Origin of the sequence: Ferrimonas sp., assembly GCF_048263965.1 — a bacterium.
In the GTDB taxonomy this organism is placed as follows: Bacteria; Pseudomonadota; Gammaproteobacteria; order Enterobacterales; family Shewanellaceae; genus Ferrimonas.
Window position 1 is genome coordinate 1 of record NZ_JBLXDO010000002.1, and the last position, 57,671, is coordinate 57,671.

Below are 57,671 nucleotides of genomic sequence, written 5' to 3' on the forward strand. Positions count from 1 at the left end.
ATGACCTCTCGAGCCAGGCGCCGCCTATCCAGTCGTTTGAGGGTGTGCCAGTGCAAACCGGTCATCTCATTAACGTGCTTGATAGGCATCAATTTAAGCAGTCGCTCGACGTACTGGATAAGTCTGTTGGTCTGGCGAGCATGGGGCTCCAGCCAGGAGAGGCGCTCAGTAACCACGCCACAATCAGGGCAGCGTAGTCGGCGCAGTGGTACAGACAGCAAAGTCTGGTAACCGAAAGCCTCGCGCTCCTGAATCGTGCGGGGAGTGATATCGTGAATCTGCCGGACAACTTGGCCACAGCGACATCGACCAGGGCCCGTGGGGGTTAAATGGATAGTAAGAGTATCGTGGTGGAGCTCGGTGTGAGTGGGGGAAAACCCTTCCCACGGTGAGATAGGCAAGGTAAGCTTCGGCATTGAGAACGGCTGGTGGTGATTGGGTTTGTTTGGCGACTACACAATAACCTTTCCAGCCGTTTTCGTATCTAGTTCCCGCTAATGTGCGAAGAACCTTTTTTTATGGATGGGCGGTTAGCCGCCCATCTTGGCCCAGGTGTCCCGCAGGCCGACGGTGCGGTTAAACACCAGCGCATCCGTCTTACTGTCGACGCTGTCGGCACAGAAGTAACCGGTACGCTCGAACTGGAACGCCTTCTCCGCCTCAGCAGAGGTCAGGCTTGGCTCAACGAAGCCGTGACGCACCACCAGAGATTCAGGGTTGATCACCGCTTCGAAGTCCTCGGCCGCGCCGGGGTTCTCGACGGTAAACAGGCGGTCATAGAGGCGGAATTCGGCAGCCACACCCGCTTCGGCAGAGACCCAGTGAATCACCCCTTTTGGCTTAACGCCGTCGGCAGGATCCACACCCAGGGTGTCCAGGTCAACCGAACAGTAGATGGTGGTCACCTTACCCTCTTCGTCCTTCTCGACCCGCTCGGCGGTCACCACATAGGCACCACGCAGGCGAACCTTCTTGCCCAGGACCAGACGCTTAAACTTCTTATTGGCCTCTTCACGGAAATCTTCCGCTTCGATCCAGATCTCCCGGGAAAAAGGCACTTCACGGCTGCCCATGGACTCATCGGAGGGATGGTTGGCCACGTTCAGGGTTTCCACCTGACCTTCAGGGTAGTTTTCCAGCACCACCTTCACCGGATCCAGCACCGCCATGGCGCGGGGCGCATTCACGTTCAGGTCATCACGGATGCAGGACTCCAGGGAACCCATCTCGATGGTGTTCTCCTGCTTGGTGACGCCGATGCGCTTACAGAACTCACGGATGGACGCCGGGGTATAACCACGACGACGCAAACCTGAGATGGTCGGCATACGGGGGTCGTTCCAGCCATCCACCAGTTTGTCCGTCACCAGGGCGTTCAGCTTGCGCTTGGACATCACGGTGTATTCCAGATTCAGGCGGCTGAATTCATACTGACGAGGCTGACACTCGATGCTGATGTTCTCCAGAACCCAATCGTACAGACGACGGTTGTCCTGGAACTCCAGGGTGCACAGGGAGTGGGTAATGCTCTCCAGGGCATCGGAGATGCAGTGGGTAAAGTCGTACATGGGGTAGATGCACCACTTGTCACCGGTCTGGTGGTGGTGGGCAAACTTCACCCGGTAGAGTACGGGGTCCCGCATCACCATGAAGGAGGACGCCATGTCAATCTTGGCACGCAGACACACCTTGCCCTCTGGGAACTCGCCGTTGCGCATCTTCTCAAACAGCGCCAGGTTCTCCTCGACACTGCGGTCGCGGAAGGGGCTCGGCTTGCCCGGCTCGGTCAGGGTACCGCGGTATTCACGGATCTGCTCTGGGGTCAGCTCATCCACATAAGCCAGTCCCTTCTCGATCAGCTCGATGGCATAGCCATACAGCAGATCGAAGTAGTCAGACGAGTAGTGGATATCACCATCCCACTGGAACCCAAGCCAGCGAACGTCTTCCTTGATGGACTCTACGTATTCGACATCCTCCTTCTCGGGGTTGGTGTCGTCGAAACGCAGGTTGCACTTGCCCTGATAATCCTGGGCAATGCCGAAATTCAGGCAGATGGACTTGGCATGACCGATATGGAGATAACCGTTGGGCTCAGGCGGGAATCGGGTTTGCACTGCATTGTGCTTACCTGAGGCCAGATCGGCATCGATAATATTGCGAATAAAGTTGCTTGGACGAACCTCGTTGTCCGGCTGGGTCATGATTGCCCTCGACTCACTTCAACTAAAACCAGTAAACGGCTAATGATCCACTATCACCGGGATGGGAGCAAGACCCAATCACCGATACCAACAGGAGTTTTCCGGATTTTTTAACGGAATCCGCCCTTCCCGTCTTCACACAGGTTTAGCCCAACGGTTTCACCGGGTCAAAAACAGAAAAAGGCAGCCCGAAGGCTGCCTTGAATCGCTTAGGGAGAATTAAAGCGAATCTTACTCTTTGATGGCCACCGGAATGTCACCCACACCCATCTGGCTGCGCTTGCCGACCCGTCTCAGGTAGGCGATACCCGCCACCAGAATCACCACAATGATGCCAATGTGCATCAGGGCGTGAGCCGGCTCCACCGTCAGGCGGGAAGCCTGGTAGAACAGGGTGGCGGTGGCGTAGGCCACGACGAAGGTGTAGACGGCGCTGAAAGTGGTCCAGCGGCCGCCAAACTCACCGGCCATGGCACCCAGTACCGCGGCACAGGGGGTGTACATCAGGATAAACAGCAGATAGGCAAAGGCGGCCGCACCAGTTTCAAACTGAGACTTGAGGTTTTTCAGGGTTGCCGCTTCGAAGCCGAACTCGTCACCCATACTGTCCACGTCCTGAGCATCACCGATGTTCAGACCCAGGGGATCGTCCCAGGCGATACCAAACATGTTCTCAGGAATGGTGGCCAGTCCCTCGTTAACCGCGCCCAGCAGGCTGAACTCCGCCGCTTCCTCTTCACCAGACTGGCTGTAAAGGCTGTTTAGGGTGCCGACCACGGCCTCCTTGGCGAAGATGCCGGTGATCACACCAACGGTAGCGGGCCAGTTTTCCTCTTTAACCCCCATGGGATCAAACACCGGCGTCACAATCTGAGCGGCGGCGGAGAGCACGGAATTTTCGGAATCCTGGTTGCCAAAGCTGCCGTCGGTACCCATGGAGTTGAAGAAACTCAGGATGGTCACCACGATAACGATGGTCTTACCGGCGCCCATGACAAACTGCTTGGTACGCTGCCAGGTGCGACGACCGATGGCACTCAGGGTGGGCATCTCGTAGTCAGGCAGCTCCATGAAGCCCTGGCTGGCATCACCGGGAAGCAGGGTGTGACGCAACAGCAGACCGGTGAGGATCGCTGCCGCAATACCAATGATGTACAGGGCAAACACCAGGTTCTGGCCATTGTCCGGGAAGAACGCCGCCACAAACAGGGCGTACACCGGCAGACGGGCTCCGCAGGACATGAAGGGGGCCATCATGGCTGTCACGATACGCTCGCGCTTGGTGTCCAGGGTCCGGGTGGCGGTCACCGCAGGTACGTTACAGCCAAAACCGACAATCAGGGGAACGAAGGCTTTACCGGGCAGACCGATCTTCTGCATCACCCCTTCGATCACGAAACCTGCGCGGGCCAGGTAACCGGACACCTCGAGAATACTCAGGGCGATATAGAGGAAAGCCACCACCGGGATGAAGGTTGCCACGGTCTGGATACCGGCACCCACGCCGTCGGAGAGGATGGCGCCAACCCAGTCTGGCATGCCCGCGGCGTTCAGCAACAGGGCTGAGCCGTCAACAAACAGGGCGCCCGCCACGATATCGAAGAAATCGATGAAGGCAGCGCCGACGTTGATGGCAAACATAAAGGTCAGGTACATCATGCCCAGGAAGATGGGCACCCCGGTCATGGGGCTCAATGCATAATGATCCAGCTTCTCGGTCATGGAGTCGATAACAGAGGGCTTGGAGACTATGGCTTTGACCAGATCGCCGATAAACTGGTAGCGGCGGTCGGCGATGTGCTCGGCGGGAGAGATCGCCTGAGCCAGCAGCTTGTTGGAAGCCTGAATCGCGGCATCATCACTTTGAGACAGCAGGCGGGTAATGGCACTGGCACGGCTGCCCCCGATCTCCTGCAGCGACTGCTCCACCTCTGCGCCCAGATGAATATCCAGGGTCTGGCTCTGATTGCCTGCCTTGGCCATCTCGGCAATGGCATCCTTGACCGCTTGAGGGCCATTTTCCGTTTTGGCACTGATCTGAATGACGCGACAACCCAGGCGTTGACTCAGGGCTTCGGTGTTGACCTGAACACCGCGGCGCGCCGTCACATCTCCCTTGTTCAGCACCAGCAGCATGGGGACGTTCAGTTCACGCAACTGAGTGGTCAGATAGAGGTTACGCTCCAGCTGAGAGACATCCACGACGTTGATCAGCAGGTCAATATCCTGACCAAGCAAGTATTCGCGGCTGATCTTTTCATCGATGAAGCCTTCACCATCGGCGGCTTCGAGGTCGTACAGGCCAGGCAGATCGGTGATCTCCACGGCACGGCCATCGAGCTCGATCTTGCCAACTTTCTTATCGACGGTGACGCCGGCCCAGTTGCCGACAGAGACGTTGTTACCGGTGAGAGCATTAAACAGGGTGGACTTGCCGGAGTTAGGATTACCTACGGCAACACAGCGCACTACTTGTTGGGACATCAATTAAACCTCTACGTGGATCTGTGCAGCCAGGCGATTATTCAAACAGAGGCTTGCGCCTCGCACCTTCAGCTGGACAGCACCACCCAGAGGAGCAGAGCGAACCATTCTGACTTCACTGCCTCGAGTGAAGCCAAGCGCCATCAGACGACGCTTAAGAGAGAGTGACATGGATTGATCGCCTAGACGAACAACACTGCAACTTTGTCCCAGACCCAACTCTGATAAAACCATTGTGCTACCTGTTTCTAAATGGGAATTGCTATCATTTGCACTTAAGTATACACAACCTTATGGAAAAATCCTTGACCTAGTTCGCCGTTTTTCACCTCAAATGGAAATAATTCCTGTTTTCTAGCGGACCTTGAACCCAGGTCACCCATAGCACGGGCCAGAAGCCTGTTGTGGCGGGATTTGCAGCGTTTTTTTGTGGAGCTGGGTCACACCTAAGTAAATAACACTCAAATGGGGTTCAAAGTTTTTCTAATCCCCCGTATTTCCTGGCCTGAATGTGATTCCGTTCACATTAGCGCCACTGCAACCCGATCAATAATCCTCGCGTTTTCAACCGTTTACTCTACATCTTATTAACAAAAATTAGGTAAAATTATGAACCGCGCTCACGCAAATCCCGCGCCACTGGGTCTGATGGGATTCGGCATGACCACCATACTGCTGAACATCCACAACGCCGGGTTTTTCCCCATCGATGGCATGATTCTGGGTATGGGTATCTTCTTTGGTGGCATCGCCCAGATCATCGCAGGCATCATGGAGTACCGGAACGGCAACACCTTCGGAACCACCGCCTTCACCGCTTATGGCTCCTTCTGGCTGACTCTGGTCGCCCTGATCATGTTGCCTAATATGGATGTGGGTGTGGCGGCCAGCCCTCACCACTTCATGGGTTGGTACCTGAGCCTGTGGGGCCTGTTCACCGGCTTCATGTTCATCGGCACCCTGGCCAACTACCCCAGGGTGAAACAGTTTATCTTCGGCTCCCTGACCGTACTGTTCTTCCTGCTGGCCGCCCGTGATTTCACTGGCAGCGCCCTGATTGGCACCATTGCCGGCTACGAGGGCATCGTCTGTGGTGGCGCCGCCTTCTACCTGGCCATGGCCACCATCATCAACGCCGAGTTTGGCCGCACCGTGCTGCCCATCGGCGACTGGAAGAGCCGTGCGACCGTCGGTCGTGCCGCCCTGGCCTAACCCAGGTTCCAGTCATGAAAAAGCCGCCCAAGGGGCGGCTTTTTCTGTTTAGGGCTGCTGACTGAGCAGGGCCTCCATGGCGCTTGGGTCGGGAATGACAAACTCCCGGCGGCTGCGGCGCTCCAGCATCCCCTCCTTGATCAGGTTGTTGAGCAGTGAAGAGGCGGTCTGGCGGGTGGTGCCAATCAGCAAAGAGATCTCCTCCATATTGAGGTCGCACTCAAAGGCGAGCCCCTCGTTGGTGTCTCTGCCCCGCTCCTTGGCCAGGGCCAGCAGAAACTCCACCAGCCGGTACTGCACATCATGGAATATGATCCCCTCAATCACGTCCAGGGTACCGGCCAGAACCTGCCCGAGGATGCCGGTCATCACCAGGGAGACTTCGGGAAAACGCACCACCTCCTGGCGAAAGCGAGAGACACTGATGGCCAGTATGGTGCTCTCCCGAGCCGCCTGAATCAACATCCGGCTGTGGGTGCTGAAGATGTCGCCTGGCTCGAGGAAGGAGAGGGTAAACTCCCTGCCCTCGTAGGAGAGATACAGCCTCAGCCGTCCGGACACCAGCACAAACACCTCGCTCTCCTCGTGACAAGCCTGGTCAAGCAGTCGCCCCCGAGCCAGCTGGCGACAGTGGAAACCGGAAAGAAACCCCTCATATTTGGGCTTCTTCAGCAGCTCAATCATATTGAACCGGGACAGTTTCATCTTGGAGTACATCCGGTCCTTCCTCTGTAAGGGTTTCGGGTCCCCGGCTATCTCTCCGTACAGGAGATGCAGGGGTCGATGCTGTTGACCATCAGAGGGACATCCCCCACCTTCTCGCCGGTCATCATGGTCTTGAGGGCATCCCAGTTCGGGTAGCTGGGCACCCGCCATTTGAGCCGCTCGGGCCGATCTGAGCCATCGGTCTTGAGATAGTAGATCAGCTCCCCCCTGGGGGCTTCGCTCTTGGCGATCGCCTCCCCCGCAGGGATCACCGGCAACCCGCTGATGGCCGTGGGTCCATGGGGCATCCGCTCCAGGCACTGACGAATCAGGTCCAGGGCCACCAGCACCTCATCCAGGCGCACCATGGCCCGGGACCAGACGTCACCACCGCTGCGGGTCTGAATCTCGATATCCAGCTGATCATAAACCGCATAGGGCGCCTGGACACGGACATCGTACGCCAGTCCTGAGCCCCTGGCCACCGGCCCCACCAGACCATGGCGCTGCACATCCTCCAGGGTGAGCACCCCGACCCCCTGAGTGCGGGACAGCACGAAATGATCCGAGCCATAGAGGTCGCGAATCTCCTCCACCGCCGGCACCAGCCTGGCAACCTGCTCCAGCAGCCATCGGGTCTGCTCGCCATCTACGTCGTATTTGACCCCGCCGATGCAATTGGCGCCCAGATCCATGCGGTTGCCATAGATGGTCTCCTTGACGTCCTGCATCACCTCCCGGGTTTCGAGCACGTGCATGAACAGGGAATCAAACCCTATGATGTGGGCCATGATCCCCACGTTGAACAGGTTGGACGCCACCCGTTTCACCTCGTCGGCGATCACCCTCAGATATTGGCCCCGCAGCGGCACCTCGATGCCCGCCAGAGATTCCAGTGCCATGCAGTAGGTGGTGGGGTGGCTGTTGGAACAGAGGGAGCAGAGCCGCTCGGTCAGGGTAATGTTCTGGTAGAAGTTGCGCTTGACCGCCAGGTACTCCAGGCCTCGGTGAACGTGGCCGGCGGTGATCTCCAGATCACGGATGGTCTCGCCCTCCACCTCCACCTTGAAGTACATGGGCTCCTCCAGGGCCACGTGCAGCGGCCCCACCGGGACTTTGTATCCACTCATCAGATCTCTCCTCGGCTGGTCATGATCTTCTCCCACAGCGACTTGGTGCTGGCGGCATTCACCAGATCCGAGTAGGGAATGAAACGCTGCAATACGGCGGGGTCGATGCTCTCATCGATAAACAGTCGCCGTGGATTGGGGTGCCCGGTCACCTCAATATCGTACAGCTCCATAAACTCCCGCTCATTCCAGTCGGCATTGAGAAACACCGGTGTCAGCGAGGGGATCACCGCCCCCTGCTCCGGCAACACCACGGTAGCGGTCACCGTGGAGCCATCCAGGTCAAAGTGGTAGGCGATCTCCAGGTTGGGCGATACCTGGTAGGCGGTGATGGTGCTCAGGCGCCCGCCCAGTACCCTGATCAACCTGGCCAGGGGCAGCAGTTGATCGGCCAGGGCCAGCCTGGCCCAGGCGATGCTCACCCCCTTGGCGTCCGTGGTCTGAGACCAGGACGCAGGTTGAGCCAGGGTATTGCCCAGGCTGGCGGCGAAGCGTTGGAACATCGGGTTCATAGCATCTCTCCTTTGGTGAGCTGTTGGGCGGAGCGGGCGCGGCGGCAGTCGGGGCAGAGCGTGGCCAGGGTGCGGATGTCGCCATTGCTGCCGGCATAGGCCCGTCCCAGCAAGCTGGTGGTGGTCTGGGTGATCTTGCGGCCGCATTCACCACAGGGCAGACGCGGGATCAGATCGTGCTCCACCATGGTGTATTTCTGTGACTGGTGGTGCGCCAGGTGCCAGTCTTCGGTCAGCCGAATCGCCCCGGGAATGCAGTAGTGCTGGCACAGGCCGCAAAAGGTGCAGCTGTTGTGCCACACCGTGAAGGTGGTGCCTTCCTCGGTCTCCTCGAATCGGATGGCTCCGCCGGCACAGACGTGCTCGCACATGCGACAGGCACTGCAGCTGTTGGCATCGAAACGGATGCGTCCACGCAGCCCCTTGGGGGTAAAGGTCTCGCCGAAGGGAAAGGGGTCGGTGGAGGGCCCCTTCTTGAGGTTCTGCCAAAGCAGTTTCAATATCTTCATCAGGCCTCCTGCAGTCGTTGCTTCCAGATCTCGATGGCCTGGGCCACCCCTTCGAGGATCGCCTGGGGCCGGGGGGGACAGCCGGGGATGTTCACATCCACATCGAAATAGCGGTCGATGGGACCTTCAATGGCGTAGCTGTCACGAAACACTCCGCCGCTGATGGGGCAAATCCCCACCGCCACCGTCACCTTGGGCTCGGGGATCTCCTGGTACACCCGCAGCACCTTCTCCTTCACCCGGGTGGTGAGCGGACCGGTGATCAACACGATGTCCGCGTGCTTGGGACTGCCGCAGTACTGGCAGCCGAGGCGCTCCACATCGAACCTGGGGATGCAAGCAGTGGTGGCCAGTTCCACATCACAGCCGTTGCAGGAACCGGCATTGATCCGATAGAGCCAGGGCGACCGGGCCGCCACGTTGGAAAACAGAGCCATGTTTACCCCCTTAAAGAACCGAGCAGCACCAGAGCCAGGCTCAGCACACCGAGCAGCTCGGGCCACTTGAAATAGAACAGAAACGCCTGGTCGATGCGCATCCGCCCCACCGAAGCCCGAAGCAGGGTCTTGGCCAGCAGAAACAGCACCAGGCACTTGAACAAATGGACCGCCAGAGCGGCGAGACCGGTCAGGGCCCCGGGCCAGAACAGCACCACAGCCAGGCTGAACACCACCACGGTCTTGAGGGTGGACATCAGCTTGAACATCGCCAGTGCCGGTCCGGAATACTCCAGCAGCGGCCCCTCCAGCAGTTCAGACTCCGCCTCGGGCACGTCGAAGGGTGGCACCCCGAGGTTGGCCGGGATGACACTGAGAAACGCCAGCACCGCCGGCCACAGCCAGGGGGTGGCCACCAGGTTGCCATTGGCCTGCTGCCAGGCGACGATCTCAGTAAGACTGAGGCAGATGAATCCGCCCTGGGCGACCCCGACGTGGATGGCTACACTGAGCAGCACCAGCAGCAGCGGCCCCTCGTACGCCAGCATCATGCTCATCTCCCGGGAGAAGCCGATGGCACCGAAGGTGGAACCGGACACCGAACCACTGAGCATGATCACCACCGCCGGTACCGCCAGCAGGTAGAGCAGCACCAGCATGTCCCCCAACTGTGCCGGAGGCTGATACCAGCCGGGCACAGGCACCAGGGCCAGGGCCACCGCCATGGCACAGACCCCGGCGGCAGGCAGATAGAGGAACAGCGCCGCAAAGCTGCCCTGGGGCACCATGGAGTGCTTGCGCATCAGCTTGGCCACGTCATAAAAGGGCTGCAGCAGCGGCGGCCCTACCCGCCGCTGCAGACGGGCGAGAAGGATGCGGTCCGCGCCCTTGGCCAGCAGTCCGATAACCAGGCCGGCGGTCGCCACCACCATCACCCAGATGGGGATCAGCAGGAACTCAAATTGATTCATGATTCTCTCCGTTTAAAGGGGCCGGCCAGAACGCGCAGCAGCGCCTTCGGGGACTCGTAGAGGGCAGCGGCGCCCATGTGGCTGTCCGCATCGCTCAGGTCATCGACGCCACAGGCGTGAAGGTGAATCGCCACTCTCTGGGGGGCGCTGAGGCGATAGAACCCCCAGCAGGCCAGGGCCGGCAACAGCAGAGTCAGGGTCAGCAACCAGGAGGACCACCCTCCGGGCAAAGGCCCCAACAGGCTCACCTCGGGGGCGGTCATTCCCAGGGAGGTGACGATGGCGGCGATGGGCACCAGAGCCAGACCGGGGAAGAGTCCCAGCCCCAGACAGGCAACGGCGGTCAGCACCATGGGCCAGGCCATGGAGGTCGGGGCCTCTTTCAGATGCGCCAGATCGGGTGAAGGCCGGCCCAGGAAGGCTACGTGAGCAAACTTGAGCACCGCCGCCAGGGTAAACAGGCTGGACATCAGGGTGGCCAGGGCGAACAGGTAGTGACCGGATTGCAGGCTGGCCTGATAGATAAGCCACTTGGAAGCAAACCCATTGAGCGGCGGTATCCCCGCCAGGGAGAGGCCGGCAAACAGAAACAGACCGAAGGTCAGCGGCATCTGTCGTCCCAGCCCGCCCAGATCATCCAGGCTGTGCAGGTGCGCCTGGGCCAGAATCACCCCGGCGCCCATGAACAGCAGGTTCTTCAGCAGCATGTGATTCACAAAGTGCAGCAAGCCGGCGCTGACGCCCAGGGGGGTCAACAGGGCCAGGCCCAGCAGCACATAGGCCAGCTGGCTGACGGTGCTGTAGATCAGCAGCCGCTTGATGCCGGTCTGGATCATCGCCATCGCCCCGGCCCCCAGCAGGGTCACCGCCGCCACCAGGGCCACCAGGAAGGCGGGCCAGGGCAAACCCTGAACCTCGCCGAAGCGGGCCGCCAGAGTGGTGATGCCGATGGCAGCGAAGAATTTCAGCACCCCAAAGGGACCGCTCTTCAGCAGCACCGCCGAGATGTAACCACTGACCGGCGTCGGCGCCGTGGGTGGGTGCATCTGCACATCGATGCGCAGCGGCAGCTGGGCGGCCTTCATCAGCAGCCCCGCCAGCACCAGCACCAGGGCGGATGCGCTCCAGACAACCGGCATCGCCTCCAGCCTCTGGCCCAGGCCCTCGAGCGCCAACTCACCGGAGGGCGCGGCCAGCATCACTGTCCCCAGGAACAGGCAGCTGGCCCCGGCCAGGTTGAACATCAGGTACTTGAACCCCTCGTCCAGGGCATCGTTACTCTCCTCATGAACGATGGCGAAGTACAGGGCCCAGCTGCTCATCACCTCCCAGAACAGGAAGAAGTTGAACAGGTCGCGACTGGCGCAGATCCCCAGCAGGCCGCCGATCATCAGCAGGAAGAACATCAGGAACCTGGGCAGGCTGTGGCCATGGCCCATGTAGCCCTTTGAGTAGGCCAGGCTCAGCAGTCCCACGGCGGCGATCAGCAGGGCAAACCACCAGGAGAGCAGATCAAACTGCTGGGACTGCTGCAACACCAGCACCAGAGACAGCGTCATCACCATCAGGGCAGAGGGCACCGCCAGGGCGGGCACCCGCTTGCCCAGCAGATACACAACCGGGGCGCCGATGCAGGCCACCAAGGCCGCCCAGGGCCAGTCCAGTGCCAGGGAGGGAAGCACGCCACCCTGGGGCGAGAGCTGCGCCACCACCGGCTGAATCAGGCCAAGCACCGCGTCAGGGAACAGCCCCGTCGCCAGTACCAGAGCCGCCAGCAGCAGTTGCGGCAACAGCATCCCCAGAGGGGCTTCCGTCGCCTGCCCCTGACCTGGGGTGAAGAACAGCACCCGGAAGATGCGCAAGTAGTAGACGGCGCCTATCAGGCTGCCCAGCAGAATCACCACCGGCAGCACCAGATTGCCCTGGTCGACGGCGGCAAAGATCATCAGGTACTTAGAGAAGAAGCCGCTGAATGGCGGAAGCCCCATGATCGCCAGCAAACCGGTGGCCAGACAGACGCCGGTGATGGGCATCCGTCGTCCGGCCCCGGCCAGCTCGGTCAGGGTCTTACTGCCGTAGCGGTAGATGATGGAGCCGGCACAGAGGAACAGCAGGCTCTTGAAGATGGCGTGATTCACCAGATGGGCCAGGCCTCCGGCCAGGGCCAGGTAACTGGCCAGCCCCAGTACCGCGGTGATCTCCCCCACCTGGGCCAGGGTGGAGAACGCCAGCATCCGCTTCAGATCCGGTTCGCGCAGGGCCGCCAGCTCGCCATAGATCAGGGTCACCGACCCCAGCAGGGTGATCACCAGCGGAATGGAGAGGGCCCCCTCCCCCGCCAGCCGCGATAGGGCGGCGGACCCGAACACCAGAAACAGCAGCTTCAGGATGCCGTACAGGCCCACCTTGGTGAGGATGGCTGACATGGGTGCGGAGATGGAGGAGGGCGCCACAGGGTGGGCATCCGGCAGCCAGCCATGGGCGGGCCACAGCCCCGCCTTGACCCCAAGTCCTACCAGGAAGCAGGCGAGGATCACCAGGGCGTCTCCGGTGGGCAGCTGGCCGGCCGCCGCAGCCAGCTGGGCAAATTCGAAACTGCCCAGGTTGGCGTGCAACAGCAGGATGCCGAAATGCATGATGTAGGCGCCGCCGGCGCACATCAGAAAGTACTTACGTCCCGCCTGCAGGGCCTTGGGAGTGCGCGGGTGGATCACCAGCAGATAGGAGGTCCAGGTCATCAGCTCCCAAAACAGGTAGAAGTTACCCAGATCCGTTGCGGTGACCACCCCCAGCAGGGAACCGAGCATCAGCAGCAGGAAGAAGTAGTAGAGGTTGGCCCTGGGGTCTTTGCGCATATAGGGGCCGGAGTAGACGCAGACCACCAGCATCACCAGGGCGATGATCACGGCGAACAGCCAGGAGAGGCCATCGGCCATGGGCAGCTGCCAGGCCATCACCAGGGTGAAGGCGGCCACCGCCTGCACCATCAGATCCCGCAATCTGGGGCTGAAGTGCCCCAGCAGGAACACCCCGAAGCCACTCAGGTAGGGCAGCAACACCAGGGCCTGCCAGGGGGACTCGAACCTGGGCATGCCGTGCCCCTCAGTCAGGCCATTGAGGGCACCGACCCAGTGCAGCAGCGGCTCTGGGTCCAGACTGAGCAGCACAGTACTCAGGGCCGCGAGCAGCATCAGCAGCAGGCTGGCCGCCCCCTGCCCCACCTCGCTCAGCACCGGGCGACTGGCCGGGGCACCGAAGCAGACTTTGTGGATCACCGTCACCGTGTAGATGGCCGCCAGAATCCCCGCCAGGGTGGCGGTCACCGCCATGGCCCAGTGGCCCTGATCTACGGCGACGTACAGGATGATGAACTTGCTGAAAGCCCCCTTGAAGGGGGAGAGCCCCATCACCGAGAACAGGCCAAAGCCGAACATCAGCCGGCTCAGTGGCATCTGGGGCGCCACCTCGGCCACCCGATCCAGGCGGTCGCTGCCGGCGGCCCGAATCAGCCGCCAGGCAGCCAGGATCACCAGCAGTCGCATCACCGCCTGCAGGGCCAGGTGGAACCAGGCGCCAGTCTGAGCCAGGGGCTCTCCCAGCCCCAGCCCCATGATCAGATAGCCGAGCTCGGCGGCGGTGGCGTAGAGCAGCAGCCTGCCAAGACTGGCTCGGTTGCGCAGGGCCCACAGCTCCCCGAGCAACAGCAGCCCGGCACCCAGCCAGGCCAGAATGGAATACTCTCCCATGGTCATCCTCATCTTGTTGTCGTTGTCAGGCCCACTCTAGGCCTGAGCGGTCCCCCCATCTGTCAGCGGGCTGACAGGGGGCGACCCCAATTCAGAAAACGTTGCGCCCATCACCCCTTGGGTGAAAAAAAGGGGCGCCTCTGCGCCCCCATTCAGGGTGTCAGTCGCTGCTGCAGCCAACTGAGCCAGGTGGTCATCCCCTCGCCGCTCTTGGCGGAGATGGGCAGGGTCCGGCCCTCCAGCCCCAGGGTCTTCAGGTAGTGCTCGGCCCCCTGAAGGCTGAAGTCATCAAAATGGGCCAGCAGGTCCAGCTTGGTGATCAGCACCAGGTCCGCCGCCCGGAACATCACCGGATACTTGGCCGGTTTGTCCTCCCCTTCGGTGACCGACAGCAGCACCAGGTTGAGGTGCTGCCCCAGATCAAACCCGGCCGGGCACACCAGGTTGCCGACGTTTTCGATGAACAGCAGGTCCAACTCCTCCAGGGGCAGGCGGTGCAGGGCGTCGTGCACCATGTGGGCGTCAAGATGACAGGCCATCCCGGTGGTGATCTGCACCACGGGCACCCCCTTGGCGGCGATGCGCTGGGCATCGTTCTCCGTTTCCAGGTCCCCCTCAATCACCCCGGCGCGAATCCCCAGCGCCTTTAGCTGCTCCAGGCTCTCCTCCAACAGCCGGGTCTTGCCGCTGCCCGGAGAGGACATCAGGTTGATGGCCAGGATGTTGTGGCGCTGCAGGTGCTCCCGGTTGTGCGCCGCCTGGTGGTCGTTCTCGTCCAACAGGCCGGTGAGAAGCTGCACCGCATCACCGGGCCGGTGCAGATGGCCTCCGGGTTCCACCAGGTGTTGATTTCCCGGTGTCAGGTTACAGCCGCAGTTGTTGCACATGGCCGCCTCCTCAATCTTGGTCAGTGTGTTGAGGCACCCGCGCCAGGGTGCGGTTCAGGGCTTCGCCGGTACCACGCATCTGCTCCACCACCTCCAGCAGAGAGTCCGCCAGCTCGGCCAGCTCAAGACGAATCAGCTGCTCGCGCCAGCGCTCCATCTCACTGATGTGGGCCTGGTTGTGCTCCTCCCAGTGGGGCAACAGGGTGCGGATACGCTGGATCAGTTGTTGCTGCTGCGGGTTCAAGGGGCCTCCACCGGCTCTAAGTGAATCTGACCCTGCATCATGTCCAGCAGGGTGATGCGGTAGCCCGCCAGTGTCCTGGGGGCGTCAAACAGGGTCTCCAGGCTGAGGCCGGGGGGAATCACCTCCACCCGGCTTACCTGGGAGACCTCCTCCCAGCCATGGGCGTGTTTGATTCGGGCGGTAAAGTTACACATGGGTCAACTCCTGTTGCAGTTGAGATTGGATGGCGGCGGCCTGGGCCACAAAGGGACCCTGACAATCGAAGGGGGCCAATCCCTGGCGGTCGGCGGCGCGCAGGGCTTCGCTCCAGCTGAGTTGTCCCAGCAATCGGCGATTGGGCCCCAGCCGCTGACGGATAAAGGCCAGGTCCTCCTCGCCCTGAACCTTGCCCGCCACGAAGGCCACCCGGGCAATGCCCAGATCCCTGGCCAGGGATTCCGCCTGTTCGGCGGTCTGCAGGCTGCGCTGTCCCGGCTCCACCACCACCAGCAGCATGTCCACCGCCTCGGCGGTGCCTCGCCCCAGATGCTCGATGCCCGCCTCCATGTCCATCACCACCCACTCGTTCCCCTTAACCAGCAGCTGCCGCATCAAAGCGCGCAACAGGGTATGTTCCGGGCAGACGCAGCCGCCACCGGCCTGCTCGACACTGCCCATCTTCAGCAGCTTCACTCCCTGATGATCCAGGGCGAAGCGTTCCGGCAGATCCGCCACCGACGGATTGAGCTTGAACAAGCCGCTGCCGTTGGCACCGGTTCGCTCCTTGGCCAGGGATTTCATCTGGGAAAAAGGGGTCAGCCCGGCCGCCTGCTCCGCCGGGATGCCGATGGCCCCGGCCAGGTTGGCATCCGGGTCGGCGTCCACCGCCAACACCTTGAATCCCTGCTTGGCCAGGCCTCTGGCCAGCAGTCCCGCCAGGGTGGTTTTCCCCACCCCGCCTTTGCCCGTTATGGCAATCTTCATCGCTTCTCTCCTTAGGGGGAGGCACGCCTCCCCCTATCTCGGATTACAGTCCCAGTGCGGCGCGCTTGCGGCGGATCACCTCCACCAGCTTATCGCCGGCGGCCTCCGGGTCGGTCTCCACCAGGAAGTAGCCGCCAAACAGCTGCTCGGCCCCCTGGGTCATCAGGTCGGTGACCACCTGGGATCCGGTCACCTGAGGCATGGTGCCCAGGTGTGTCGGCAGTCCCAGGGCCACGGACCAGGAGGCGATGGCCACCGCCTTCTCCGACATCGCTTCCGGTGCCGAGGCCACCAGAGGCAGGTCGCTCAGGTCCAGATCCAGACGCTTGGCCAGGGCGGTCGCCAGGGAGACGGCGCGGCTGTTGTCCACACAGGAGCCCATATGCAGCACCAGGGGCAGAGGTCCGCCCAGGCCGGCGGCTTCGCCGATGGCGGTCAGCACTGCCTTGAGCCCGTCGCCGGCGTAGGCTTCGGTGGCCTCCTGATTCATCAGGCCGTTTTTGGCAAAGGCACCGGCGCCGCAGCCGGTGGCCAGCAGCAGCACGTTGTTGGCGGCCAGCTTCTTGGCAATGGTCTGGTAGCTGTTGTCCTGAACGCTCTGGGTGTTGTTGCAGCCGGCAAACAGGGCAATACCCTGAATGTTGCCGTTGGTGAGGTTGTCCAGCAGTGGCTTGAGGGGATCCTCGGCATCCACCTTGGACAGGGCCTCCACCACAGCTTCGGCGGAGAAGCCCACCACGGCGGTGCGTTTGATGTCGGGGATGTTTATCTTGTTGGGATCGCGGCGGCGGAAGGCGTCGATGGCCAGACGGATCACCTGGGAGGCGTTCTCCCTGGCGTCCTCCTCACGGAAGGGCACATGACGGGCCCCCTGCATCTTGTTGTCCCCCATGGTGGTGATCACCTCGGTGTGGAAGCAGTCCCCCACCTGGGGCAGCGACGGCATGATGCACTGCACGTCCACCACCATGGCATCCAGGGCGCCGGTGAGGATCGCCATCTCCTGGCTGAGGTAGTTGGTGGCCAGGGGCACGCCGTGGCGCATCATCACCTCGTTGCCGGTACAGCAGATGCCGACGATGTTGATCCCCTGGGGGGCACCGGCGCCGATCGCCTCCTGGTTCAGCTCGTCGGCCATCTCGCAGATCACTTCGCTGAGCAGGGGGTTGTGGCCATTGACGGCGATGTTGACCGCGGCGGCGTTGATCACCCCGATGTTGGCCTCGGTCACCACAGGGGATGGGGTGCCGAACATGGCGTCGGAGAGTTCGGTGGCCAAAGTCATGCCATTGAAGTCCGCCAGGGCACCTTTGACCCCGCCCAGGAACAGGTTGGTAGGGTCGGCGTCGCAGCCGATGTGGGTGCGGGCCATGATCTGGGCCACGGTGGCGTCGATGTTATGGGGCAGCGCATGCAGGGACTCCAGCTTCTGCAATCGCTTGGGTGGCAGGCTGGCCTGAATCCAGCGACATGGGGTGTGGTGGTCCTGGTTCTGATAATCCTCCAGAGTCAGGGTGGCCACGTCGTGGGCCAGGGAGAGGGTGTCCCGGCCAGCGGTGTCGATGCCCAGCCGCAGGGCCAGCGCCTCCAGTTTCCTGGGGTCGCGAATGGAGTAGGCAGGCAACTCGCCTTTGCCCACCCGCTGCATCGCCAGGGCGATGTGGCGACCGTGCTCGGAGTGGGCGGCGGCACCGGCGGCCATCATCCGCACCAGGTTACGGGCGGCGATGGTATCGCGGTTGGCCCCGCAGATCCCTTCACTGGGGCCGTCGCCGAAGGGGTCGATGCGGCAGGGCCCCTTCCAGCACACCCGGCAACACAGACCCAGAGAACCAAAACCACACTGAGGCTGCTGCGCCTGATGGCGGTCAAATACGGTGGCGATCCCCTCCCGCTCCGCCACGGGGCAGAGGGCGGCAACCGCCTGATCTACAGATTTCACTTTAATTTCCATCAGGGTTTCCTCAGTGTCAGGGTCATGTGTTTCTGGGATTGGGCCAGCTCTTTGGCGCGGGCCTGAATCAGTGCCGCCCGGTAGGCTTTCATCTCCACCAGACGGATCGCCTTGGTGGGACAGGCTTCGACACAGGCGGGGTCACTCTTGCCAGTCTCTGCCCGCCAGTCACGGCAGAGATCGCATTTGAGTGCCACCCCCTGATTGTTGCTGCCGTCCACCTGACGATGGCCGTCACGACGCACGGTGATGGCGCCAAAGGGACAGACCATGACGCAGAGCTTGCAGCCGACACAGCTCTCCTCGGTGATCTGCACCTGTCCATCCTGCTGACGACAGGCACCGGTGGGACACACCATGGTGCAGGGGGCGTTTTCACATTGACGACACTGCATGGGCATCATCACCTCGTCGCTGACCACCACCTTGGTGCGGGAGTGAAGAGGTTTGCGCTCACGCACCGCCTCCACCAGACTCCCGCCACCGTGGGCCACCGCACAGGCAAGCTCACAGCTATGGCAACCCAGGCAGCGCTCTGCGTCGGCATAGATGATGACGTTTTCCGTTTCTCTCATAGCTTTCGCCTTCTTCAGATCTCAAAGCTCTCAATGAACAGCTCCTCACCCTGAGTCAGCTGCAGCGACGTACTGTCGCAGCCGGGGCAGCGGAAACAGAACCGCCGCACCTCGAACGACTCAGAGCACTCGAGGCAGGTGGCGCGGGCCTCCACGGTGTCGATCACCAGTTCCGCCCCCTCCAGTACCGTGTCCCTGACAAACATCTCGAAGCAGAAACGCAAAGAGTGGGGTTCCACCGCCTTTAATCGACCCACCTTGAGGGTGACCCGGCTGACCGAGCCCACCCCCAGCTCCGAGGTACGGCTAAGCAGAATCTTCACCAGCCCTTGGGTTAAAGCCGCTTCATGCATCGCCGTTTCTCCTGAGCAACATTGGGTCACTGGCATGAAACCTCAGGGGGAATGGGATTACTGTCGGCTGAATGACAGCTGGGGTCAGGGAGGGGAAAAGTGGGATCCTGCGCAGGCGGCAGACAAAAAAAACGCCGGCGAATGCCGGCGCTTAGATGGAGTAAACCTGAAGTTAAGGCTTCTTGTGGGCCACCTTGTACTTGTGGCAGTCGATGCAGGTCTTACCCATCTTCTCCATCTTCTGGTGCATCTTGGCGGCGACCTTCTTCTGCTTGTCGAAGTTCATCCGTTCGACGTCGTGGCAGGTGCGGCACTCGCGAGAGTCGTTGGCCTTCATCTCGGCGATGATGCGGGCAGCGCCATCTTTCTTGTAGGCGAGGAACTCATCCTTGGTGGTGATCTCCCCCTTAAGCTCCAGGTAGACCTCCTTCATGGCGGAGATCTTGCGGATCATCTTAGGCACGAACTCCTTGGAGACGTGGCAATCGGCACAGTTCACCACCATGCCGGACGCGCTGGTGCCGTGCTTGCTCATGGCCACCTCTTCCGCGGCAAAGGAGGGCACATGACAATTGACGCAGAAGGCGTCGCTGCTGGTGGCGTGCAGCACGGTATTGAAACCCACGGTACCGACGGCACCGACGGCGACCGCCAGGAAAGCGCCCAGGGGAATACCGAGTAACCATTTGGATTTAGGCTGCTTCCACAGTTTGGACCAACCGGATTCTTGTTGGTGGTTGTTCATCTCTCATCCTCAAAAAAACAGCGCCGCCTCAAAGGGAGGCAGCAAGATAAAGTCGGTGTCGGTCAATTTTAATGAGGGTAAAAATGCAACATAATGATAGAACTCACAGAATAACCATCTGGAATAGGGCCCGCCTCACAGGCTGAGATCCCGGTCATCTTTTGGGACTGACGCCAACACCTCGGTTTCACCGAAAGCGTCGCCAAGCTTTATCTTTTTCAAATCAGTAGCTAATGTTGATTGAACCAGCCTCAATGTCAGCTTTTTTTAACATTGCTGACGGCAAACTGAACCCCACTCACTGTTTTTGCAATATCAAGTTTAAACTTTTGCAATTGTTGACATTGATCACGATGAGATCATCAAGGTCTGGGTTATCTTCGTGGTGTTCATTATGCATACCTAGATTTAGGTATATGCATGAACAACCTAAACATTGCAGGGAAAAAGTAATGATGATGATGATGAAACCCAACGCCCTATGGCGCGCCATGGCCTTTGCCGGTCTGGGTGCCTTAGCCCTCAGCGGTTGCGGCAGCGACGGTTCCGATGGATCCGATGGTGAAGATGGTCAGCCCGGTCCTGTGGGCAAGCCCGTCACCTCGGCCTCCGCTGTGGTAAGCACTATCACAGGTGCCAGCTTTGATGATGCAGGCATTCTGACCCTCAACTTCTCCTTGGCGGACGCCAATGGTGTGGCCCTCTATGGCTTGAAAGATATCGATATTGCCGGTGTCTCTCTGGGCCGTACCGGCAACGAAGATGAGATTGGCTCCACCGATATCGAGGGTGAACCCCGCGACATCTGGCTGAGCTACTACACCAAGACCAAGGGTGAGTTTGAAGGGGAAACTCTCTATGCCGGTTCCGGTTACTTCTCCGGTATCTCCTATCGTGGTGATGTAAACTGTACCGACTGTCTGACCGACAACAACGACGGTACCTACACCCTGGTGACCAAGGGCACCAAGCCCGACGGCTCCGCCTACGAGGTGGCCATCAACACCAACGACCTCTACAGCGTTAAGAACGACGTAACCCATGGTGTCTACATGGCCATCAAGGTGCGTAACGACGACGCCAGCGAGATCCACCTGGCCAACGGTGACTATCTCAACACTGCCGGCTTCTACTACTGGCTGCCCAGCGCCGACACCGTGGCCGAACGTCCCAAGCACGTGATTGCCAATGAGACCTGTGAGAGCTGTCACCGTCCCGGTCACGACGGCAACCTGGGTAACATGCACCACCCCGGCAAGCACACCGTCATGGACTCCTGTACCTTCTGTCACGTGGAGTTCAACGAGTACCAGACCAAAGACGATGACGGCAACGTCATCGGCAAGCATGACGGCTCCATCAAGGGCATCGCCCACGAGTTCCACAGCCACTCCTTCTTTGCCGACGATGGCATCTATCCTCAGAACGCTGCAAACTGTCAGACCTGTCACCAGGCCGACGAATCTGTAGCCAATGCGGATGCCTGGACCGCCGACAAGGACACCGCCACCTGTCTGAACTGTCACGACAGCGTATACGGTGTGCCTAGCTGGCACTGGGATGCGGACAACAACCAGATCGGTGAAAACTACCAGAACTGCGTAAGTTGTCATGGTCAGGGTGCCCGCGGCGCCGAAGCGGCTCATTACGATGCCAACGCCAACGCCCGCTCTACCGAGCTGAAGGTGGTGTTTGACTCCATGACCGTTGCCGCTGATGCCTCCTCCATCACCACCATCTTCAAGATCATGGATGGTGAGGATATGGTGCCCCTGAGCCAGATCGACCCTCGCCCCTACAAGTACGGCGGCTTCAACAGCGCCATCGTGCTCAACGGCGTGCTGGGCGACGACTTCCTGGTGAACTACCAGAAGGTCGGCTTTGACACCTTCACCCAACTGGGTGACGGCCGAATCGAGTCCGTTATCAACGATGGCGCGTTCAAGGTGAAGGAACTGGTCGATGCCGGCGCCAACATCGCCCTGAGCAGCCAGATCCATGTCTGCTTCGGCAGCAAAGGCAAGCGTGAAGACTGTGTGGTTGACGCGGAAGACAACCTGGACGGACAGGAAGCGCCCTACCTGGTGAGCGACACCTTCTACTTCCAGCAGGACGGCGCTGCCGTGGCCGACACTCCACGCATCCAGCATGCCGAGATGACCGCCTGTCAGGATTGTCACACCACCGCCATCAAGCACCGTTACACCAACGACATGGATGGCTGCGCCACCTGTCACAACGGCACTCGTGACAAGAAGGGCACCGGTTCCTCCAACCTGGCGTACATCGTACACAGCAAGCACTACATCGGCGGCTTCTTCAAGAAGACCGACTGTGCCACCTGTCACGGTGGCTCCGGCTTCTCACTGAGCCTGATCCCCGCCAGCGCTGCACCTGTTGCCTTTGGCACCACCGACGGTGGCCGCTTCGACCCAGACATCAACGAGCAACTGCTGGTGTCTCCGCAGACCGCGGCCTGCGTAAGCTGCCACCTGCCTCCATACGGCCTGAGTGACTCCACCGTGGCTCACATCAAGGCGATGGGCGGCGTGATTGACCACGACGGTGACATCAACACCATCGGCGTACCATCCAGCAGCTACCCTGCCCAGGTTGAAGAGACCTGCGCGACCTGTCACAGCGACAGCCAGGTGCTGGAAGCCCACGCCAACTGGAGCTCCAGCCACTAAGGGATAACCCTTAACTGTGAAGCGGCCCTCTGGGCCGCTTTTTTTTTGCGCCAACCTCTTCCGGGCGAAATTGTTTCAAAATGTCTGTAAAGATCACCAAAAAGGGAAAGATTGACCAATCCCCACACGAAATGTCGGTCTTTTAACTCGGTTTTTCAGACTTGAAAGCAGACCTGCCAAGCCTTTTCGCTGAACCCTGACTGAACCGCAAATAAACGCCGTTCACATTTCCTTTTTTTGCAACTAAGTTATTGCCTAAGTGAAATTTTTCACTTACTCCTTTCTGGGTAGAGCAATGTAAATCGCTGATGCAAGTCACAGTATTTATGAGAAGAAGTTGATATAAATTGCATTGAATAGGCGCACAACTGAATCTTAATCAAGGCAGTAAGCGTCACTTGGTAAGGTGGTTAACAAAAAACCATCTCCAAAAGCAGGGAAATGATAATGATGATGATGAAAACCCCCAACTGGCGCCTGATGGCTACCGCAGCGGTAGTCAGTGCAGCGCTGTCCGCCTGTGGCGGCTCCGATGGCAATGATGGCAATGAAGGCAACCCCGGTCGTCCCGGCGGTGAGCCAGCCACCGAAGTCAACCAACTGAACCTGTCCGTTACCGACGTCAGCTTCGACAATGGCCTTCCTGTCTTCAAGGTGCTGGCCACCAATGAAGAGGATGAGTCCGTTGTTGGCCTGCAGGGCATGAAGATCAACGTGGCTCAGCTGCTGCCCGCCGGTCACAAGACCGTAGGCGACAGCACCATGTGGCAGGTTGCCGGTCACGACAGCAAGTATGGTGCTGCCGAGATCGTCGATGAGAAGAACGGCTACTACAGCGTGACCTTCTCCTCTCTGGAAAAAGCCCAGCTGGATCCTGATTTTACTCGCCGCCTGAACATTGTTGTTCCCGCCGGCACCCTGACAGACGGTTCCACCACCGTTCCCCAGGCCGAAGTGGCCTTTGACTACAATGCCGCCGGCGCCGCTGCCGACTACACCCGAAACATTGTGGCCATCGATTCCTGTGCCGCCTGTCACGGCGAAGGTGAAGCGATTAAGCACAGCTACACCAACCCACAGACCTGTGCCACCTGTCACGATGGCATGAAGGCAGACGGTGGTCGCACCAATCGCAGCCTGACCGTTCTGGTTCACGATGTGCACCAGGTTGCCGCCGAAGCCGGTGAATACCCCACCGACCGTGCCGCCTGTAACGTCTGCCACCTGACCTCCGAGCCAGAGGCCGACCTGGCCCTGACCGAATGGGGCAACTGGTCCATGGTTCCTTCCAAGACCACCTGCTCCAGCTGTCACACCGACAACGCTCACATCAATGAGCAGCCTGACAGCTCCACCTGTGCCACCTGCCACACCGCAGAAGGCACCGGCGTAGTGACCGGCACCATCGAAGCCCACCTGGGTGAGTGGAATGAGGCCGCCAAGGTAATTGCCCAGTGGGGCAACACCACCGAGCTGAGCTACGATGCTGAGAACGACAGCACCAGCATCTCCGTAACCATCACCGACGCCCAAGGCAACAAGCTGGACGCCAACGAGGTTCTGCCTAAGCTGAAGCGCGTCGAAGTACTGACCAATGTTGGTCCTAACTACCCCGTACTGAGCTACGGCACCGGCAGCCACCAGGATGCGGTAGTCAATGGTGAACTGGCCTCCGGCACCACCATCGTAGATGGCAACTTCGTGATGCCCATCACCGACCATGACGGCAACCCTCTGCCTTATGGTGCCGCTGGTGCTGATGACGACACCGCCTTCTCCTTCATTGGCGTTGCGGCCTGCACCCAGGGTGACACCATTGTGGATTGTGCCGACGTGGCTGACCCCAACGACGTGGCCAACTACACCGGTCTGAAAGCCAACCTGGCCTTCGTCACCAAGTCCGGTGAAGCCGCTTCCAAGCGTCACTCCGACTCCCTGGATTTCACCAAGTGTGAAGGTTGCCACAACGAAAACTGGCAGATTCACAAAGGCTACCACTCTGGCTTCGTCCTGACCGATGTGGCCGAAGGCCTGACTGGCTGTGTGACCTGTCACACCCCAGAAGGTACTTACTCCTACGCCAATCAGGGCGCCATCGAGCAGAAGCTGCACGTGACCCACAAGGACAAGGCCATTGTTGGCGACTGTGCCCAGTGCCACACCAGCTTCAACCTGGACTCCTTCAAGAAGAAGGACGTGATCAACACCGGCATCGTTGATGGCGGCAGCGGCTTCAACCCCGCCGACGCCCGCTACGGCACCCCGATCACCGCCACCTGTGCCAGCTGCCACGATTATGAGGGCGCCATCAGCCACATGACCGGCGGCACCTTCGGCAACGGCGTATACAACGGTGAGAAGGCTGACGCCCAGCTGGCCGTTTCCGCTGAGAACTGCCTGGTCTGCCACGCTCCCGAAGTGGTAAACCACGGCAACGTCAAGTTCTAAGGCGTTGGGGAGGGCTTTAGCCCTCCCCTTGTTCGGATCACAGTTAGGAATACCTTATGAAACAGATGAAATGGTTAACCCCCCTGGTGGCCGGCCTTGCCCTGCTTACCGGTCTGGGTGCAACCGCCGCGCCTTGGGACAAGATGCCCGACGCGGAAGTGGAGCAGATCCTGGACACCAAGTTTGCCGAGGGTAAATACTCCAAGAAGGGCGCCGACGGCTGTCTGATGTGCCATAAGAAGAACGAGCAGGTAATGGCGATCTTCAAGGGCGTACACGGCAGCACCAACAGCAGCAAGAGCCCCATGGCCGGCCTGCAGTGCGAAGCCTGTCACGGCCCTCAGGGCAAGCACAACCGTGGTGGTAAGGAACCGATGATTCAGTTCGGTGCCGACGCCCCCATCCCAGCGGCCAAACAGAACAGCGTCTGTCTCTCCTGTCACCAGGATGGCGAGCGCATGGCCTGGCACTCCTCCACCCACAACCTGGAAGAGGTGGCCTGTGCCTCCTGCCACAAGGTACACACCGACAAGGATCCTATCCTGGATCGTCATACCGAAGTGGATACCTGCACCGCCTGCCACAGCCGCCAGAAGGCGGACATGAACAAGCGCTCCTCTCACCCGCTGAAGTGGGCGGACATGAGCTGCACCGACTGTCACAACCCGCACGGCTCCATGTCAGAAGCGGCCCTGAACCAAGTCTCGGTCAACGACAACTGCTACCAGTGTCACGCCGAGAAACGCGGCCCTTTCCTGTGGGAGCACGCTCCTGTGACCGAGGATTGCTCTCTGTGTCACAACCCTCACGGCAGTGTTAATGAGGGCATGCTGACCAACCGTGCTCCTCAGCTCTGTCAGCAGTGTCACACCAACCCTCACAGTGGCAACAGCATCAATGGTAAGCCAAGCGTGTTTACCTCCGGTCAAAGCTGTTTGAACTGCCACAGCCAGATTCACGGGTCTAACCACCCTGCCGGCAAAGCGCTGCAGCGCTAAGGAGAGGGAAGCATGAGATTCAGATATAACCTGATCACCCTGGCCCTCGCCGGCGTTTCCGGCATGGCAATGGCGGGTGGTTACAGCATCCAGGAAGCCAACCTGGACAAGATCAACACCGACAAGTGGTCCTGTAAGCGTTGCGTCGTCGAGTACGGTGCCCAGGGCAGCGTTGGTGTGGCCGCCGGTGCGGTGGACAGCGACAACGAGCGCTCCGCCAACTACTTCGGTGCGGAAGACGGTGCCTTCGGTGCCTTCAACTCCGACCTGAAATACACCTCAGAGTCCGGCTATGGCGCGTCTCTGGAAGCCCGCAACCTGGGCATGGACAATGGCGAAGCCCGCCTGGCTGCCGGTCACGGTGACACCTGGAACGTGGCCGTGGAGTACGGCAAGCTGGTCACGGTGAAGAACGACCACGCCCAGTCCAACTACTCCGTCGTCGGCAACACCTGGGTAGCAGGGGATCTGCAGGAGCAGACCCTGGAGACCGAGCGTGAGCGCTATGGCGCCGAGCTGAGCTTCGGTGGCGAGATGTGGCAGACCTATGCCAACTTCCGTCGCGAAGATAAGACCGGCCTGAAGGAAGCCTCCATCTGGGGTGGTACCCCCACCAATGTGGCCAAGCCGGTAGACAGCAGCACCGACACCTGGGAAGCCGGGGTCAAGCTGCAGGGTGAGCAGTGGTTTACCCAGCTGGCTTACCTGGCCTCCAGCTACGACAACAAGGTGGACGTGCTGAACTTTGGCGCGGTTCAGGGTGCCTATCAGGACGCTCCGGACAACGATGCCTACCAGGTGATGGCCAATGGCTTCTACAGCTTCGGTCGCACCCAGGTTTCCGGCCGCGTCTCCTCCGGTGAGATGACTCAGGACCAGGATCTGCTGGTGGTCAACAACGGCATCGCCGGTTTCGACGGCAAGATCGAGACCCTGGATGCCAACCTGAAGCTGACCTCCATGGCGACCAACGCCCTGCGCCTGACCGCCTCCGTGGATTACAGCGAGCGTGACAACTCCTCTGACATCCTGGTGACCGAGCTGGCGCTGGACCCCAACTCCGGTGACGCCGCCGAGTACCAGGCCTACGACGTAGACCGTACCACCTATAAGCTGGGCGCAAGCTATCGCATTGCCCGCGGCTACCGGGTGGACCTGGGTTACGACCGTAAAGAGGTGACCCGCAGCGCTCAGGACCGCGAAGACACCACAGATGACGCCGTCTGGGGTCGTGTTCGTGTGACCGCCTTCGACGCCTGGGACATCGCCCTGAAGGGTGGCTTCTCCAGCCGTGATGGCACCACCTACACGGTTACGGGTAACAACAACGACCTGATGCGCCGCTATAACGTGGCCGACCGGGATCGCAGCGAAGTGGAACTGCGCGTCAGCCACACCCCTCTGGACCGTCTGACCGTGGATCTGAGCGGCTACTACGCCCTGGATGACTACGACAAGTCCGAAGTGGGCCTGACCGAGGCCGAGGATTATGGTTTCGACGCCACCCTGGCGTTCCAGCACACCGAGCGTTTCAACACTCACCTGTTCTTTGGCAAGCAGTGGATCTTCTCCGAGCAGTCCGGCTCCGTGTCCGGTCCTGCCAGCTGGGATGCCAAGGTGGAAGATGAGTTTGAGCACTTTGGCCTGGGCTTCACCTACAGTGGTCTGATGGCCGAGAAGCTGGTCCTGGGCGGCGATTACGTCTACGCCGACTCCAACAGTGACACCACTTCCGGCTTCAGCGAGTATGACGGCTACTTTGCCACCAGCTACAACCTCAACCTCTACGGCACCTACGCGGTGAACCCTGCCCTCTCCCTGAGGCTGGACTACCGCTTCGAGCGCTACGAGGACGCGGACTACGCTGCGGTAGAGCAGGACGTTGTACCTAACCTGATCACCCTGGGTGACCTGAACAGCGACTACAACGCCCACATGGTGATGCTGTCGGTGAACTACAAGCTGTAAACCAGTAATGATGATGGATAAGGCCGGTCTTGGGACCGGCCTTTTTTTGCCCCTCTGAACTCACTCTGAATCAGCCTCTGATAATCCCGCTCATTTCTTGAGCTGCCCCTGCCCGGTCGCTATTCTGCCCTGGCTGACGCGAAAGCGTCCTAATCCAGGCCAAGGAATGGACCTTCTCACCCCTAAGAGGAGATACACCATGACCGATTTGACTGTACTGGGCAATCCCGCCTCCATGGAGTTTGTGAAGCTGACTTTTCTGGCCGGGCTGCCGCTGCTGGCCTATCTGATCTACGACATCATCAGCATCGACCGCCAGCCCAGACTGTGGCAGACGCAGACGAAAAAAAACCGGCCCTGAGGCCGGTTTTTCCGTTTTTGTGACTAAGCCTGAAGCTGGTTGTCCGCCACATAGGGGTTGAGGCGGCGCTCCCGGGCGATGGTGGAGTTGGGGCCGTGGCCCGGAACAAACTCCGTCTGTTCTCCCAGAGGCCAGAGCACCTGGGTGATGGAGCGAATCAGATCCGCCTGGTTGCCGCCCTCAAAATCGGTGCGTCCCACCGAGCCGGCGAAGATCAGGTCGCCCACAAAGGCGATGTCGGCGTCAGGGTTATGGAACACCAGGTGGCCAGGGGTGTGACCGGGCGTGTGCAACACCTCCAGGGTCAGACTGCCCACCTGGATACTGTCCCCCTGGTCGAGGTAACGCTCGGGCATAAAGGCCTCCACCATGGGAAAGCCATAGGTGCGGGCCTCCTGGGGCAGCATGTCCAACAGGAACTGGTCATCACGGTGAGGCCCCTCTACCGGCACCCCCAGCCGCTGTGCCAACACCCGCGCCACCCCAACATGATCGATGTGACCGTGGGTCAACAGCACCCGCTCCAGCGTGAGCCCCCTCTCTTCGATGGCATTGAGCAGCAGCTCGGCATCGCCGCCGGGGTCGATAATGGCCGCCTTGTTGGTCTGGGTACACCAGAGCAGGGAGCAGTTGGTTCGGTAGGAGCTTACCTGTAGCACCTGATACTTCATTGTCACACCTCAAAACTCGCAGTGGCGCAAGCCTACCATGGTGTCAAAGCTGCGGCTGGGCTGAGCGCCTGGAGGATTGCAGATCTTTGACCCCGCCCCCGAATCCGCTTTCCCGAGGCACAAAAAAGCCGGCCCAGTGGCCGGCTTCCGTTGCCCCTGACCGACTAGCCACCCAGGACCGCGTCGGCAACGAAGGGGTTGGAGCTGCGCTCCTGACCAAAGGTGGAGTTGGGGCCATGACCAGGCACAAACTCGGTGTCACCGCCCAGGGGCCACAGTTTGCCGGTGATGGAGGCGATAAGATCACCATGATTGGACATGGGGAAGTCGGTGCGGCCAATGGAGCCGGCAAACAGTACATCGCCTACGAAGGCCAGACCGGAATCGGCATTGTGGAACACCACATGGCCTGGGGTATGGCCCGGAGTGTGCAGCACGTCCAGGGTGACGTTACCCACTGCCACCTGCTCGCCATCTTCCAGATAGCGATCCGGGGTGAATGCCTGAGACAGGGCCAGACCAAACATCTGCGCCTGCTGTGGCAGCTGATCCAGCCAGAACTGATCCGCCTTGTGGGGACCCACCAGCGGCACGCCCAGCTGATCCGCCAACATGCGGGAGGCGCCAGCGTGGTCGATATGGGCATGGGTCAGCAGCACCTGCTCAACCTCGATTCCCAGCTTATCGATGGCCGCCTGAATCCGTTCCAGGTCACCGCCGGGATCGATCACCGCTGCCTTATTGGTTTCACTGCACCACAACAGGGAGCAGTTCTGCTGGAAGGGGGTGACAGGCACAATCTGGTATTTCATAACTCACACACTCACCAAAAACTGAGGGCTTAGGGTACCACAGGGGGCCCCCAGTCCAAACGCCCCTAGTTTAAACAGGGTCTTTCCTACTCAAAAGCCTGAAAAAACGCCCCTATCGAGGGGCGTTTTCGCTGGTTTATCTTAGTTTCCGCTTCGGGCTCACTCGTCAATGCCGGTGATGTTGCCCTCATCATCGATGTCGATGCTCAGGTAGGCGGGCCGCTCCGGCAGGCCCGGCATGGTCATCACATTGCCAGTCAAGGCATAAACGAAGCCAGCACCGGCACACAACCTCAGGCCACGAACCGGCACGGTAAAGCCGCTGGGCACCCCTTTGAGGGCAGGGTCATGACTGATGGAGAGCGGCGTCTTGGCCATGCACAGAGGCAGATTGCCGTATCCCAGCTCGGTCAGGCGGTCGATATCACTGCGCGCCTGCTCAGAGAGCTCAATGCCATCGCCACCATAGGCCACCTCGGCCAGGGTCAGCAGCTTGGCCTCCAGGGGCTGCTCCAGCTCATACAGAGGGCGGAAATCCGCAGGCTGCTGAAGGGCAACCATCACCGCCTCCGCCAGCGCCTGGGCACCTTCACCGCCTTTGGCGAAGGCTTCCGATAGGGCCACGCTGGCTCCGGCTTCCTTGACCCTGGCTTCCAGCCAGGCCAGCTCCATGTCGCTGTCATCGGGGAAACGGTTGAGGGCTACCACCACGGGCACGCCGTAGCGGCGGGCATTGTCGATGTGCCACTTCAGGTTGGCAAATCCATCGGCCAGGGCGACGAGATCCTCCTGGAACAGGGCGTCGGGCAGGGGCTGGCCAGGGCGCAGGTCATAACGACCCGAGTTGGCTTTCAGGCCTCGAAGTGTCGCCACCACCACGGCGGCATCCGGGCCTCGGCCGGCGGCGCGCGCCTTAATGTTACAGGCTTTCTCAAAGCCCATATCGGAACCGAAGCCCCCTTCGGTCACCACCACATCCGCCAGACCCAGGGCGATACGGTCGGCGATCACCGAGGAGTTGCCATGGGCGATGTTGGCAAAGGGTCCTGCATGCACCAGGGTAGGCACTCCCTCCAGGCTCTGCATCAGGGTAGGCTGGGCGGCCTCCTTCAGGATGGCGGCCATGGCGCCGGCAACCCCGATCTGCTCGGCGGTCACTGGCTGATTGTGTTCGTTGTAGGCCAGGACCACCTGCCCCAGGCGCTGGCGCAGATCCTTAAGATCCTTGGCCAGGGCCAGGATGGCCATCAATTCGGAGGCGGCGGAGATGTCGAAGCCACTCTCGCGCTCCAGACCGTTGACGGTTTTGCCCGGCTCATTGAGACCGATGCGGATTTTGCGCAGGGCGCGGTCGTTCATGTCGACCACACGATTCCAGACGATCCCCTCCGCAGTGACGCCCAGCCGTGGCAGGCCGGAACGGGCCTCAAACTGGTCGCCCTGGCGCTGTTCATGGTAGGCACGGGCATCGATGGCGGCAGCCGCCAGGTTGTGGGCCGCGGTCACGGCATGAATGTCGCCGGTCAGGTGGAGGTTCATCTCCTCCATGGGCGCCACCTGGGAGTAACCGCCACCGGCGGCACCGCCCTTGACCCCAAACACCGGACCCATGCTGGGCTGACGGATGCAAGCCATCACCTTCTGGCCGATGGCCTTGAGTCCCTGGGAGAGGCCAATGGTGGTCACGGTTTTGCCTTCACCCAGGGGCGTGGGGGTGATGGCAGTCACCAGCACCAGCTTACCCTGGGGCGCGGCGCTGGCGCGCTTGAGCAACTGGTGGCTGAGCTTGGCTTTGTACTGCCCCTGGGGCACCAGCTCTTGCGGCTGGATGCCTGCGGCGGCAGCGATGTCAGTGATGGGGGCCAAGTCAGCAGATTGAGAGATTACGATGTCTGATTTCATTATTATTTTCCGGGTACGACCTTGAAGCCGCGCACATTGTACTGGAAAAGGGGCCTAATTCAGACACCTTTTTATCAAATTTGGACCAAGGTCGTAGCTGGCCCCAAAATCGTGCAAACTGAGCAATTTACTTATTAATTCATGACCTTAGGTGAAACCACGACGTACACTCTGGTTTCCATCCTGTTGCTGCGGGTAAACAGCACAATGGAAGCTTTTGATTTAAGGAGGCAAAATGGGCTTTTCTCCATTCAAGGATGATGATGGATAACCGCCACCTGCCCTGGTTGCTGGCCCTGGTCACTGCCATTGCCTACACCGCCGTTGAGGCGTTTCGCCCCTTTCCCTTCAGTTGGCTGCTCAAGGCACTGCCGGCACTGGCCCTGCTGCAGTGGAGCCTGGGACGTCATGTTCTCGGCCCCCGCCCCCTGCTCTACCTGGCCCTGGCTGCCGCCGCCTGTGGTGACATCGCCCTGGACTTTGGCCACAACTCCCACCTGGTGCCGGGCCTGGGTGCCTTCAGCATCACCCAGCTGTGTCTGTGTCTGCTGCTGTGGCGACAAGCGCCGGGCCGCCCAAGCTGGCAGTGGGTCACTCTGCCTGTGGGCACCCTGGTATTTCTGTGGCTGATCTGGCCCTATCTGGATGGCCGGGCACCACTGCTGGCCCTCTACAGCCTGCTGCTGACCGCCATGGTGATGGGGGCGGTACGGGCCAACCTCAACTGGCAGAGCCAACTGGGGGCGGCGCTGTTCCTGATCTCCGATTCGATGATCGCCATCGACACCTTCGTCTATCACTCCCAACTGGGCATGACCACCATCTTCGTCACCTACTTCGCCGCACTGATGCTGCTGGTCACAGGGCTGACGGCACCCCGGAGTGAAAGCGGAACAGGGCGTCCGGTTCGGCAACCAGCCGCCACTCCGCCTCGCCAATCTCCCTGACCCGCTCATCGATGGGCTCAGGGCTGGCCAGCTGAGCCAGGGCCAGGTAATCCTGATAATGGCGGGCCTCCGAGCGCAGCAGGGAGAGATAGAATCGCTGTAGCTCCGTATCCATATGGGGCGCCAGGGCGGCAAAGCGCTCGCAGGAGCGCGCCTCGATGTAGGCGCCGATGATGAGGCGGTCCACCAGCACCCAGGGGTCGCTGCTGCGCAGCAACTGCATCAGCGAGGCCGCATAGCGGGAGGCGCGGATGGGCTCGATGGCTATGCCCCTGGCCAGCATCAGCTCACGCACCTGCTCGAAATGGTGCAGTTCCTCCTTGATGAGGCGCACCATCTTCTCCACCAGGGGGCCCGCCAGGGGCGCATCCGGGCGGCAACTGAGTCCTGCCGGGGTCACCTCGCTGGCCATCGCCTGCTGCCCTTGGGCCAGCTGAGGGCGATAGACCCTGTCCTCGAAGGGACGAATCCACCCTTGCAGCCGCTCACTGCCTCCCTTGTCCAGGGCGTAGCGCCTGAGCAGCCACACCGCGGTCTGTGCCGCCTTCAGTTCGCACAGCAGATGGTCCTGCAGCACCACCGCCAGACGCTCCGGTCGTCTGGCCTCCTCTATCCATGCGCCTGGGGTCTCCCCGTGCAAAAAAGCCTTAACCGGCGCCAGTAATCTCTCCACTGCCCCACTCCCTGTGGTTGATACCTCGATGGAGCGCATGGTATCGCCCGGGTCGGGGCGAAACAAGGGGAGGGTTTGCCCCGGGTTCAAGCCGAGGTGATACACTGGTATGCATGTCCACTGAACATCTAACGTCATGAAAACCGAGGATCTCTCCCTGTTTCTGCTGGTGGCCGACTGCGGCTCCATCACCCAGGCGGCCGATGCCGCCGATCTGCCGGTGGCCAACGTCAGCCGCCGCTTGCGCCAATTGGAGGGGGAGTTGGGCTTTCCCCTGTTTGCCCGCACCACCCGCCAGTTGAGGATCACCGAGGAGGGACAGCAGTTCTACCAGCAGGTGCAGCCGATGCTGACAGAGCTCAGTGCCACCATAGAGAGCCTCAGAGGCCAGCGCAGCAAGCTCTCCGGCAAGCTGCGACTGCAGCTGTTTGCCGACTCCAACCTGGTGCTGCCTTTCCTGCAGAAGTTTCAAAAAGCCCACCCCGAGGTCACCTTCGACGTCGAAGTCCCCGGCAAGGAGCTGGACCTGCTGGAACATGGATTTGATTTGGGGATGCGCATCGGTCCACAACGAGACTCCTCTGAAGTGGCCCGACTGGCAGGCAAGCTCAGGCGCATGGTGGTGGCTTCTCCAGATTACCTGTCCAGGCACGGCCGCCCCGACACCCCTTCCGCGCTAAGCCAGCACAACTGCATTACGTTTCGCATGCCCAATGGCAGGCTGGACAACCTGTGGCAGATCCAGGGGGGCGAGCAGGTGGAGGTCAAAGGGGATTTTGTGGTGAACCAACAAAGCCTGCTGGATGACCTGGTATGCAGTGGCCATGGCATCGGCTTTCTGCCCAGCATCATCGCCATCCCACTCATCCAGCAGGGGCGACTGGTGGAGTTGTTTGAGGGAGACGATGAGCAAGCAGAGGAGATCTGGCTTATCTATCCCTCCCGACGCCACCCAAGCCAGCTGTCCAGGGCCTTTATCGACTTCGCCCTGGAGGAGGTTCGAGGCAACCCAGCCTTCCAGTTATTGAGATAAAGCAGAAAGTAATACCGCCAAGCATCTTAAAAATCACACCGATTCTCTCATTTTTCGATAAAGTCATTTTGACTGATGCCGGTTCATCCCTGGAGGGGCAGCCCATAGACTTGCGGCACACTCCCCAAATTCGAGGCTTTGATGAACCGCTTTTCCACTCCGGTCACCGCTGTGGCCCTCAGCCTGGGCCTGCTGCTGCAGGGATGCACCCCTCAGGCTCAGATCGTCGCCGATAAGACCCCGCGCCCAGTCCGGGCGGTAGTGCTGTCTCAACCCCAGTCCATGGAGCTGATCTCCCTGCCGGCCACCCTGGAGCCCGTTGAGCATGCCCAGCTGGCGTTTCGGGTCGCCGGGCCGGTACAGAGTGTCCAGGTACACCAGGGCCAGCGTGTTCGCAAAGGCGACGTGCTGATGCAACTGGATCCCCACGATTTCGAAGTGCAGATCGCCGAGTACCAAGCCAGGTTGATTGAGGCCAGGGCCCAGGCCAATCAGGCACAGCAGGAGCGCGCCAGGGTGGCCGCAGCAGACAGGGACGATGCCATTGCCCGGGTTGAACTGGACCGGGCCAATACCGCGGTAGAGCGCACCGCCGCGGCGGTGACCATAGTGGAGCAGCGATTGCAGATGATGCAGGACGCCCTTCGCTACTCGGTGCTGACCGCCCCCTTCGACGGCGTGGTCTCCAGCGTGGCCATCGAGGCCCATGAACAGGCTATCCCGGCGATGAACGTGCTGACCCTGCATGGCGAAGCTGGGTTTCAGGTAAGGCTGGACCTGCCTGAGCAGTTAGCTCATCGCGTTCATATCGGCATGAAGGCGGCACTGAAGCTGAAAAATCACCCGGGGGAGTTTGAGTCGCAGATCTCCGAAATCAGCCACTCTGCCAGCCTGCTCAGTCGCACCTTTCAGGTAACCGCCACCCTGGACCACCAGCCACTGGGCGCCTGGCCGGAGCAGACCGGCCTGATGACCCTGGCTCTGACCTCCAGTCAACACCCCGGCTTCCTGCTGCCGAGCAGCGCGGTGCAATCTCAGGGAGAGTCGACCTATGTCAGTGTGGTCGACAACGGCCGGGCAGCACGAATCCCGGTAGAGGTGGTTGGCTATCAGCGTGACCGGGTTCGGGTGCAGGGCCAGCTGCAACAGGGGGATGTAGTGATGATCTCAGGGGCCCCCTATTTCGACGACGGCGCACAAGTGGGTGACATTCTGCTTGGTGACCGCCAGGTTGTACTGTGAGGGCCCCAGACATGAATTTTGCATCTATGGCCATCAACCGGCGCTTTTTCACCAGTTTTCTCACCACCCTGCTGTGCCTGATGGGTCTCTATGGCTACTTTGCCATGGGCAAGCTTGAAGACCCCGCCTTCACCGTAAAGACCGCCGCCGTGGTGACACTCTACCCCGGCGCCAGTGCCGAAGAGGTGGAGCTCAGGGTCACCGATGTCATGGAGCGAAAGCTGCAAGAGATGGGACGCCTGTGGAAGCTCCGATCAGTAAGTCGGCCCGGCCAGTCCATGGTGTTCATTGACCTGCTCGAAACCACCACCGGAGAGCAACTGCCCCAACAGTGGGATCTGCTCAGACGCAAGGTCAATGACATCAAGCTGGAGCTGCCCATGGAAGCACAGATCTCCGTGGTGGTGGATGAGTTCTCCGAGGTGTTTGGCATGATGTTCGCCGTTACCGGCGATAGCATTGCACCCAGAGAGCTCAACCAATATGCCCGCCTGTTCCAGCGCCAGTTAAAGGCGGTGGACGGAGTCAATAAGGTGGCCATCCAGGGACTGCATGAGCGGGCGATCTTTATCGAGATCGATGAGGCGCAACTGGCCAGGCACCAGATGACGCCCGCTCAACTGCTGGACCAGCTCTACAGCCAGAGCCTCATCAGCCATCCGGGGCAACTGACCCTGGGCTACGAGCGGATTCGACTCAGCCACAGCGATACCCTGGGCTCAGTGGAGTCGGTAAAAGGGTTGATCCTGCGCGCCGGTGCCGGACCCGTTGGAGACCAGAGATTCAAGTTGGGAGACGTGGCCGAGATCTATGAGGCCGACAGCGCTACCCCGCTAGTGATGAACCGCTACAACGGCCAACGTGCGATTACCCTGGCGGTGAATCCCCAGGATGGTCTCAATGTGGTGGCCATTGGTGACAGCCTCAAGGCGGCGATGGCACAGTTCGAATCCCGCATGCCAGCCGGCGTCCAGGTGCACACCATCGTATTCCAGCCCGATGAAGTCCAGAAATCGGTCAATAACTTTACCGGCAACCTGCTGAGTGCCATCGCCATCGTGGTCGTCGTCCTGTGGATCTTCATGGGGTGGCGAAGCGCCACCATAGTAGGAGCCAGCCTGGGAATCACCCTGCTGCTGACCCTGGTCTATATGCTGATTGCCGGCGTCGATCTGCACCGAGTTTCCGTCGGGGCCTTTATCCTGGCCCTGGGGATGCTGGTGGACAACGCCATCGTCATCACCGATCTCTACATCGCCAAGGTACGCACCGGAATCGAACGCAAGACCGCGGCCGCACAATCGGTGAAGGAAACCCAGATCCCGCTGCTTGCCGCCACCCTGATCGCCGTGGCCGCCACCTCGCCAGTGCTGTTCAGCCAGACGGCTGCGGCTGAATTTGCCATCGACCTGTTCAAGGTGATGGCCTCCTCCCTGCTGCTGAGCTGGGTAGTGGCCGTTACCGTGACCCCCTTGATGTGCTGGGCCTTCTACAAGCCTGCCGAGGGAGCCGAGGCGGTGCCCGCCTGGCAGGGCAGGGCCCGAACTGTGATCACCTGGATCCTCAACAACCGCAAGACCGCCCTGACCGCCATCGCTGTCGCTCTGGTGGTTACCGCCGCGCTCAGCACCAAGGTAGTGCTGAACTTTATGCCCGGCTCCGACAGAGCCATCACCTTCGTGGATTACTGGCTTCCCCAGGGGGGCAACATCTATCAGACGGCGGCGGATATGGCCAAGATTGAGGCCTGGCTGCTGGAGCAACCGGAAGTCAACAGCATCGCCAGCTTCATTGGCGGCGGCGCCCCCAGGTTCACCGTAACCTATGAACCTGAGCCCAACGACCCCGCCTACGGCCAGATCCTGGTTAACCTGGACAGCTATGAGCAGATCCCTCAGCTGCGTCGACGGGGTGATGCCTTCCTCAAGGCCAACTTTCCCCATGCCGAACCCAGGTTCCGTCCCCTGAAGCTGGCCACCGTGGACAAGTTCAACATCGAAGCCCGCTTCAGTGGTCCAGACCCAGAGGTGCTGCGCCAACTCTCCAGTCAGGCCAAGACGATCATGAACGCCCACCCCAACCTGAAGTATGTGCGGGACGACTGGCGCCAACCCTCCAAGATACTGGTCCCCCAGTTCAACCAGGACAGGGCCAGGCTCACCGGCGTCACCCGTAACGACGTCAACATCGCCCTGGCCCGGGCCACCGATGGCTTTATGGTCACCAGCCTCTATGAAGGCCGCGATCGGCTGCCGGTGCTGCTGCGTAGCCCAGAGGTGAGCAGAAACGACTTCAGCTCTCTGCTGACCCTGCCGGTCACCCCTTTGCTGGGCAATCATGTCGTGCCTCTGGGACAGGTGGTGGACGGTTTCCAGCTGCAGTTCGAAGAGGGTCAGATCTGGCGCCGTAATCGGCTGCGAACCATGACGGTACAGGCCGACGTGGAGGGGATCTACGCCTCCCAGACGCGCCTGGAGATCGCCGAAGCGATCGAGGCCATTGCCCTGCCCGATGGCTACCGCATGGAGTGGGGCGGCGAATTCTACGACGAAGACCGCTCGGTTAAAGACGTATTCGCCCAGTTGCCCAAGGCTGGCGTATTCATGCTGATCCTGATGGTGGCCATGTTCAACGGGCTGAGGCAGCCCGCGGTTATTGTGCTGACCATTCCCTTGGCCTTCATCGGGGTGGTCCCCATCATGGTGCTGTCCGCCAAGCCCTTCGGCTTCATGTCCATCGTGGGCACCATTGCCCTCAGCGGAATGATCATCAAGAACGGCATTGTGCTGATGGATCAGATCAATCTGGAACTGGCCAAAGGGCGCTCCCCTTTCGACGCCCTGGTGGAATCCGCAGTAAACCGGACCCTGGCCATCAGCATGGCGGCCCTGACCACGGTACTGGGGATGATCCCCCTGTGGTGGGACCCCCTGTTTGGCCCCATGGCCGCCACCATCATCGGTGGTTTGAGCCTGGCCACCTTCCTGACCCTGCTGATCATGCCGGTCTTCTACGCGGTGCTCTACAAGGTGCCACTCCAAGAGGAACAGAACCATGCGTAAGTACTTACTTCCCCTGCTGCCCCTGATTCTATGTGGCTGCGCCGTGGGGCCGCAGTACCAGGCTCCGGATGCCCCAGCCTGGCAACCAGAGCAGTGGCAGGCCTCAGGCCCCACCTCGACTCAGCAAGCCGAACTGAACTGGTGGACCCAGTTTGAGGATCCCGCACTGAATCGCCTGGTCAACCAGGCGCTGTCCGATAACCTGACGGTGCTTGCTGCCCAGGAACGGGTCAAACTGGCCAGCAGCTACCGGGAGGCGGTCTCCGCCACCAGTCTGCCTCAGGTGGGCCTGGGTGCAGGCTATGTGGCCGGACAACTCAGTGAGCAAGGCCCCATCGGCGGCCCACTGCGTAACCCAAGTGTGGGAGGGCAGCCCCTGGGCTTCCCCCTGGCCTCCCGCCAGCTGGATGCCACCTACCTGGGCCTGGGTGTGGCCTGGGAACCGGATCTGTTTGGCAAGACCGCCAGCCTGATTGAAGCCAGCGAGGCACGGGCTGAACAGGTGGAGATCATCGCCGACGGCACCCGGCTGATGGTGGTCAGCGCCGTCGTCAGCAACTACCTGCAACTGCGCAGTGCCCAGGAGCAGGAGATTCTGCTCAGAGCTCAGTTGGCCGATCTGGAACAGATCCAGCCCAGGGTAGACAGCCTCAAGGCCCACGGCCTCTCCTCCAGCGCCGACGCCGCCCAGGTGGCCGCGCAGCGGGAGGCGGTGGCGGCAATGCTGCCTCAGCTAGAAACCGCCATCGAGGTCCATAGCCGCCGCCTGGCGATCCTGCTGGGCCAGCCTTCGGACAGCCTGCTGAAGGAGCTCAGGCAACCCACCCCTCTGCCGCAGATCCACAAGGTGATCCCCATAGGCTTGCCTTCCGAACTGCTGCAGCGACGACCCGACATCCGCCTGGCGGAGCGTCAGATGAAGGTGGCCAATGCTGAGCTGGGCGTCGCCATGGCCAATCGCTATCCCAGCTTCTATCTCACCGGCACCCCTGGGGTGGTAGCCAGCGACTTCAGTGACCTCTTTGCCAGCGGCAGCAGCGCCTGGAGCTTCGGCGCCGGCATGAATTGGGCCCTGTTCGACGGAGGCTTGAGAGAAGCGATGGAGGCGGTGGCCGAGTCCCAGGTCAACATCGCTGCCCTGGATTACCAGAGGACCCTGCTCGGCGCCTTCTCCGAAGTGGAAACCCTGCTTAGCGCCTACGGCTACAGTGAGCAGAACCTGCAGGCGCTGACCCGCTCCCGGGATCAGGTGGCGCAGGCGGTATCGCGTACCCAAAGTCTGACAGACTCCGGTCTGGCAGGGACCCTAGATCTTCTCAAGGCCAGAGCCGCCTTACACCAGGCCAACGCAACACTGATTCAGGCCAGGACCCGCCATGCGCAACTGGTGGTGGCCCTGTATAAGTCTCTCGGGGGCAGTTGGTCAGAAAGTTGATGCTCTGGGCGTACCGGCCCTGCCGGTACGCCCAGATTCAGGGTACACTTAAATCAAGGAACAAGACTCAAGAGACCTTAGAATGGAAAAATGGCAAGCTTGGCTGCTGATCGCCCTGATTCTCGGCGTCATCGTCAGCAACATCATGGTGCTCAAGTACACCGCCAACTACAAGATGCCTCAGTTTGGTAAACCCAATCTGCCCAAGGCTCCCCGCAAAAAAGACGAAGGAGCCGACGGCGACACTAGCGACGACGGCGACGCATCAGACAAAGCAGGGCAATAACCAGTCCCCATCCAAATGCGAATGCACTGCCACCTCCACCACCGCCACTGCCAGGCGGGACGGTCACCGGGGGCACCAGCGCCACCGTTGCCTGACTGACCAGTCCTCCGGGAGCGGTCAGCACCAGAGTCAGGTTTCGGGCAACACCCTGATCGAAGGTCACCAGGTTCACCGTACGGTTTAGCTGACCGTCGGCGAAACTCACCGGCAGACTCAGCGCCGTGTAATCCCTTCCCGCCTGTGCCGTGCCATCCCGGGTCTCAAGCTGCACCGTCAGCGGACCGCTGCTTCCCCCCTCACGGTTCAGCACTATGGCCAATACCTGCCCCGAAGTCACCTCAAAACTGGACTGAGCAAACACCGCAGTGCCGGTGGCGCCGACACTGCTGTCGATGATCTGTACCGAATGCTGATCCCGCCCCAGGGCCACTCCTCCCGGCCACAGCAATTGGGCCGTCAGGGTGCGATTGCTCTGGACACTGTCCTGAGCCACCTGAAGGCTTACCGACGTGCGCTCTACCCCAGCCTCAAACGTCAGCGGCAGTAAGCGTTCACTTCCATCCACACTCACCAGCAGGGTGGCGGCAGCCCGCCCCTGGATGTCACTGCGGCTGATCCCCAGCTCAAACGCCTGCCCCTCCTCCACCGAAGCTGGAGAACTGTCCAGATCCAGGGTGCCCCTGATCGCCACCGGCGCGGCCCGGTTACCGATAAACTCGGCGGATTCATTCAGGGTTCGGCCATTGTCCGCCTCCTCGGCATCACCGCACCCCAGAGGTGAACTCAGCAGAGGCGATGAGTAGCTCGGCAGGGTGCTGGGGGAGACGAAGGACCACATCACGGTACGGCCAAAGCCGCAATCGAAAGCATGGCTGAAGGGGAACAGGGCACTGTCGTTGCCCTCATGCCCGGCACCGAAGTTATGGCCAATCTCATGGGCCGCGACCGAGTTGCGGATGCTGTCTGACAGCCCGTTGTAGGTCACCACCGAGTGCCGGCCGGGGAGGAAGGCGATGCCGGCGGCATCGTCCATCTCGGGGACCAGCAGCATCCCAAGATCGGCGCCGTATTGGAGGTTCAGGGCATCATCAACCACATCCAGTTGACTGAAATCGGTCACCAGAGCCTCCGCGCCCCCCTGCTCGCTCAGGCTGCGCAGGGGAATGATCCCCTTCAGTTTGACGTCCACCGCCACCTGGGAGTTCTCCATATAGGTGTTGGTGGCGGCGACCATGGCGTTGACCATGGATTCCAGCTCGGCATAACGTGGGTAGGGTTGGGCCCAATCGGGCAACCACACCAGGATATCCACTTCCCGGGCACCTGACAGTGCCAGAGGGGTCACCATTCGGCTGGCTTTGAACTTCTCCAGCTCTGCGGCCATCTGCGGGTTCCACAGACCATCACTGCCCATGGAGACAGGCTCGGCGACCACGGCGGTCGTCGCCAATATCAGCCCGACCAAGCCAGAAAATCTCGTGATCATGCCCTTCCCCTTTTTACTCCTGTTCCCTTAAGGCTAGTCTATGCCTCTGACCTTAGAGACATTTTTGTTGCATTGGCCAGCAAGGAACTAAAGGATTGAGCACAAAAGAAAACGCCACCGGACGGTGACGTTATAGGGGGCTTGAACCTGTTTGCCCTTCAGCTGAAGATGACGGCCACCCAGGGGTGGCTCGGGTCACTCGCCGCTGCGTCGCTTAAGCAGGTAGAGGTCCTCCTGGGCCAGCTCCTCATCCAGTTGCCTGGCGACAAACTCCGGAGAGGTGGTGTAGCGGGCCAGCAGGTTGTAGATCACCGGAATCACCAGCAGGGTGAACAGGGTGGCCACCAGGATACCGGAGAGCACCACCACACCAATAACAAAGCGGGTCTCAGACCCTGCTCCGGTAGCCAGCACCAGGGGCACCGCCCCGGCGGCGGTGGTGATGCCGGTCATCATGATCGGGCGCAGACGCTGTACCGCCGCCTCGATGATCGCCTCCTCAAACTTGATGCCCTGGTCCCGCAGCTGATTGGCAAACTCGACAATCAGGATGCCGTTCTTCGCCGCCAGCCCCACCAGCATGATTACCCCAATCTCCGAGTAGATATTGAGGCTCTGTCCGGTGAAGTAGAGGCCCAGCAGGGCGCCCAGGGTAGCCAGAGGTACCGTCAGCATGATCACCAGGGGATGAATGTAGCTCTCGAACTGGGCCGCCAGCACCAGGAACACCACCACCAGGGCCAGGGCAAAGACGAAGACCACCGCATCGCCGGACTCCTGATAGTCCTGAGAGGCCCCCTTGTAGCTGACCACGGCATCCACCGGCAACAGCTCATCCACCAGACCATCCAGGTAAGCCAGTGCATCACCCAGGGTGTAGCCATCGGCCACGTTGGCCTCCAGGGTGATGGCGCGCATGCGGTTGTAACGATTCAGCCTGGGGGCATCGGCGTACTCCTCCACCGACACCAGATTGGCCAGAGGGATCAGCTCACCGGAAGAGGCGGAGCGCACATAAAGATTGGAGAGATCCGAGGCGGTGTTCTGATTGTCTCTCTGGCCCTCGATGATGACATCGTATTCCTTGCCCTGCTGCTCGAAGGTGGTCACCAGACGCGACCCCAGCATCGACTCCAGGGTACGGCCGATGGCGCTGACGGACACCCCGAGGTCTCCGGCCCGATCGCGGTCGATCACTACCCTAAGCTGTGGCTTGGTCTCCTTGTAATCGTGGTCCAGTCCCACCAGCATGGGGCTGTCTTTGGCGGCCTCCATAATCTGGTCACGCCACTGGGCCAGCTGCTCATAGCTGCCGCCACCAATGACAAACTGCACCGGTTTGCCCACCCCTCGGCCGAAGGCCTGACGCATGATGGGGAAGGCCCTGACCCCACTGAGATCCGACAGGCGTCCGCGGATGTCGGCCATGATCTCAAAGGCGCTGCGACGCTGCCCCCAGTCCTCCAGGTTGATGATGGCCATGCCGCCGGAGAAGTCGGCAACCCGGCCCCAACCCCGGGGCGCACGAATCAGCAATCGCTTGATCTCGCCAGACTCCACCATGGGCATCAGTCGATGCTCAATCTCATCCATGTAGTCCTTCATGAAGGAGTAGCTGGCCCCCTGAGGGCCATTGATGATGATGAACATGGAGCCCCGGTCCTCCCTGGGAGCAAACTCCGAGGGCACCTTGGTAAACAGGAAGGCGCTGCCGCCCATGGCAGAGACGATGATAGCCACCACCAGCACAGGGTGAGCCACCCAGCGCTTGAGAGAGTCCCGGTACTGGGACTTGGCCCACTCCATCGCCTGATCCACCTTACGCACCAGCCAGGGATCTTCCGAGGCGGGTTTGAGCAGCTTGGAGCACATCATCGGGCTCAGCGACAGGGCTATCAGAGAGGAGAAGGCCACCGCCGCACTCATGGCGATGGAGAACTCCCTGAACAGCTTGCCCAGATCCCCTTCCAGGAAGCCGATGGGCATAAACACCGAGATCAACACCAGGGTGGTCGCCACCACTGCAAAGGCCACCTGGCGTCCTCCCAGGAAGGCGGCCTTGAGCGGCGACTCCCCCTCCTCCACCCGGCGGTGGATGTTCTCCAGCATGACGATGGCGTCATCCACCACCATGCCAATGGCCAGGATCAGGGCCAACAAGGTGAGCAGGTTGATGGTGAATCCCAGGGCATAGAGCACCACGAAGGTGGCCAGCAGGGAAACGGGGACGGTGACCGCCGGGATCAGCATCGCCCGGACACTGCCCAGGAACAGATAGATCACCACAATCACCAGCAACATGGCGATCCCCAGGGTCTTGTACACCTCGTCGATGGAGGCCTGAACAAACACCGAGGCATCGTAGGAGCGCTTGATCTCCATCCCTTCCGGCAGGGTGGGGTTGAGTTCGTCCACCAGGGCATTGACCGCCCGCGCCACCTCCAGGGTGTTGGCGGTGGATTGACGGGTCACGCCCAGACCGATCATCGACTCGGTGTTGCCCCGGAAGGTGATGCGCTCCTCTTCGGACGCCAATTCCACATGGGCCACGTCCGCCAGACGGATCAGGTAGCCGTCCATGCCACGCCCCACCACCAGCTGGGAGAAGTCCTCCGGGGCCAGGAAGCTGCGTTGCACCCTCACCGAGAAGTGGCGGTTTTCAGATTCAATGCTGCCGGCGGGCAGCTCCACATTGTCGGCACGCAGGGCGGATTCGATGTCGGTCACCGTCAGGTCCCGGGCCGCCAGGGCCTGGCGGTCCACCCAGATGCGGATGGCGTACACCTTGCCACCACCGACCCGAATGTTGGCCACGCCATCAATGACACTGAGCCTGTCCACCAGGTAGCGGCGGGCATAATCGGTCAGCTGCAGGGTATCCATTCTGGAGGACTGCAGGTTGAGCCACATGATCACTTCAGAGCTGCCGGAGGCCTTCTGCACCTCGGGCGGATCCGCCTCCTCCGGCAGGTTGTTCAACAACCCGGACACCCGGTCACGCACGTCGTTGGCGGCGGCATCGATGTCCCGTTCAATGTTGAACTCCAGGGTCACCGAGGAGCGGCCATCCCTGGAGGAGGAGGAGATGTTCTTGATCCCTTCGATGCCGGCGATGCGGTCCTCGATGATCTGGGTGATGCGGGTCTCCACCACCGCGGCAGAGGCGCCCCGGTAGTTGGTGGAGATCTCCACCACCGGCGGATCGATGTTGGGATACTCCCTCAGCGGCAGCTTGTCGAAGGAGACCAGGCCGAAGGCGATCAGCAGCAGGCTGATCACCGACGCAAACACCGGTCTCTTGACGGAAAGGTCGGTCAGCAGCATTACTCGGCACCCCGCACAGTGAAGGGCTCACCGCTACGGGTGTTCACCTCCTGCCCGGGACGCACCTTCATGATGCCTCGGGTCACCACGATCTCGCCGGCATTGACGCCGGAGAGGATCTCCGCCCTGCCCCGAATGCGCAGGCCCACTTCCACCTCACGCTGCTCAATACGGTTGTCCGGGGTCACCACGAACAGGTAGTGACGCTGCTGCAGGGGGATGATCGACTCTTCAGGCACCACCAGGGTATCCCGCTGTTCGGTAATCAGCTTGAGGGTCATCAGCATGCCGGGGCGCAGGGCCAGATCCGGATTTTCGATGTTGGCCCGAACCACCACGGCCCGGGTCACAGGGTCCACCCGGCTGTCGATGCTGACCACGGTACCGGTGAACACCCGCTCGGGGAAGGCGGCCGCGGTCGCCTCGACGCTGCGGCCAGGGTTGAGCTGGGACAGGAAACGCTCAGGCACCGGGAAGTCCAGCTTCACCACCTGGATGTCATCCAGGGTGGTCACCTCGGTTCCGGGGGTCACCAGGGTACCTGGGCTGACTTCTCGAAACCCGAGGACACCGGAGAAGGGGGCGCGCAAGTAGCGGGCATCCAGCTCCGCCTGGTACTGCGCCAGGGTCGCCTTGGCCACATCGACCGAGGTGGCCAGCCTGTCCAGCTCCGAGCTGGCGATGGTCTTGGCCTGGACCAGGTCCTTGATGCGATTAAACTCCCTCTGCTGTTCCTGCAGGTTGGCCCGGGCCGCTCGCAGCTTGGCCTGCTGCTCGCCGTCGCTCAGGGTCAGCAGCAGAGTGCCGGCTTCCACCCGTTGGCCATCATCGAAGTGGACCGCTTCCACCTTTTCGGTCACTTTCACCGACATCACCACAGACTCACGGGCCTTGACGGTGCCCAGAGCTTCCACCTCACGGCGCATCGATTCGGCCGCCACCTGGGTCACCACCACTGAGGGGGTGCCCCTGGGTTTGCCTCGGGCTCCATCGCCCTTGCTGGTCTCTTTGTGATAGATCGCGCCCGCCACGCCAACAGCGAGGACGATTCCGGCAACTATGGTTTTTTTCATTATCTCTTGCCTAGTTGATTGCTGATCCCACCTGCGGGACTTTGCCCTATAGGGTACCAAGCTGGGGGTGGACCGCCATCCACTGTTGGCTTTAAGTTGTGATTCAATTGGTAACCAACTGTGACAATGGCCACACAATGTTGACAAAGAAAAAACGGAGGAGATAGGGAGTCGGATGTGGGCCCGGCGAGTGCCGGGCCCGAAGAGTCACAGAGCCTTAGGATCAGAGACGGAAGCGACCCACCAGTTGCTCCAGTTGCTGAGCCTGATCGGACAGGGCCTGACTGGCCCCCGCCATCTCTGCTGCCGCCTGAGTGGCGCGCTCGGTGCCGTCGTTGATGTTGGTCACATGATCGGTGATCTGAGTAACCACGCTGGATTGCTCCTCGGTGGCGGTCGCCACCTGCAGGTTGAGATCGGCGATGGCCCGAATCTGCTCGGCAATCTGTGCCAGCGAGTCGCCGGTTCGGCCCGCGGCTTCGGTGCCGGCCCCCGCCTGGGCCCGGCCGCTGTTGACCGCTTCCACCGCCCGGCGTGCTTCGGTCTGCAGTGAGGTGATCATCTGCTGAATCTCCTCGGTGGATTCATTGGTGCGCTGTGCCAGGTTGCGTACCTCGTCGGCCACCACCGCAAATCCCCTGCCCTGTTCGCCAGCCCGTGCCGCCTCGATGGCGGCGTTCAGCGCCAGCAGGTTAGTCTGTTCGGAGACCGAGCGGATCACCTCCAGCACGGCGCCAATCGCCTCACTCTGATTGGCCAGCTCCTCAATCACCTCACCGGCTCGCTCCATCTCCTCGGCCATGGTGGCGATGGTGCGGCTGGAGTCCTCCACCACGATAATGGCATCACCGGTTTCCCGGTTGGCGCGTTCGGCAACGTCCGCCGCCTCCGCCGCGTTTCGTGCGATCTCGCCAATGGTCAGCCCCATCTCCTCGATGGCCGAGGCGGTCACCAGGGTCTCGTCCCGCTGTCGCTCGCTCTCCACACGGCCGGTTTCGGCACTGGCGGAGACCTCGGTCGCCGCCGTGCGCAACAGGCTGGAGGTCTGGGCCACATCGGCAATGGCATGACGTATCTTGCCAATAAAGCCATTAAAGCCACTGCCCACCCGGGCCAGCTCATCCTGCCCCTGATCACGAAGGCGATGGCTGAGATCGCTCTCCCCCTGTCCCATCTCCTGGAACACCCCGGCCAGGGCGTTGATGGGCCGCGACAGGGAGTTCGCCAGCAGCACGCCCAGGCCACCGAACACCAACAGCACACCCAGGGCGCAGAGGATGATGTAGTTACGGGACTCATTCAGGCCGGCATAAAGCTCCGCCTTAGGCACCTCGGCCACCACGTACCAGCCCAGGCTATCCACATAGCTGGCCGCAATGATCACCGCGTCATCCTCGACAAAGGCGAAGGACTGTCTCTTCAGCAACTGCGACCAGTTCACATCGCCGTGAAGCGCCGCCAGGGAGAGGTTCTGTCCCGGCTTCTTCTCAGGGTGAACCATCGCCTGCCCCTGGCCATCCACCAGATAGACGAAACCGGACTGCTCGATGCGGAACTGACGAAGATAGTCGAGCATGTCGTCGAAAGAGCGTGAGATGCCGGATGCCCCGCGGCCATCCAGTAGCTGATAGTTCACGAACAGATCGCTGTTGCCTTCGGGGTAGGTATAGATGCTGACCTGTGAGGCACTGCCGCTGTCGCGAAAGGCAAAAAACCAGCCATCCAGGTTGTCGTTATTGAGACGCCTCAGGAAGCCGTCCTGATTCCAGTAATCGGCGGTCCGGCGATCGGCAAAGCTGACGTTGCTCAGGTTGTACTGCTGAGCAACGCTGCCGAGGCTGGCCACCAGGCGGCGCTCCTCTTCGGCGGTAAGGCCGCCATCCAGGGCGTCGAGGACGGACTGATTGGCCGCAATGGTGTAGGAGATGGCACTCATCATACTGATCTCCCGGTCGATGGCATTACGCACGCGCTGAACCAGGTTGGGCAGCTCAGATTGCTGCATCCGTTCGACCAGCAGTTTACGCGCCTCCCACTGGCTGATAATGCCAATGACCAGGGTGGATGCCAGTACCGACAACAACACCATCATCATCAGGCGGCTGCGAATGGTCAGCTGGTTCAGTTTCATCGTTCTCCTCCGGGGGCACTTCGACAGGTGCCAAGCATGTGACGCACGGCGTCATTGGAAACTCATGTTCAGATGAAGGAGATTATGTACTTTTATTACAAATTTGGAAGCAAAAAGAGATTAAATTTCGACTGGACTGACTTGTTTTCGATCACTTTTCACCAAAAACTCAAACGAATGTAATTTAGCACCACAGCATTATGCCGCTCTGTCCGGATTCTTCCCAGGGCTTAAGGACAAAAAAAGGCCCCATCTGGGGCCCTTGTCGAATCGCGGACTACAGAGAGTAATCCAAGGTCAGGTAGTAGAGGCGACCCACGTTGTCGTAACCGGCCATGCCGGCCACATTGCCCATGGAGTGACCCGGCAAGTCACGGTCAAACAGGTTGTCGACCCCCAGACCCAGCCTCAGGCCGTTGTCCCAGGTGTAGTGCATCAGCACATCGTTCACCACATAGGTACCGTAACTCATGATGGTTGAGTAGGGCTTGATGTAGTCATCATTAAACTGCGGAGTGTAGACATCCACACCATCCAGATAGCGCAGCGTCCAGGCAAAATCCCAGTCTCTGAGGCTGTAGGCGGTGATCAGATTCCCCTGCCACTTGGCGTAATCCGGGGTGCCGGCGAACTCCTCCTTGACCGAAGGGTCATCCTGGAAGGCATACTCATTACGCTCAATCAGGTAGGTGCCAATCAGCCTGGTGGTCAGATCCCCCTCACCCAGCGCCGTATCGTAACCAATCTCGAAATCCACCCCTGACGCTTCCTGCTTGGCCACATTGGTGTAGGTATTGACCAGATTGGTCAGCTCGTGGGTTTCAGGGTCGCGACTGAGCAGATCGCAGTATTGGTTGTCTGTGCCGGACGGGTTGTCCACACAGCGATTGATGATGTTCTGTGCCCCCACCATGGAGATGGCATCGGTGATCTCGATGTCCCAGTAGTCCAGGGTGATGGTCAGTGAATCGATAATGCTGGGCTGATACACCACCCCGGCAGTGAAGCTTCGTGACTCTTCTGGCTCCAGCTTGTCGTTGCCGCTCTCCACCCCCTTGAGATCAACGGTGTCATAGTCGGAATCAAAGTCAGCCGGCACACCCAGGGCAGCGCAGTTGCTGGCGCGAATGGCGCGTTGCGCCTCGGTCAGTTCGGCGAGCTGGCTCGCCTTACAGCTGTCATTGATGGAGAAGTAGCCGTCTTTCTGGGCGCCGGCAAACTCGCCCAGGCTGGGCGCCCTGAAGGCACTGGAGAGGGTGGTACGAATCCTGAGGTCCGCCACAGGCACCCAGCTCAGTCCCAGCTTCCAGCTGGTGGTGTCGCCCGAACTGGAGTAGTTGGAGTAGCGCGCGGCCAGGTCCATCTCCAGAGATTCCACACCGGGTTGGTCAGCCACCAGAGGCAGGCTCAGCTCCGCATACACCTCGGACACATCATAGTGAGCGTCTTCATTGGAGTAGGCGGGGAAGAAGGTGTCTCCCGAGGCGGCCAGCTCATCCTCGCGGGTCTTCATGCTCTCTTTGCGGTACTCCGCTCCGGCGGCAAAACCGGCGCCCCCTGCAGGCAGCGCCAACCAGGCGGGGTTGGTCAGAGAGGCCCCCAGCACGGTCTGCTGCAGCACAGCATTCATCACCGAGGTGGTGCTGATGTAATCGCGCATCTCCGGGGTGATTGAGCCCTCACCAAAGAGGTTCAGCGGAACACAACCCTCGGCCCGGGCAGACTCAGACCGGCACACCGCTTCGCCGTCCACCAGGACGGAATCCACGGCCATGGCGAACCTGGAGTTGATCAGGTTGTTGCCATTCTCCCGGCGCAGATCGGACTGGCCAAAGAGACCGAAGGCGTCCAGCTCCCAGCCTTGAAACAGCTCTCCCTTCACCCCCAGTACATACCTTTGAACCGTGCGCTCGTTCTCTTCACTGCGCGGCCCCAGATCATTGAGGAAGCGGTTGAGCATGATGCTGCCCAGCCCATTCTGATCCATCAGCTGGCCAAGATCGGCGCCGACAAAGGCGTTGTCACGCTGGATCTGCAAGTTGCCGAGGAAGAACGCCGGTGGCCCTTCATAATGCGCTTCGGTTCGGGACCACTTGGCCTCCAGGTAGGCCTCCATCTCATCACCCAGGCCGTAGTGGCCTTTAAAGTTGGCGGTCACGCTATCCAGCTCAGGCTGCAGGGTTTCCCACTGACGCAGGTTCTCGTAGTAGTTGCAGGAGGCACCGCATTTCAGGCCATCCACATCACTCCCGGTCTCGATAGGCACCAGGGAGCCATCGTCGGCAAAGGTGTAGCTGTCACCCAGACCGTGCCAGGGGCCGAACACCACTCCGGCATTGTTGACGCCGTAATAGCCCCCCTGAACCCAACGCTCCACGGTGTCGGTGCCGGTCATGGTGGTCCAGGAATCCTCGGTCGCCTCCCTGTCCAGGGCGCCCAGCTTGGACTGGCCGGCATACTCCAGCGACAGGGAGGCGTTACCGCGGCCATCGTCAAAATCCTGGCCGTAGGAGAGGGAGAACTTGCGGGTATTGAAGTCACTGTCGTCGGCCTTTCCGGCAATGGCTCGCAGATTCAGTCCCTGGATATCCCGCTTCAAGCGGAAGTTGACCACACCGGTCACCGCGTCGGCGCCGTAGATGGCCGAAGCACCGCCGGTGATGATCTCCACGCTCTCCACCCACTCCAGTGGAATGGTATTGATGTCCACCCTGGAGTCACCGACACTGCTGGAAACGTGGCGCTTGCCATCCACCAGGACCAGGGTGCGCTCCGAGCCCATCCCCCTGAGATCCAGTACGCTCAGTCCGCCACCGCCCACCGCAGCGGTGGAGCTGGCCAGGGCGCCGCTGCTGGCCAGTGCCGGCAGCTCATTCAGGGCCTCGGCAATGTTCACCGCCCCGGTATTGATAAGGCTCTCCCCGGTCACCACGGTGACCGGCGTCGGGGTAACGGCCCCCTCTCTGGCAATGCGGGTTCCCAGAACGGTAATGCGCTCTATCTCCGCCTCTGCCGCTGTCGCCACGCCACTGGTCAGGGTGGCGGTAATAAGGGTTGTGAATAATCCCGAGACCACGGCTCGAGAAACCACTGAACGCTTCATCAGTAAATTATCTCCGTCCGCCATTTATTGGCGGATAAAACATCAATCTGCACGCAAATAAGCAAAGGGGGCCTAAAAATCAGGCACCTTTTCGAAACATTGCGACCATAGAAAATATGATTCTATTTTCTCATGAAAAGAGTCACCGGCTAGGTGAAACCGCATAAGTGTGAGACCAGTCCCATTAGCAACACTCTTAACAATCAAACAGTTACAACTAATCTTTATCTCGGCAACCTCAAGGCGTCTCCTTGAGGCACACCCACTGAGTCAAAAAACAAGACGGCAGTAATCAAAGTTCATTAAGCAATTAAGCCAACCGGAAAAATAGAGCCAGACTCCATCAACCCAGCAGGAAAAGACAAAAAAAAGGCCCCTGAGCAGGGGCCTTATTTACGATAATTTCAATTCGCCTTACATGGCGTAATCGAAGGTCACGTAGTAGAAGCGACCGATGTTATCGTAGCTGGCAGAGCCAGTGCCGTTACCCATGGAGTGACCAGGCAGGTCACGATCGAACAGGTTGTCGATACCGAAGCCCACCTTGATGCCGTTATCCCAGGTGTAGTGCATCAGCACGTCGTTCACTACATAGGTGCCGTAGCTCATCAGGTCAGAGTATGGCTTGCTGTAGTCATCCGCGTACTGAGGGGTGTACACATCCACACCGTCCAGGTAGCGCAGTTTCCAAGCAAAATCCCAGTCGCTGATGGTGTAGGTGGTGGTCAGATTGGCCTGCCACTCAGCCTCGCCCACAGTTCCGGCGAACTCTTCCTTCACGGATGGGTCATCCTGGAAGGCGTACTCGTTACGCTCAATCAGGTAGGTACCGATCAGGGTAGTGCGCAGATCGCCTTCACCCAGTTCAGTGTCGTAACCGATCTCGAAGTCCACACCAGACGCTTCCTGCTTGGCCACGTTGGTGGAGGTGTTGATCAGGTTATTCAGCTCGTGAGTCACAGGGTCACGGCTGATCAAGGCACAGTACTCATTGTTGATGCCGCCGGGGTTGTCCACGCAGCGATCAATGATGTTCTGGGCACCGATGCCGGAGATGGCGTCGGTGATCTCGATGTTCCAGTAATCCAGAGTGATGGTCAGGGAATCAACGAAATCAGGCTGGTACACCAGACCAATGGTGTAACTCTCAGACTCTTCAGGCTCCAGGTTGCTGTTACCCTGGTTTACGCCTTCAAGGCTGGAACCATCGTAATCGGAGTCGAAGTCCGCGGGCACGCCCATGGCGGCACAGTTGGCGGCACGAATAGCGCGCTGCTCTGGAGACAAGGTGGCCAGTTCACTGGACTTACAGGTGTCGGTGAAGCGGAAGTAGTTCTGAGTAGGCGCGCCGTAGAACTCACCCAGGTTAGGTGCACGGAAGGCGGTCGCCAGGGTAGCGCGGAAACGCAGGTCATCGAACACAACCCAGTCCAGACCCAGCTTCCAGCTGGTGGTGCCACCAGTGGTGCTGTAGTCAGAGTAACGGGCTGCCGCTTCCATGGTCAGGTCCTGAATCATGGGCAGATCGGTCAGCAGAGGAACGTTGAACTCGGCGTAGATCTCGGACACATCGTAATCAGCCTTCTCGTTAGGGAAGGCGTTGAAGAAGGTGTCACCGGACGCGGCCAGGGCATCTTCCTTGGTTTCCATCTTCTCTTTGCGGTACTCAACACCGGTGGCGAAACCAACGGAGCCGGCAGGCACGTCGAACAGGTAGGAGTTGGTCAGGTTGGCACCAAATACGTACTGCTCAACGGTAGCAGTACCCACAGAGGTGGTGCTGATGTAGTCGGCCATCTCCTGAGTCACTGCACCGTCACCGAACAGGTTGACAGCAACACAACCGTTGGCACGAGCGGTCTCATCGCGGCATACGGCTTCGCCGTCAACCAGGATGGAATCCACACCATAGGCAAACTTGGAGCGGATCAGGTTGTTCTTGTTTACGCGCTCGTTTTCGGTCTTACCGTAGGTACCGTAAGCTTCCAGATCCCACTCTTCGAAAACCACACCTTCGATGCCAACAACGTAACGCTGGGTGGTACGCTCATCTTCTTCGATGCGAGGACCCAGATCGTTGATGAAGCGGCTCATGGTGACGCTGTCCAGATCGTTGTCGTCCATCAACTTGGCCAGGTCATCCTGGATAAAGGCGTTGTCACGCTTGATGTCCAGGCTACCGAAGAAGAACGCAGGCTGACCACTGTTAGTGGCATTGGTCTGAGACCATTTTGCCTCGAAGTAGGCGTTCAGATCCTCTGTAATGTCATAGTTGGTCTTGAAGTTGACGGTAGTGCGATCAAATTCAGGCTGAAGCAGCTCCCACTGACGCAGGTTTTCGTAGTCACAAGGACCCACACACTTGGTGCCGTCAACGGTGTCGCCCAGGTCCTGCTTAACCAGTTCACCTTTGGAGTTGAAGGTGTAGGAATCGCTCAGACCATTCCATGGACCGTAGATGGCACCGGCGTTGTTGATGGCGTAGTAACCACCCTGAACCCAGCGGCGAACGGTATCGTCCCCCTTAATGGTGGTCCAGGAATCCTTGGTCTGGTCACGATCCAGGGCACTCAACTCAGACTGCTGGGAGTACTCTACGGAGATAGCAGCGTTACCGCGGCCATCGTCAAAGTCACGGCCGTAGGACAGAGCCAGCTTCTGGTTGTCATAGCCGCTGTCATCGGCTTCACCGGCGACAGCGCTGATGTTAAAGCCGGTAATGTCTTTCTTCAGGCGGAAGTTCACCACACCGGTAACCGCATCGGCACCGTATACGGCGGATGCACCACCGGTGATGATCTCTACGCTTTCAACCCACACGGTAGGAATGGTGTTGATGTCTACGCGGGAATCACCGGCGCTGCTGGAAACATGACGCTTGCCATCAACCAGCACCAGAGTACGCTCGGTGCCCATACCACGCAGGTCCAGTACACTCAAACCGGCGGTACCGATGTAGCTGCCGGAGCTAGCCATGGAGAAGGTGCTCGCCAGAGCAGGCAGCTCGTTCAGAGCTTCTGCAATGTTCACTGCACCAGTGTTGGTCAGGGTCTCGCCGGTAATAACAGTAACCGGAGTAGGAGTGATGGCTCCCTCACGGCTAATACGAGAACCGGTAACTTCAATGCGCTCTACGTCGGCGCCTTCTTCTGCATAAGCCACATTGCTGATCAGGGTCGCGGAAGCCAGAGTACCCAGCATTGCTCCCTTCACGGCACGTGACACAATTGATTGCATCATCACGTAATAATCTCCACTCGACTATTTAAAGCCATTTAATATGGTTATTTATTATTCACCGAAATAAATCAGTGCCGGATGATGCTGCATTTTGAGAAGTTTTGTGTCAATGAGAAAACATTCGAGGAATTGTTGCACTGGCGTTTCCATGTTTATTTTATGTGTACAGAATGAAAAGCCAAAAAATATTGATCTTTGCCGCAGCCCTAAAGAGTCAGCAATTGAAAGCGACTGTAAAGTTTACATTTAACTTGTTTTTCAATGAGTGCGATTCTCGATCCAGATCACACGCCTGAGTTAAATGCCCAAACATTAATCAACTAACTTTTTCGAAGTTTAATCACCCAAGCCAACATTTGGTTATCTTTTGTTCTCACCTCCCTCAATGTAAACTCATCTTCGCATGTTAACAAACCATTAATCCCCGAACTTAGGGTTTGTTCATCCTTTGCAGATGCTATCTGGTGTTTCAGGCGCTCCCCATAGCATTTAAGCTCTCCGACTCCAGTCTGCCAGCGACTGAGCTTAGCCTTAACCTCATCCCCCATCATTTCATTGAGTACGAGCATTACTCCCTTAAGCTGAAAATCGAAGAAACCACCACTCACCTGTTCCCTCAAACGGCTCAATAAGCCATCAAGATGTTGCTTCAGCTTGCGAGCGTTCGGATTGTTGTCCAGAGCAGCAAACTTAGCGTCCGTATCAACTTTGCCCATCTCCATGATCAAATTTTCAACACAATCGACCACTCCGGATGAGAGGAAGTACTCAACATCAATCAAATCCTTTTTAGCTTGCTGAGTAATCACCGAGTTCTCATGGTGAACAATCAGAACCAGTGAACCTCCGTGACAAAGAACCCGCCAAGCTTCGTTCAGGCTTGAAGGCCAAGGCCCATATTCCAGCCCAAACATGGAACAAACCAATGAAAACTGAGCATCCGAAAAGGGCTGATTTTGCAAGGGAACCTGTCTAAGAGTCACCACCCCGTCAATAGCCGATATATCGGCTAAGTCCGTCGCTACCCACTGTTGATCACGATGTGACAAGTAACGAACAAGTTGCCCATTACCAGTTGCAAGATCCAGGGCTTTACCGCCCTGGGGGATATCCACAGTCAACTCAACCAAACACTCAGCCAGGGTTGCTCCCCATTGCTGATCGGTTACCGCACTCGCATGCGCAGCCTTCCAGTAACTGCTCCAATAATCCATATCCTCTCCTACACCTTAAAAAAAAGGGGAGCATTATGCTCCCCTTACAATGTCATCCGATGTTACAACCCGGCTTTAGAAGCGTTGGGTGTAGGTCAGCAGGTAAGTACGGCCATACAGGCTGTACAGGCTGGAGTCATACTCCAGGTTGCTGTCCAGAGATGGATCTTCATCGGTGATGTTACGAACAGCTGCGGTGATGGTTCCGTTCCAGGAGGTCGCGTAGCTGTAGGTAAAATCAAAGGTAGTCTGAGAATCGATCTTACCGGACTGCTCAAAAGTAGTCGGGTCAGTATCTTCGGACTGGCTGTCGATGTACTGGGTCAGGAAGGACGCAGTGTGGTCGCCAAGCTGCCAGTCAATAACCCAGGTAAAGCGATACTCTGGCAGACCGTTACGACCAACTTTGTCGTTAACTGGGCCATCGAAGTATTCTTCATCGTCATAGCTCAGAACCCAGGTCAGGTCGAAGGTAGTGCCGAACTCACCAACCGCAGTCTCGAAACCGGTGTAAGTGATGTTGAAGTCAATACCATCAGTATCGAAACCGTTACCGTTCACCAGAGGAGTGGTCGCTTCCAGAATCTTACCATCTGGATTGTTACCGGCCCGGATGATTTCACCACCATTGGAGATGTTGCCGTAACCGTTGTTCTTTTCCTCAACCAGCATGGAATCCAGAGAGATGAAGGTAATTACGTCATCAATGCTCAGGTTGTAGTACTCAACCTTAGTGCTCAGGTTGTCAGTAACATCCCAGATAACACCGATGTTGTAGAAGTCAGAGGTCTCAGCTTCCAGATCTTCGTTGGCGGTGCGGGTTACGTCATACTGCTTCGCCTTACACTCGTTAGTCGGAGTGCCGGAGATTTCACAGTAGTGGTAGTCAGTCGCCGAATCGGCGCTGAAGGAATCAGCGGCATACAGGTCGGACAGAGCCGGTGCACGGAAGCCTTGGCCCCAAGAAGCACGGACAACTACGTCATCCAGAGCCTGATAGCGCAGAGCTACTTTAGGTGCAACGTTATCACCGAAGTCGGAGTAATCGTCATAACGCAGAGCCAGGTTCAGCTCCAGGTCATCGGTTACTGGAACGACGGATTCAGCAAACAGGGCCCATACATCACGGTCACCACCGGAGCCATTACCGGAAGAACCGATAACCTCACCAGCCGCAGATTCAGCGTCTACCTTGGACTGATACTTGTATTCCATCCACTCGGTACCAACATACCAGCCGATTTCGCCAGCAGGCAGCTCGCCGAAGGTGAAGTCAACACCAAAGTTAACACTTTGGAAGTCCATCAGGTCTTGAGCCAGAGTATCGTGGGAAATGGCAGCAACTACGTCTGCATTGTTTCCTTCTGGACCAAAGTTAAACTCACCCTCTTCTACCAGGCGCTCTACGGTTGGACGGTGTACATAGCCAGTACCATAGTTGGAGTTTTCTGCACGGTTAAAGTGATAGGTGAAATCCCAGTTGAAGTTATCGTGCTCACCAACCAGACCGATTTGAATGTCGGTGCTGTAATCAATGGTGGTGGAGTCACGAGTACCAACATCAGTGAAACGATAGTAAACACGTCCAGCGTTCTCGTTAGTAGTCGAGCCTACCTTTTCACCGTTTTCCCACTGCTGGATGTCTACTTGGCCAGCGCCAACGTTAAACCAACCCGCAGCAGGTGCATATCGACCAAAGGTCTCGTTACGAGAGAACAGAGCCTGAGCATTGAACATGATCTCATCGCTCAGCTGCAGCTCTCCTACGATGGAGCCAGCAGTGTACTCACGGGCTGCGTGGTCAGCGGCTTCAGAGGTATAATCGTAACCACAAACATAATCACCATCACCGGCATCGTATACATGGCCGCCACCAACCATCTTGTCGTTGTTACACGCTTCCATGGGGCTGAACTGGAAGGTGGTCATGTCCAGGAAGTT

At 59.7% G+C, this 57,671-nt stretch carries 43 protein-coding genes (1 of these 43 running past the window's edge); 12 read left to right on the top strand and 31 right to left on the bottom strand.

The window, feature by feature from the left end; all coding sequences use genetic code 11:
• The 4 genes from ACN0RV_RS02910 to ACN0RV_RS02925 form a co-directional block, all read right to left on the bottom strand.
• Nucleotides 1-416, bottom strand: a 416-nt coding sequence (locus ACN0RV_RS02910; protein ID WP_417345416.1) for a helix-turn-helix domain-containing protein, incomplete at its 3' end; no start/stop codon positions are given.
• Nucleotides 417-530: 114 nt separating this feature from the next.
• Complete coding sequence (gene glnS / locus ACN0RV_RS02915) at nt 531-2,204, bottom strand: glutamine--tRNA ligase (protein ID WP_417345418.1); 1,674 nt, start codon at nt 2,202-2,204, stop codon at nt 531-533.
• A 231-nt stretch (nt 2,205-2,435) separates the two neighbouring features.
• Entirely contained in the window at nt 2,436-4,688 is a 2,253-nt protein-coding gene (feoB, locus tag ACN0RV_RS02920) for a ferrous iron transport protein B (RefSeq protein ID WP_417345420.1), read from the bottom strand.
• 3 nt (nt 4,689-4,691) lie between these two features.
• Complete coding sequence (locus ACN0RV_RS02925; RefSeq protein WP_084643886.1) at nt 4,692-4,922, bottom strand: FeoA family protein; 231 nt, start codon at nt 4,920-4,922, stop codon at nt 4,692-4,694.
• Between the two features lie 375 nt (nt 4,923-5,297).
• On the opposite strand from ACN0RV_RS02925, the gene ACN0RV_RS02930 reads away from it, so the two are divergent.
• Nucleotides 5,298-5,900, top strand: coding sequence for an acetate uptake transporter (locus tag ACN0RV_RS02930; protein ID WP_417345422.1), 603 nt, complete (start codon nt 5,298-5,300; stop codon nt 5,898-5,900).
• Between the two features lie 48 nt (nt 5,901-5,948).
• Here ACN0RV_RS02930 and ACN0RV_RS02935 read toward each other — a convergent pair whose 3' ends face one another.
• From ACN0RV_RS02935 to ACN0RV_RS03005, 15 genes are all read right to left on the bottom strand, one after another.
• Nucleotides 5,949-6,617 carry a Crp/Fnr family transcriptional regulator gene (locus ACN0RV_RS02935; RefSeq protein ID WP_417345424.1) on the bottom strand — a complete coding sequence of 223 codons (669 nt, stop codon included), beginning with the start codon at nt 6,615-6,617 and terminating at the stop codon, nt 5,949-5,951.
• Nucleotides 6,618-6,652: 35 nt separating this feature from the next.
• Nucleotides 6,653-7,735, bottom strand: coding sequence for a hypothetical protein (locus ACN0RV_RS02940; protein ID WP_417345426.1), 1,083 nt, complete (start codon nt 7,733-7,735; stop codon nt 6,653-6,655).
• The gene (locus ACN0RV_RS02945; RefSeq protein ID WP_417345428.1) at nt 7,735-8,247 is read right to left on the bottom strand and encodes an NADH-quinone oxidoreductase subunit C; all 513 of its coding nucleotides are present in this window, start codon (nt 8,245-8,247) and stop codon (nt 7,735-7,737) included. The genes ACN0RV_RS02940 and ACN0RV_RS02945 overlap by 1 nt, the downstream gene beginning before the upstream one ends.
• A complete protein-coding gene (locus ACN0RV_RS02950; protein WP_417345430.1) occupies nt 8,244-8,756 on the bottom strand; it encodes a 4Fe-4S dicluster domain-containing protein in 513 nt (170 codons plus the stop codon). The genes ACN0RV_RS02945 and ACN0RV_RS02950 overlap by 4 nt, the downstream gene beginning before the upstream one ends.
• Nucleotides 8,756-9,193, bottom strand: coding sequence for an NADH-quinone oxidoreductase subunit B family protein (locus tag ACN0RV_RS02955; protein WP_417345432.1), 438 nt, complete (start codon nt 9,191-9,193; stop codon nt 8,756-8,758). Before ACN0RV_RS02955 ends, ACN0RV_RS02950 begins: the two co-directional genes overlap by 1 nt.
• 2 nt (nt 9,194-9,195) lie before the next feature.
• A complete protein-coding gene (locus tag ACN0RV_RS02960; RefSeq protein ID WP_417345433.1) occupies nt 9,196-10,164 on the bottom strand; it encodes a respiratory chain complex I subunit 1 family protein in 969 nt (322 codons plus the stop codon).
• Nucleotides 10,161-13,910 (bottom strand): proton-conducting transporter membrane subunit, encoded by a 3,750-nt coding sequence (locus ACN0RV_RS02965; RefSeq protein WP_417345435.1) that lies wholly within the window; start codon nt 13,908-13,910, stop codon nt 10,161-10,163. The genes ACN0RV_RS02960 and ACN0RV_RS02965 overlap by 4 nt, the downstream gene beginning before the upstream one ends.
• A gap of 152 nt (nt 13,911-14,062) precedes the next feature.
• The gene (gene hypB, locus ACN0RV_RS02970) at nt 14,063-14,797 is read right to left on the bottom strand and encodes a hydrogenase nickel incorporation protein HypB (protein WP_417345437.1); all 735 of its coding nucleotides are present in this window, start codon (nt 14,795-14,797) and stop codon (nt 14,063-14,065) included.
• Nucleotides 14,798-14,807: 10 nt separating this feature from the next.
• Entirely contained in the window at nt 14,808-15,041 is a 234-nt protein-coding gene (locus tag ACN0RV_RS02975) for a hypothetical protein (RefSeq protein ID WP_417345438.1), read from the bottom strand.
• On the bottom strand, nt 15,038-15,235 hold the full coding sequence (locus ACN0RV_RS02980; protein ID WP_028108801.1) for a CooT family nickel-binding protein: 198 nt from the start codon (nt 15,233-15,235) through the stop codon (nt 15,038-15,040). Before ACN0RV_RS02980 ends, ACN0RV_RS02975 begins: the two co-directional genes overlap by 4 nt.
• On the bottom strand, nt 15,228-16,004 hold the full coding sequence (locus tag ACN0RV_RS02985) for an AAA family ATPase (RefSeq protein WP_417345440.1): 777 nt from the start codon (nt 16,002-16,004) through the stop codon (nt 15,228-15,230). The genes ACN0RV_RS02980 and ACN0RV_RS02985 overlap by 8 nt, the downstream gene beginning before the upstream one ends.
• Nucleotides 16,005-16,047: 43 nt before the next feature.
• Nucleotides 16,048-17,958 (bottom strand): anaerobic carbon-monoxide dehydrogenase catalytic subunit, encoded by a 1,911-nt coding sequence (gene cooS / locus ACN0RV_RS02990; RefSeq protein ID WP_417345442.1) that lies wholly within the window; start codon nt 17,956-17,958, stop codon nt 16,048-16,050.
• The gene (locus ACN0RV_RS02995) at nt 17,958-18,533 is read right to left on the bottom strand and encodes a 4Fe-4S dicluster domain-containing protein (RefSeq protein ID WP_417345444.1); all 576 of its coding nucleotides are present in this window, start codon (nt 18,531-18,533) and stop codon (nt 17,958-17,960) included. Before ACN0RV_RS02995 ends, cooS begins: the two co-directional genes overlap by 1 nt.
• Nucleotides 18,534-18,547: 14 nt before the next feature.
• A complete protein-coding gene (gene hypA / locus ACN0RV_RS03000) occupies nt 18,548-18,886 on the bottom strand; it encodes a hydrogenase maturation nickel metallochaperone HypA (RefSeq protein ID WP_417345445.1) in 339 nt (112 codons plus the stop codon).
• Nucleotides 18,887-19,058: 172 nt separating this feature from the next.
• Nucleotides 19,059-19,631, bottom strand: a complete 573-nt coding sequence (locus ACN0RV_RS03005) for a NapC/NirT family cytochrome c (protein ID WP_417345447.1) — start codon at nt 19,629-19,631, stop codon at nt 19,059-19,061.
• Between the two features lie 452 nt (nt 19,632-20,083).
• Between ACN0RV_RS03005 and ACN0RV_RS03010 the strand changes: the two genes are divergently transcribed.
• The 5 genes from ACN0RV_RS03010 to ACN0RV_RS03030 all read left to right on the top strand — a co-directional run bounded on the left by ACN0RV_RS03010 (nt 20,084) and on the right by ACN0RV_RS03030 (nt 28,096).
• A complete protein-coding gene (locus ACN0RV_RS03010; RefSeq protein WP_417345449.1) occupies nt 20,084-22,321 on the top strand; it encodes a multiheme c-type cytochrome in 2,238 nt (745 codons plus the stop codon).
• 447 nt (nt 22,322-22,768) lie between these two features.
• On the top strand, nt 22,769-24,769 hold the full coding sequence (locus ACN0RV_RS03015) for an OmcA/MtrC family decaheme c-type cytochrome (RefSeq protein ID WP_417345450.1): 2,001 nt from the start codon (nt 22,769-22,771) through the stop codon (nt 24,767-24,769).
• A 65-nt stretch (nt 24,770-24,834) separates the two neighbouring features.
• Nucleotides 24,835-25,767: a DmsE family decaheme c-type cytochrome gene (locus ACN0RV_RS03020; RefSeq protein WP_417345842.1), complete on the top strand. Its 933-nt coding sequence runs from the start codon at nt 24,835-24,837 to the stop codon at nt 25,765-25,767.
• Between the two features lie 12 nt (nt 25,768-25,779).
• Entirely contained in the window at nt 25,780-27,735 is a 1,956-nt protein-coding gene (locus ACN0RV_RS03025) for an MtrB/PioB family decaheme-associated outer membrane protein (RefSeq protein ID WP_417345451.1), read from the top strand.
• A 199-nt stretch (nt 27,736-27,934) separates the two neighbouring features.
• Nucleotides 27,935-28,096, top strand: a complete 162-nt coding sequence (locus ACN0RV_RS03030) for a hypothetical protein (protein WP_417345453.1) — start codon at nt 27,935-27,937, stop codon at nt 28,094-28,096.
• 23 nt (nt 28,097-28,119) lie between these two features.
• Here ACN0RV_RS03030 and ACN0RV_RS03035 read toward each other — a convergent pair whose 3' ends face one another.
• The 3 genes from ACN0RV_RS03035 to ACN0RV_RS03045 all read right to left on the bottom strand — a co-directional run bounded on the left by ACN0RV_RS03035 (nt 28,120) and on the right by ACN0RV_RS03045 (nt 31,481).
• Entirely contained in the window at nt 28,120-28,767 is a 648-nt protein-coding gene (locus ACN0RV_RS03035) for an MBL fold metallo-hydrolase (RefSeq protein WP_417345455.1), read from the bottom strand.
• Between the two features lie 164 nt (nt 28,768-28,931).
• On the bottom strand, nt 28,932-29,579 hold the full coding sequence (locus ACN0RV_RS03040) for an MBL fold metallo-hydrolase (protein ID WP_417345457.1): 648 nt from the start codon (nt 29,577-29,579) through the stop codon (nt 28,932-28,934).
• A 159-nt stretch (nt 29,580-29,738) separates the two neighbouring features.
• Nucleotides 29,739-31,481 carry a formate--tetrahydrofolate ligase gene (locus tag ACN0RV_RS03045; RefSeq protein WP_417345459.1) on the bottom strand — a complete coding sequence of 581 codons (1,743 nt, stop codon included), beginning with the start codon at nt 31,479-31,481 and terminating at the stop codon, nt 29,739-29,741.
• Nucleotides 31,482-31,744: 263 nt separating this feature from the next.
• Here ACN0RV_RS03045 and ACN0RV_RS03050 point away from each other — a divergent pair, with 263 nt between their 5' ends.
• Nucleotides 31,745-32,428: a lysoplasmalogenase family protein gene (locus ACN0RV_RS03050; protein WP_417345461.1), complete on the top strand. Its 684-nt coding sequence runs from the start codon at nt 31,745-31,747 to the stop codon at nt 32,426-32,428.
• On the opposite strand, the gene miaE is transcribed toward ACN0RV_RS03050, so the two are convergent.
• Entirely contained in the window at nt 32,340-33,101 is a 762-nt protein-coding gene (miaE, locus tag ACN0RV_RS03055; RefSeq protein WP_417345463.1) for a tRNA isopentenyl-2-thiomethyl-A-37 hydroxylase MiaE, read from the bottom strand. The two genes, ACN0RV_RS03050 and miaE, sit on opposite strands and share 89 nt — an antisense overlap.
• Nucleotides 33,102-33,237: 136 nt before the next feature.
• On the opposite strand from miaE, the gene ACN0RV_RS03060 reads away from it, so the two are divergent.
• The 5 genes from ACN0RV_RS03060 (at nt 33,238) to ACN0RV_RS03080 (ending at nt 40,159) form a co-directional block, all read left to right on the top strand.
• Complete coding sequence (locus tag ACN0RV_RS03060) at nt 33,238-34,134, top strand: LysR family transcriptional regulator (protein ID WP_417345464.1); 897 nt, start codon at nt 33,238-33,240, stop codon at nt 34,132-34,134.
• A gap of 141 nt (nt 34,135-34,275) precedes the next feature.
• A complete protein-coding gene (locus ACN0RV_RS03065) occupies nt 34,276-35,376 on the top strand; it encodes an efflux RND transporter periplasmic adaptor subunit (protein ID WP_417345466.1) in 1,101 nt (366 codons plus the stop codon).
• Between the two features lie 11 nt (nt 35,377-35,387).
• On the top strand, nt 35,388-38,438 hold the full coding sequence (locus ACN0RV_RS03070; RefSeq protein ID WP_417345468.1) for an efflux RND transporter permease subunit: 3,051 nt from the start codon (nt 35,388-35,390) through the stop codon (nt 38,436-38,438).
• A complete protein-coding gene (locus tag ACN0RV_RS03075; protein ID WP_417345470.1) occupies nt 38,431-39,873 on the top strand; it encodes an efflux transporter outer membrane subunit in 1,443 nt (480 codons plus the stop codon). The genes ACN0RV_RS03070 and ACN0RV_RS03075 overlap by 8 nt, the downstream gene beginning before the upstream one ends.
• An 82-nt stretch (nt 39,874-39,955) precedes the next feature.
• Nucleotides 39,956-40,159 carry a DUF2897 family protein gene (locus ACN0RV_RS03080; protein WP_417345471.1) on the top strand — a complete coding sequence of 68 codons (204 nt, stop codon included), beginning with the start codon at nt 39,956-39,958 and terminating at the stop codon, nt 40,157-40,159.
• Here ACN0RV_RS03080 and ACN0RV_RS03085 read toward each other — a convergent pair.
• The 8 genes from ACN0RV_RS03085 to ACN0RV_RS03120 all read right to left on the bottom strand — a co-directional run.
• Complete coding sequence (locus ACN0RV_RS03085; RefSeq protein ID WP_417345473.1) at nt 40,119-41,645, bottom strand: zinc-dependent metalloprotease family protein; 1,527 nt, start codon at nt 41,643-41,645, stop codon at nt 40,119-40,121. The genes ACN0RV_RS03080 and ACN0RV_RS03085 overlap by 41 nt on opposite strands.
• Before the next feature lie 195 nt (nt 41,646-41,840).
• Nucleotides 41,841-44,969, bottom strand: a complete 3,129-nt coding sequence (locus ACN0RV_RS03090; RefSeq protein WP_417345475.1) for an efflux RND transporter permease subunit — start codon at nt 44,967-44,969, stop codon at nt 41,841-41,843.
• Nucleotides 44,969-46,042 (bottom strand): efflux RND transporter periplasmic adaptor subunit, encoded by a 1,074-nt coding sequence (locus ACN0RV_RS03095; protein WP_417345477.1) that lies wholly within the window; start codon nt 46,040-46,042, stop codon nt 44,969-44,971. Before ACN0RV_RS03095 ends, ACN0RV_RS03090 begins: the two co-directional genes overlap by 1 nt.
• Nucleotides 46,043-46,265: 223 nt before the next feature.
• On the bottom strand, nt 46,266-48,173 hold the full coding sequence (locus ACN0RV_RS03100; protein ID WP_417345479.1) for a methyl-accepting chemotaxis protein: 1,908 nt from the start codon (nt 48,171-48,173) through the stop codon (nt 46,266-46,268).
• Nucleotides 48,174-48,450: 277 nt separating this feature from the next.
• Nucleotides 48,451-51,276 carry a TonB-dependent receptor plug domain-containing protein gene (locus tag ACN0RV_RS03105; RefSeq protein ID WP_417345481.1) on the bottom strand — a complete coding sequence of 942 codons (2,826 nt, stop codon included), beginning with the start codon at nt 51,274-51,276 and terminating at the stop codon, nt 48,451-48,453.
• A 414-nt stretch (nt 51,277-51,690) separates the two neighbouring features.
• Entirely contained in the window at nt 51,691-54,516 is a 2,826-nt protein-coding gene (locus ACN0RV_RS03110; protein WP_417345483.1) for a TonB-dependent receptor, read from the bottom strand.
• A 320-nt stretch (nt 54,517-54,836) separates the two neighbouring features.
• A complete protein-coding gene (locus ACN0RV_RS03115) occupies nt 54,837-55,730 on the bottom strand; it encodes a class I SAM-dependent methyltransferase (protein WP_417345485.1) in 894 nt (297 codons plus the stop codon).
• 75 nt (nt 55,731-55,805) lie between these two features.
• Nucleotides 55,806-57,671: the 3' portion of a TonB-dependent receptor gene (locus ACN0RV_RS03120; RefSeq protein WP_417345487.1), read on the bottom strand. The gene runs 753 nt beyond the window's last position; 1,866 of the gene's 2,619 nt are visible here — the last part of the coding sequence; its start codon lies off the right edge, out of view; its stop codon occupies nt 55,806-55,808.

What these genes read in the sequence shown, in the direction of transcription:
- glnS (WP_417345418.1), bottom strand. Translation starts at nt 2,204, where the DNA reads ATGACCCAGCCGGACAACGAGGTTCGTCCAAGCAACTTTATTCGCAAT.
- feoB (WP_417345420.1), bottom strand. Translation starts at nt 4,688, where the DNA reads ATGTCCCAACAAGTAGTGCGCTGTGTTGCCGTAGGTAATCCTAACTCC.
- ACN0RV_RS02925 (WP_084643886.1), bottom strand. Translation starts at nt 4,922, where the DNA reads ATGGTTTTATCAGAGTTGGGTCTGGGACAAAGTTGCAGTGTTGTTCGT.
- ACN0RV_RS02930 (WP_417345422.1), top strand. Translation starts at nt 5,298, where the DNA reads ATGAACCGCGCTCACGCAAATCCCGCGCCACTGGGTCTGATGGGATTC.
- ACN0RV_RS02935 (WP_417345424.1), bottom strand. Translation starts at nt 6,617, where the DNA reads ATGTACTCCAAGATGAAACTGTCCCGGTTCAATATGATTGAGCTGCTG.
- ACN0RV_RS02940 (WP_417345426.1), bottom strand. Translation starts at nt 7,735, where the DNA reads ATGAGTGGATACAAAGTCCCGGTGGGGCCGCTGCACGTGGCCCTGGAG.
- ACN0RV_RS02945 (WP_417345428.1), bottom strand. Translation starts at nt 8,247, where the DNA reads ATGAACCCGATGTTCCAACGCTTCGCCGCCAGCCTGGGCAATACCCTG.
- ACN0RV_RS02950 (WP_417345430.1), bottom strand. Translation starts at nt 8,756, where the DNA reads ATGAAGATATTGAAACTGCTTTGGCAGAACCTCAAGAAGGGGCCCTCC.
- ACN0RV_RS02955 (WP_417345432.1), bottom strand. Translation starts at nt 9,193, where the DNA reads ATGGCTCTGTTTTCCAACGTGGCGGCCCGGTCGCCCTGGCTCTATCGG.
- ACN0RV_RS02960 (WP_417345433.1), bottom strand. Translation starts at nt 10,164, where the DNA reads ATGAATCAATTTGAGTTCCTGCTGATCCCCATCTGGGTGATGGTGGTG.
- ACN0RV_RS02965 (WP_417345435.1), bottom strand. Translation starts at nt 13,910, where the DNA reads ATGGGAGAGTATTCCATTCTGGCCTGGCTGGGTGCCGGGCTGCTGTTG.
- hypB (WP_417345437.1), bottom strand. Translation starts at nt 14,797, where the DNA reads ATGTGCAACAACTGCGGCTGTAACCTGACACCGGGAAATCAACACCTG.
- ACN0RV_RS02980 (WP_028108801.1), bottom strand. Translation starts at nt 15,235, where the DNA reads ATGTGTAACTTTACCGCCCGAATCAAACACGCCCATGGCTGGGAGGAG.
- ACN0RV_RS02985 (WP_417345440.1), bottom strand. Translation starts at nt 16,004, where the DNA reads ATGAAGATTGCCATAACGGGCAAAGGCGGGGTGGGGAAAACCACCCTG.
- cooS (WP_417345442.1), bottom strand. Translation starts at nt 17,958, where the DNA reads ATGGAAATTAAAGTGAAATCTGTAGATCAGGCGGTTGCCGCCCTCTGC.
- ACN0RV_RS02995 (WP_417345444.1), bottom strand. Translation starts at nt 18,533, where the DNA reads ATGAGAGAAACGGAAAACGTCATCATCTATGCCGACGCAGAGCGCTGC.
- hypA (WP_417345445.1), bottom strand. Translation starts at nt 18,886, where the DNA reads ATGCATGAAGCGGCTTTAACCCAAGGGCTGGTGAAGATTCTGCTTAGC.
- ACN0RV_RS03005 (WP_417345447.1), bottom strand. Translation starts at nt 19,631, where the DNA reads ATGAACAACCACCAACAAGAATCCGGTTGGTCCAAACTGTGGAAGCAG.
- ACN0RV_RS03010 (WP_417345449.1), top strand. Translation starts at nt 20,084, where the DNA reads ATGATGATGATGATGAAACCCAACGCCCTATGGCGCGCCATGGCCTTT.
- ACN0RV_RS03015 (WP_417345450.1), top strand. Translation starts at nt 22,769, where the DNA reads ATGATGATGATGAAAACCCCCAACTGGCGCCTGATGGCTACCGCAGCG.
- ACN0RV_RS03020 (WP_417345842.1), top strand. Translation starts at nt 24,835, where the DNA reads ATGAAATGGTTAACCCCCCTGGTGGCCGGCCTTGCCCTGCTTACCGGT.
- ACN0RV_RS03025 (WP_417345451.1), top strand. Translation starts at nt 25,780, where the DNA reads ATGAGATTCAGATATAACCTGATCACCCTGGCCCTCGCCGGCGTTTCC.
- ACN0RV_RS03030 (WP_417345453.1), top strand. Translation starts at nt 27,935, where the DNA reads ATGACCGATTTGACTGTACTGGGCAATCCCGCCTCCATGGAGTTTGTG.
- ACN0RV_RS03035 (WP_417345455.1), bottom strand. Translation starts at nt 28,767, where the DNA reads ATGAAGTATCAGGTGCTACAGGTAAGCTCCTACCGAACCAACTGCTCC.
- ACN0RV_RS03040 (WP_417345457.1), bottom strand. Translation starts at nt 29,579, where the DNA reads ATGAAATACCAGATTGTGCCTGTCACCCCCTTCCAGCAGAACTGCTCC.
- ACN0RV_RS03045 (WP_417345459.1), bottom strand. Translation starts at nt 31,481, where the DNA reads ATGAAATCAGACATCGTAATCTCTCAATCTGCTGACTTGGCCCCCATC.
- ACN0RV_RS03050 (WP_417345461.1), top strand. Translation starts at nt 31,745, where the DNA reads ATGGATAACCGCCACCTGCCCTGGTTGCTGGCCCTGGTCACTGCCATT.
- ACN0RV_RS03060 (WP_417345464.1), top strand. Translation starts at nt 33,238, where the DNA reads ATGAAAACCGAGGATCTCTCCCTGTTTCTGCTGGTGGCCGACTGCGGC.
- ACN0RV_RS03065 (WP_417345466.1), top strand. Translation starts at nt 34,276, where the DNA reads ATGAACCGCTTTTCCACTCCGGTCACCGCTGTGGCCCTCAGCCTGGGC.
- ACN0RV_RS03070 (WP_417345468.1), top strand. Translation starts at nt 35,388, where the DNA reads ATGAATTTTGCATCTATGGCCATCAACCGGCGCTTTTTCACCAGTTTT.
- ACN0RV_RS03075 (WP_417345470.1), top strand. Translation starts at nt 38,431, where the DNA reads ATGCGTAAGTACTTACTTCCCCTGCTGCCCCTGATTCTATGTGGCTGC.
- ACN0RV_RS03080 (WP_417345471.1), top strand. Translation starts at nt 39,956, where the DNA reads ATGGAAAAATGGCAAGCTTGGCTGCTGATCGCCCTGATTCTCGGCGTC.
- ACN0RV_RS03085 (WP_417345473.1), bottom strand. Translation starts at nt 41,645, where the DNA reads ATGATCACGAGATTTTCTGGCTTGGTCGGGCTGATATTGGCGACGACC.
- ACN0RV_RS03090 (WP_417345475.1), bottom strand. Translation starts at nt 44,969, where the DNA reads ATGCTGCTGACCGACCTTTCCGTCAAGAGACCGGTGTTTGCGTCGGTG.
- ACN0RV_RS03095 (WP_417345477.1), bottom strand. Translation starts at nt 46,042, where the DNA reads ATGAAAAAAACCATAGTTGCCGGAATCGTCCTCGCTGTTGGCGTGGCG.
- ACN0RV_RS03100 (WP_417345479.1), bottom strand. Translation starts at nt 48,173, where the DNA reads ATGAAACTGAACCAGCTGACCATTCGCAGCCGCCTGATGATGATGGTG.
- ACN0RV_RS03105 (WP_417345481.1), bottom strand. Translation starts at nt 51,276, where the DNA reads ATGAAGCGTTCAGTGGTTTCTCGAGCCGTGGTCTCGGGATTATTCACA.
- ACN0RV_RS03110 (WP_417345483.1), bottom strand. Translation starts at nt 54,516, where the DNA reads ATGATGCAATCAATTGTGTCACGTGCCGTGAAGGGAGCAATGCTGGGT.
- ACN0RV_RS03115 (WP_417345485.1), bottom strand. Translation starts at nt 55,730, where the DNA reads ATGGATTATTGGAGCAGTTACTGGAAGGCTGCGCATGCGAGTGCGGTA.